Origin of the sequence: Nonomuraea sp. NPDC059023 (genome assembly GCF_042740095.1) — a bacterium.
Lineage (GTDB): Bacteria > Actinomycetota > Actinomycetes > Streptosporangiales > Streptosporangiaceae > Nonomuraea.
Genome location: NZ_JBHYIO010000028.1, coordinates 115,344 through 165,905, shown reverse-complemented (window position 1 = coordinate 165,905; position 50,562 = coordinate 115,344). Strand labels below are relative to the sequence as shown.

General features: G+C 70.2%; 55 protein-coding genes (1 of these 55 cut by a window edge). 18 read left to right on the top strand and 37 right to left on the bottom strand.

Going from position 1 to position 50,562, the window contains the following annotated elements:
* The coding region (locus tag ACFWYW_RS38740) for a fasciclin domain-containing protein (protein WP_379621194.1) at positions 1–357 on the top strand (357 nt) is incomplete at its 5' end.
* A 138-nt stretch (positions 358–495) separates the two neighbouring features.
* Here the strand turns inward: ACFWYW_RS38740 and ACFWYW_RS38735 are convergent.
* A complete protein-coding gene (locus tag ACFWYW_RS38735; protein WP_379621196.1) occupies positions 496–630 on the bottom strand; it encodes a hypothetical protein in 135 nt (44 codons plus the stop codon).
* A 574-nt stretch (positions 631–1,204) separates the two neighbouring features.
* Here ACFWYW_RS38735 and ACFWYW_RS38730 point away from each other — a divergent pair.
* From ACFWYW_RS38730 to ACFWYW_RS38715, 4 genes are all read left to right on the top strand, one after another.
* A complete protein-coding gene (locus ACFWYW_RS38730) occupies positions 1,205–1,861 on the top strand; it encodes a TetR/AcrR family transcriptional regulator (protein ID WP_379621198.1) in 657 nt (218 codons plus the stop codon).
* A gap of 187 nt (positions 1,862–2,048) precedes the next feature.
* Complete coding sequence (locus ACFWYW_RS38725) at positions 2,049–3,137, top strand: serine hydrolase domain-containing protein (protein WP_379621200.1); 1,089 nt, start codon at positions 2,049–2,051, stop codon at positions 3,135–3,137.
* 104 nt (positions 3,138–3,241) lie between these two features.
* Positions 3,242–4,762 carry an alpha/beta hydrolase gene (locus tag ACFWYW_RS38720; RefSeq protein ID WP_379621202.1) on the top strand — a complete coding sequence of 507 codons (1,521 nt, stop codon included), beginning with the start codon at positions 3,242–3,244 and terminating at the stop codon, positions 4,760–4,762.
* 212 nt (positions 4,763–4,974) lie between these two features.
* Complete coding sequence (locus ACFWYW_RS38715; RefSeq protein WP_379621204.1) at positions 4,975–5,613, top strand: recombinase family protein; 639 nt, start codon at positions 4,975–4,977, stop codon at positions 5,611–5,613.
* Here the strand turns inward: ACFWYW_RS38715 and ACFWYW_RS38710 are convergent.
* The 3 genes from ACFWYW_RS38710 to ACFWYW_RS38700 all read right to left on the bottom strand — a co-directional run bounded on the left by ACFWYW_RS38710 (position 5,532) and on the right by ACFWYW_RS38700 (position 7,092).
* Positions 5,532–6,050 (bottom strand): SRPBCC domain-containing protein, encoded by a 519-nt coding sequence (locus tag ACFWYW_RS38710; RefSeq protein ID WP_379621206.1) that lies wholly within the window; start codon positions 6,048–6,050, stop codon positions 5,532–5,534. The genes ACFWYW_RS38715 and ACFWYW_RS38710 overlap by 82 nt on opposite strands.
* Positions 6,047–6,349 carry a helix-turn-helix transcriptional regulator gene (locus ACFWYW_RS38705; protein WP_113983844.1) on the bottom strand — a complete coding sequence of 101 codons (303 nt, stop codon included), beginning with the start codon at positions 6,347–6,349 and terminating at the stop codon, positions 6,047–6,049. The genes ACFWYW_RS38710 and ACFWYW_RS38705 overlap by 4 nt, the downstream gene beginning before the upstream one ends.
* Before the next feature lie 230 nt (positions 6,350–6,579).
* Positions 6,580–7,092, bottom strand: coding sequence for an SRPBCC domain-containing protein (locus ACFWYW_RS38700; RefSeq protein WP_379621208.1), 513 nt, complete (start codon positions 7,090–7,092; stop codon positions 6,580–6,582).
* Between the two features lie 377 nt (positions 7,093–7,469).
* Between ACFWYW_RS38700 and ACFWYW_RS38695 the strand changes: the two genes are divergently transcribed.
* Entirely contained in the window at positions 7,470–8,033 is a 564-nt protein-coding gene (locus ACFWYW_RS38695) for a hypothetical protein (RefSeq protein ID WP_379641202.1), read from the top strand.
* Between the two features lie 218 nt (positions 8,034–8,251).
* On the opposite strand, the gene ACFWYW_RS38690 is transcribed toward ACFWYW_RS38695, so the two are convergent.
* From ACFWYW_RS38690 to ACFWYW_RS38665, 6 genes are all read right to left on the bottom strand, one after another.
* Entirely contained in the window at positions 8,252–8,872 is a 621-nt protein-coding gene (locus ACFWYW_RS38690) for a fasciclin domain-containing protein (protein ID WP_379621212.1), read from the bottom strand.
* 382 nt (positions 8,873–9,254) lie between these two features.
* Complete coding sequence (locus ACFWYW_RS38685; RefSeq protein ID WP_379621214.1) at positions 9,255–9,866, bottom strand: class I SAM-dependent methyltransferase; 612 nt, start codon at positions 9,864–9,866, stop codon at positions 9,255–9,257.
* Positions 9,863–10,498 (bottom strand): TIGR04282 family arsenosugar biosynthesis glycosyltransferase, encoded by a 636-nt coding sequence (locus ACFWYW_RS38680; RefSeq protein ID WP_379621216.1) that lies wholly within the window; start codon positions 10,496–10,498, stop codon positions 9,863–9,865. The genes ACFWYW_RS38685 and ACFWYW_RS38680 overlap by 4 nt, the downstream gene beginning before the upstream one ends.
* On the bottom strand, positions 10,491–10,868 hold the full coding sequence (locus tag ACFWYW_RS38675) for a hypothetical protein (protein ID WP_379621218.1): 378 nt from the start codon (positions 10,866–10,868) through the stop codon (positions 10,491–10,493). Before ACFWYW_RS38675 ends, ACFWYW_RS38680 begins: the two co-directional genes overlap by 8 nt.
* The gene (locus ACFWYW_RS38670; RefSeq protein WP_379621220.1) at positions 10,865–11,953 is read right to left on the bottom strand and encodes a molybdopterin-dependent oxidoreductase; all 1,089 of its coding nucleotides are present in this window, start codon (positions 11,951–11,953) and stop codon (positions 10,865–10,867) included. Before ACFWYW_RS38670 ends, ACFWYW_RS38675 begins: the two co-directional genes overlap by 4 nt.
* Complete coding sequence (locus tag ACFWYW_RS38665) at positions 11,950–13,188, bottom strand: glycosyltransferase 87 family protein (RefSeq protein ID WP_379621222.1); 1,239 nt, start codon at positions 13,186–13,188, stop codon at positions 11,950–11,952. The genes ACFWYW_RS38670 and ACFWYW_RS38665 overlap by 4 nt, the downstream gene beginning before the upstream one ends.
* Before the next feature lie 118 nt (positions 13,189–13,306).
* On the opposite strand from ACFWYW_RS38665, the gene ACFWYW_RS38660 reads away from it, so the two are divergent.
* The 4 genes from ACFWYW_RS38660 to ACFWYW_RS38645 all read left to right on the top strand — a co-directional run bounded on the left by ACFWYW_RS38660 (position 13,307) and on the right by ACFWYW_RS38645 (position 16,856).
* Complete coding sequence (locus ACFWYW_RS38660; protein WP_379621224.1) at positions 13,307–14,287, top strand: NAD-dependent epimerase/dehydratase family protein; 981 nt, start codon at positions 13,307–13,309, stop codon at positions 14,285–14,287.
* Positions 14,278–14,982: a glycosyltransferase family 2 protein gene (locus ACFWYW_RS38655; protein WP_379621226.1), complete on the top strand. Its 705-nt coding sequence runs from the start codon at positions 14,278–14,280 to the stop codon at positions 14,980–14,982. Before ACFWYW_RS38660 ends, ACFWYW_RS38655 begins: the two co-directional genes overlap by 10 nt.
* Before the next feature lie 199 nt (positions 14,983–15,181).
* Entirely contained in the window at positions 15,182–16,174 is a 993-nt protein-coding gene (locus ACFWYW_RS38650) for a DUF389 domain-containing protein (RefSeq protein WP_379621228.1), read from the top strand.
* Between the two features lie 151 nt (positions 16,175–16,325).
* Positions 16,326–16,856, top strand: a complete 531-nt coding sequence (locus ACFWYW_RS38645; protein WP_379621230.1) for a hypothetical protein — start codon at positions 16,326–16,328, stop codon at positions 16,854–16,856.
* A 42-nt stretch (positions 16,857–16,898) separates the two neighbouring features.
* Here ACFWYW_RS38645 and ACFWYW_RS38640 read toward each other — a convergent pair whose 3' ends face one another.
* The 3 genes from ACFWYW_RS38640 to ACFWYW_RS38630 form a co-directional block, all read right to left on the bottom strand.
* Positions 16,899–17,192 carry an alpha/beta hydrolase gene (locus ACFWYW_RS38640; protein ID WP_379641204.1) on the bottom strand — a complete coding sequence of 98 codons (294 nt, stop codon included), beginning with the start codon at positions 17,190–17,192 and terminating at the stop codon, positions 16,899–16,901.
* Positions 17,117–17,755, bottom strand: coding sequence for a TetR/AcrR family transcriptional regulator (locus ACFWYW_RS38635; protein WP_379641200.1), 639 nt, complete (start codon positions 17,753–17,755; stop codon positions 17,117–17,119). Before ACFWYW_RS38635 ends, ACFWYW_RS38640 begins: the two co-directional genes overlap by 76 nt.
* 332 nt (positions 17,756–18,087) lie before the next feature.
* Positions 18,088–18,606, bottom strand: coding sequence for a hypothetical protein (locus ACFWYW_RS38630; RefSeq protein ID WP_379621234.1), 519 nt, complete (start codon positions 18,604–18,606; stop codon positions 18,088–18,090).
* A gap of 140 nt (positions 18,607–18,746) precedes the next feature.
* Here ACFWYW_RS38630 and ACFWYW_RS38625 point away from each other — a divergent pair, with 140 nt between their 5' ends.
* Entirely contained in the window at positions 18,747–19,202 is a 456-nt protein-coding gene (locus ACFWYW_RS38625) for a GbsR/MarR family transcriptional regulator (protein ID WP_379621236.1), read from the top strand.
* Between the two features lie 56 nt (positions 19,203–19,258).
* On the opposite strand, the gene ACFWYW_RS38620 is transcribed toward ACFWYW_RS38625, so the two are convergent.
* From ACFWYW_RS38620 to ACFWYW_RS38610, 3 genes are all read right to left on the bottom strand, one after another.
* On the bottom strand, positions 19,259–19,402 hold the full coding sequence (locus ACFWYW_RS38620; RefSeq protein WP_379621238.1) for a hypothetical protein: 144 nt from the start codon (positions 19,400–19,402) through the stop codon (positions 19,259–19,261).
* Between the two features lie 60 nt (positions 19,403–19,462).
* Positions 19,463–21,070 carry a CocE/NonD family hydrolase gene (locus ACFWYW_RS38615; protein ID WP_379621239.1) on the bottom strand — a complete coding sequence of 536 codons (1,608 nt, stop codon included), beginning with the start codon at positions 21,068–21,070 and terminating at the stop codon, positions 19,463–19,465.
* Positions 21,071–21,231: 161 nt separating this feature from the next.
* Entirely contained in the window at positions 21,232–21,711 is a 480-nt protein-coding gene (locus ACFWYW_RS38610; RefSeq protein WP_379621241.1) for a DUF6653 family protein, read from the bottom strand.
* Between the two features lie 83 nt (positions 21,712–21,794).
* On the opposite strand from ACFWYW_RS38610, the gene ACFWYW_RS38605 reads away from it, so the two are divergent.
* From ACFWYW_RS38605 to ACFWYW_RS38595, 3 genes are all read left to right on the top strand, one after another.
* Positions 21,795–22,292, top strand: a complete 498-nt coding sequence (locus ACFWYW_RS38605; protein WP_379621243.1) for a GbsR/MarR family transcriptional regulator — start codon at positions 21,795–21,797, stop codon at positions 22,290–22,292.
* Positions 22,293–22,620: 328 nt separating this feature from the next.
* Positions 22,621–23,661 (top strand): PP2C family protein-serine/threonine phosphatase, encoded by a 1,041-nt coding sequence (locus tag ACFWYW_RS38600; protein WP_379621245.1) that lies wholly within the window; start codon positions 22,621–22,623, stop codon positions 23,659–23,661.
* A 125-nt stretch (positions 23,662–23,786) separates the two neighbouring features.
* Positions 23,787–24,278, top strand: coding sequence for a MarR family winged helix-turn-helix transcriptional regulator (locus ACFWYW_RS38595; protein ID WP_379621247.1), 492 nt, complete (start codon positions 23,787–23,789; stop codon positions 24,276–24,278).
* A 102-nt stretch (positions 24,279–24,380) separates the two neighbouring features.
* Here the strand turns inward: ACFWYW_RS38595 and ACFWYW_RS38590 are convergent, their stop codons facing one another.
* From ACFWYW_RS38590 to ACFWYW_RS38550, 9 genes are all read right to left on the bottom strand, one after another.
* Complete coding sequence (locus tag ACFWYW_RS38590; RefSeq protein ID WP_379621249.1) at positions 24,381–26,726, bottom strand: PEP/pyruvate-binding domain-containing protein; 2,346 nt, start codon at positions 26,724–26,726, stop codon at positions 24,381–24,383.
* A 106-nt stretch (positions 26,727–26,832) separates the two neighbouring features.
* The gene (locus ACFWYW_RS38585) at positions 26,833–28,422 is read right to left on the bottom strand and encodes an ABC transporter permease (protein ID WP_379621251.1); all 1,590 of its coding nucleotides are present in this window, start codon (positions 28,420–28,422) and stop codon (positions 26,833–26,835) included.
* Positions 28,419–29,303, bottom strand: coding sequence for an ABC transporter ATP-binding protein (locus ACFWYW_RS38580; protein WP_379621253.1), 885 nt, complete (start codon positions 29,301–29,303; stop codon positions 28,419–28,421). The genes ACFWYW_RS38585 and ACFWYW_RS38580 overlap by 4 nt, the downstream gene beginning before the upstream one ends.
* 121 nt (positions 29,304–29,424) lie before the next feature.
* The gene (locus ACFWYW_RS38575) at positions 29,425–29,937 is read right to left on the bottom strand and encodes a class I SAM-dependent methyltransferase (RefSeq protein WP_379621255.1); all 513 of its coding nucleotides are present in this window, start codon (positions 29,935–29,937) and stop codon (positions 29,425–29,427) included.
* Positions 29,938–30,119: 182 nt separating this feature from the next.
* Positions 30,120–30,782 (bottom strand): potassium channel family protein, encoded by a 663-nt coding sequence (locus ACFWYW_RS38570; protein WP_379621257.1) that lies wholly within the window; start codon positions 30,780–30,782, stop codon positions 30,120–30,122.
* On the bottom strand, positions 30,775–32,016 hold the full coding sequence (locus tag ACFWYW_RS38565) for a cation:proton antiporter (protein WP_379621259.1): 1,242 nt from the start codon (positions 32,014–32,016) through the stop codon (positions 30,775–30,777). Before ACFWYW_RS38565 ends, ACFWYW_RS38570 begins: the two co-directional genes overlap by 8 nt.
* 155 nt (positions 32,017–32,171) lie before the next feature.
* Complete coding sequence (locus ACFWYW_RS38560; protein WP_379621261.1) at positions 32,172–33,461, bottom strand: SLC13 family permease; 1,290 nt, start codon at positions 33,459–33,461, stop codon at positions 32,172–32,174.
* Positions 33,462–33,616: 155 nt separating this feature from the next.
* The gene (locus tag ACFWYW_RS38555) at positions 33,617–34,060 is read right to left on the bottom strand and encodes a CBS domain-containing protein (protein ID WP_379621263.1); all 444 of its coding nucleotides are present in this window, start codon (positions 34,058–34,060) and stop codon (positions 33,617–33,619) included.
* Positions 34,061–34,489: 429 nt separating this feature from the next.
* Positions 34,490–34,939: a GbsR/MarR family transcriptional regulator gene (locus ACFWYW_RS38550; protein ID WP_379621265.1), complete on the bottom strand. Its 450-nt coding sequence runs from the start codon at positions 34,937–34,939 to the stop codon at positions 34,490–34,492.
* 305 nt (positions 34,940–35,244) lie between these two features.
* On the opposite strand from ACFWYW_RS38550, the gene ACFWYW_RS38545 reads away from it, so the two are divergent.
* Both ACFWYW_RS38545 and ACFWYW_RS38540 read left to right on the top strand, forming a co-directional pair.
* Positions 35,245–35,610, top strand: coding sequence for a hypothetical protein (locus ACFWYW_RS38545; RefSeq protein ID WP_379621267.1), 366 nt, complete (start codon positions 35,245–35,247; stop codon positions 35,608–35,610).
* Positions 35,611–35,847: 237 nt separating this feature from the next.
* Positions 35,848–35,973: a hypothetical protein gene (locus ACFWYW_RS38540; RefSeq protein ID WP_379621269.1), complete on the top strand. Its 126-nt coding sequence runs from the start codon at positions 35,848–35,850 to the stop codon at positions 35,971–35,973.
* A gap of 182 nt (positions 35,974–36,155) precedes the next feature.
* On the opposite strand, the gene ACFWYW_RS38535 is transcribed toward ACFWYW_RS38540, so the two are convergent.
* The 11 genes from ACFWYW_RS38535 to ACFWYW_RS38485 all read right to left on the bottom strand — a co-directional run bounded on the left by ACFWYW_RS38535 (position 36,156) and on the right by ACFWYW_RS38485 (position 49,082).
* On the bottom strand, positions 36,156–37,904 hold the full coding sequence (locus ACFWYW_RS38535) for an ABC transporter ATP-binding protein (protein ID WP_379621271.1): 1,749 nt from the start codon (positions 37,902–37,904) through the stop codon (positions 36,156–36,158).
* Positions 37,905–37,912: 8 nt separating this feature from the next.
* A complete protein-coding gene (locus tag ACFWYW_RS38530) occupies positions 37,913–39,640 on the bottom strand; it encodes an ABC transporter ATP-binding protein/permease (RefSeq protein ID WP_379621273.1) in 1,728 nt (575 codons plus the stop codon).
* On the bottom strand, positions 39,637–41,043 hold the full coding sequence (locus ACFWYW_RS38525) for a hypothetical protein (RefSeq protein WP_379621275.1): 1,407 nt from the start codon (positions 41,041–41,043) through the stop codon (positions 39,637–39,639). The genes ACFWYW_RS38530 and ACFWYW_RS38525 overlap by 4 nt, the downstream gene beginning before the upstream one ends.
* A 13-nt stretch (positions 41,044–41,056) precedes the next feature.
* Complete coding sequence (locus ACFWYW_RS38520) at positions 41,057–42,457, bottom strand: YcaO-like family protein (RefSeq protein WP_379621277.1); 1,401 nt, start codon at positions 42,455–42,457, stop codon at positions 41,057–41,059.
* On the bottom strand, positions 42,454–43,986 hold the full coding sequence (locus ACFWYW_RS38515) for a CocE/NonD family hydrolase (protein WP_379621279.1): 1,533 nt from the start codon (positions 43,984–43,986) through the stop codon (positions 42,454–42,456). Before ACFWYW_RS38515 ends, ACFWYW_RS38520 begins: the two co-directional genes overlap by 4 nt.
* A 14-nt stretch (positions 43,987–44,000) precedes the next feature.
* Positions 44,001–44,852, bottom strand: coding sequence for a hypothetical protein (locus ACFWYW_RS38510; RefSeq protein ID WP_379621281.1), 852 nt, complete (start codon positions 44,850–44,852; stop codon positions 44,001–44,003).
* An 87-nt stretch (positions 44,853–44,939) separates the two neighbouring features.
* A complete protein-coding gene (gene amiA / locus ACFWYW_RS38505; RefSeq protein WP_379621283.1) occupies positions 44,940–45,047 on the bottom strand; it encodes a streptamidine family RiPP in 108 nt (35 codons plus the stop codon).
* Between the two features lie 44 nt (positions 45,048–45,091).
* Positions 45,092–45,967 (bottom strand): ABC transporter ATP-binding protein, encoded by an 876-nt coding sequence (locus ACFWYW_RS38500; RefSeq protein ID WP_379621285.1) that lies wholly within the window; start codon positions 45,965–45,967, stop codon positions 45,092–45,094.
* 42 nt (positions 45,968–46,009) lie between these two features.
* Positions 46,010–47,071, bottom strand: coding sequence for a FecCD family ABC transporter permease (locus ACFWYW_RS38495; protein WP_379621287.1), 1,062 nt, complete (start codon positions 47,069–47,071; stop codon positions 46,010–46,012).
* A 17-nt stretch (positions 47,072–47,088) separates the two neighbouring features.
* Complete coding sequence (locus ACFWYW_RS38490) at positions 47,089–48,084, bottom strand: FecCD family ABC transporter permease (RefSeq protein WP_379621289.1); 996 nt, start codon at positions 48,082–48,084, stop codon at positions 47,089–47,091.
* Positions 48,081–49,082, bottom strand: a complete 1,002-nt coding sequence (locus ACFWYW_RS38485; protein WP_379621291.1) for an ABC transporter substrate-binding protein — start codon at positions 49,080–49,082, stop codon at positions 48,081–48,083. The genes ACFWYW_RS38490 and ACFWYW_RS38485 overlap by 4 nt, the downstream gene beginning before the upstream one ends.
* A 124-nt stretch (positions 49,083–49,206) precedes the next feature.
* On the opposite strand from ACFWYW_RS38485, the gene ACFWYW_RS38480 reads away from it, so the two are divergent.
* Positions 49,207–49,389: a hypothetical protein gene (locus tag ACFWYW_RS38480; protein WP_379621293.1), complete on the top strand. Its 183-nt coding sequence runs from the start codon at positions 49,207–49,209 to the stop codon at positions 49,387–49,389.
* A 21-nt stretch (positions 49,390–49,410) separates the two neighbouring features.
* Here the strand turns inward: ACFWYW_RS38480 and ACFWYW_RS38475 are convergent, their stop codons facing one another.
* Positions 49,411–50,499, bottom strand: a complete 1,089-nt coding sequence (locus tag ACFWYW_RS38475; RefSeq protein WP_379621295.1) for an integrase core domain-containing protein — start codon at positions 50,497–50,499, stop codon at positions 49,411–49,413.
* Between the two features lie 6 nt (positions 50,500–50,505).
* Between ACFWYW_RS38475 and ACFWYW_RS38470 the strand changes: the two genes are divergently transcribed.
* Positions 50,506–50,562, top strand: the 5' end (the start) of a protein-coding gene (locus ACFWYW_RS38470) for a tyrosine-type recombinase/integrase (RefSeq protein WP_379621297.1). The gene runs 1,224 nt beyond the window's last position; the window shows 57 of its 1,281 coding nt (coding positions 1–57); the start codon lies at positions 50,506–50,508; its stop codon lies off the right edge, out of view.

Sequence of the window (50,562 nt, the reverse complement as noted above, 5' to 3'; positions counted from 1 at the left end):
CCGGTGAGGCTGATGGTGAGTCCTTACCCCGTGCTGTCCACGCTGGTCACCGCGGTCAAGAAAGCGGGCCTGGTCGACACGCTCAACTCGGCCAAGGACATCACCGTCTTCGCGCCCACCAACGACGCCTTCGCCGCCATCCCCAAGGCCACCCTGGACAAGGTCCTGGCCGACAAGGAGACGCTGACCAAGATCCTCACCTACCACGTCGTCGCCGGCAAGAACGCCCCGGCCGACCTGGCCTCCGCCGACCTCAAGACCCTGCAGGGCGGCATGCTGATGACCGAAGGCTCCGACGAGACCTACACCGCCAACGCCACCGTCTCCATCATCGACAAGGTCCTCATGCCCAAGTGACCCGTGCGGGCACGCGCCCGGATCACCCTGCCGGTGACCACCTCGGCTTCGCGGCGCGGGTAAGCCGCGCCGCACGGCGCGGGTGCAACCATCGCCGCCTGTGCGGGCGACGGAGCGCTCGACAGGCGCCACACACCCTCAGCGGCGTCCGGCCTGCCCGAGAGCGAGCGCCACACGACAGCCCGCGCTCTGGCAGGGAAAGCCGAGGCGCTCCTGCTGATCGATGAGCGCGGTCAGGCCGGTGATGCGGTGCGTGACCGTGTAAGCGCCCAAGCGCGTGAGCCATGCGCACAGCACATCGACCGGATACGGCCCCGGCGACACGCACCCGGGCCGCGCCTGCGACCGGCGGCGAAGGCGCGGTCTGCGCCGGTGGCCGGCCGGCGGAGCCGTCAATCCCCGCCTCTGGCGGCGTCGAGGCCTGCCTGATCAGTGATCGACCTGGCCAGGCCGAACTCGCATGGGGGGTGCGTGTGACTTGGATTTCTTGATGGCGTGATTCTTTGAACGTTTTCTGTCGTGATTTTCGATCTTGCTTCGGGTGGGGCAGAGGTTGAGGGCGCCGCAGCATGCGAAGGCCGCCGTCTATGTTCGGACGGCGGCCTTCGCAGGTTACTCGGGGGTTGGTGGGTCGCGGGTTGCTGGGAGTCGGTTCATGGTGGCCCGATGACGAGGTTCTTTCGGGCATGGCGCTGTGGTGCCGCCCAGGGGCGGCCGGTACGGGTCCCGGTAGGCTGGAGTGCCTTTGAGCGGCGATGAGGTTGGCAGAGGATCGGGGTGTCGGGGTGGCTGTCATGGTCGGCGTTCGCGAGGTCGGTCGCTGCTCGCGGCCCGCGGGAGCGGCCCGGTGAGCGCGCCGCGGCGGCAGCGGGTACGGCGGGGCAGCCTCAGCCGGGGCTCGACGGTGGAGGCCGCGGTGAAGGTCTTGGACCGGGACGGGTTCGAGGCGATGACGATGACCGCGGTGGCCGGTGAGCTGGGTGCCCGGCAGATGTCGATCTACAACCATGTGCGGGGCAAGGACGACCTGTTCGCGGCGGTCTATGAGCACATGCTGGCCATGGTGCCGGTGCCCGTGCCGGAGACGGGTGGCGTGGCGGAGCTGATGGCGCTGTATCGGGATCTGTGGCAGGTGTTTCGCGCACATCCGTGGCTGGTTCAGGTAGGCGCGAGCGTCCGGCAGGGCACGCCCAGCCAGTTGGCGATCGTGGAGTGCACGCATCGGATCGTGCTCCGTGCGGGCGTGCCCGCGGCGGAGGCGGTGTTGCTGGTCGGGGCGCTGACCAATCTGGTCGTGGGCACCGCCGCCCTGGACGTGCCGGGTGGAGCGCTGGGCGGTGAGAGTGACCCCGGGGCCGAGGCCGAGGCGGCTCGCGAGCAGATCGCGGCGTTGCCCGAGCACGCCTTCCCCACCCTGCGCCGGCTGGCGGCCGATCTTCCGCCTGTCTCTCCCGACGACATCGTCGAGTACGGCTTGCGCGTGTTGCTGGCCCGTCTGGGCTGACGCGCCAATTCCCCGTCTGGCGACCGCTCGTCCCATCGGGCGGTGTGGTGGTGATCACACCTGCCCAAGAGGTAACTAACGTGTAAAGCACGTTATGTTGGGCGTACCGACGACCTCACCGAGGACGCGTACGCACGACGGAAGGCAAGCACCCATGAACACGGCCGGCAAAATCATCATCACGGCGTTGACCGCGACAGCGCTCACTCTGCCCTCGGGCATCGCCCACGCCGGCACGGGTGAGCGCCGCCTGGACACCCACCGGGCAGCGGTGCAGCAAAAGCTGGACGCCCTGGTGAAACTGGGCAACGCCAGCGCGCAGATCCTGGTCGTCAAGGACGGCCGCACGCTGCGGGCCCGCGCGGGCACCGCCGAACTCGGCAAGCACCGCCCGGTCCCGTACCAGGGCAGGTTCCGCATCGCCAGCGTGACCAAGACCTTCACCGCCTCGGTGATCCTGCAACTCGCCGGCGAGCGCAAGGTCGACCTGGACACCCCAGTGGAGCGGTACCTGCCCGGCGTGTTGTCCGACGGCGAGGCGATCACCGTCCGCATGCTGCTGAACCACACCAGCGGACTGGCCAACCCCTTCGGCCTCGAAGACGTGGAAGGCGAAGGCGCGCTGCGCAACCGCGACAAGCACTTCGAGCTGACCGACTGGGTCGCCAAGGGCGACGCCCTGCCCCGTCTGTTCAAGCCGGGCAGCGACTCCCAGTACTCCAACACCAACTACTACGCCCTCGGCCTGCTCATCCAGGCCGTCACCGGCCAGGACTGGGGCCAGGCGGTCACCGAGCGGATCATCCGCCCCCTCCGGTTGCGCCACACGTGGGCGCCCGGCGACCAGACCCACCTGCCCAAGCCGCACGTCCGTGGTTACACCCCGGTCAATGGCAAACCCGTCGACATCACCCGCCTCAACCCCACCGTGGCCGGTCCCGCAGGGGCGCTCGTCTCCACCACCGCCGACCTCGACCGGTTCATCACCGCGCTCCTGTCGGGCAAGATCGTCAAACCAGCCCAGCTCAAGCAGATGCTGCGGCCCAACCACCACGACCGCGCCTACGGACTGGGCATCTACCGCACCACCACCTCGTGCGGCAAGGTCATCTGGGGACACAACGGCGGCATCCCCGGCTACGGCACCGACATGATGGCTACCCTCGACGGCAAGCACCGAGCGGTGCTGTCGGTCGCGATCGGCAACGTGTCGTTCGGCTCGGCCAAGCTCGGCGAGCTCCAGCAGGCGGCGATGGACGCGGCCTTCTGCGGCTGAGGCACGTCCCTTCCCCCTTCCGGACGTCCGGACATCCCCCGGGTTCTGGCGCCTCGCCTCCAGAACCCGGCATCACCCATCCACCACCACGAAGGGACACCCGCGTGCCCACGACCAAGCGCGCAGCAGCAGCCGCAGCAGCGGCGACGGCTGCGCTGTCGGCCACTCTGGCGCCGCCCGCGGCAGCGGCGCACCCGGCCACCCCGCTGGACCGCTTCCACCACCAGACGATCACCTGGCGCGCCTGCGCCACCGGACCCGACGACCAGCTCGGCCAACAGCTGGACGCCGCCGGAGCCCAGTGCGCCACGGTCCAGGTGCCCATCGACTACAGCAGGCCGCAGGGGCCGGCCCTGCGGGTCGCGATCTCCCGGATCAAGGCCACCGACACCGCCCGGCGCCACGGCGTCCTGCTGACGAACCCCGGCGGGCCGGGCGGCAGCGGCCTGTCCATGCCGCTGCTGCTGACCAAGAAGACGCCCGAGATCGCCGCCCGCTACGACCTGGTAGGAATGGACCCCCGCTTCATCGGCCGCAGCAGCCCGATCCGCTGCCAGTGGAAGACCGACACCTTCCAGCTGTCGGCCGGACTCGACCGGCGCAGCTTCGACCAAGGCGCGCGCCTGGCCAAGCGGCTGGCGGCCGGCTGCGCCCAGGGAAACCTGCGCGCGCTGCCGTACGCCTCGACCAGGAACACCGCACGCGACATGGACGTCATCCGGGCCGCGCTCGGCGAGCGGAAGCTGTCCTACCTCGGCTACTCCTACGGCACCTACCTCGGCGCGACCTATCTTCAGATGTACGGCCAGCGGGCCGACCGGGTGGTGCTCGACAGCGCAGTCGACCCCGAGGCCTACGGCCCCAACTTGCTCTCCAGCGCCGCTCCGGCCTTCGACACCTGGCTCCGGCAGTGGGCCTCCTGGTCCGCCGCGCGCCATGCGAAGTACAAGCTGGGCCGTACGCGGGAGGCGGTCCTGGCGACCATCGACGCGATCAACCGACGGTCCGCGAAGGTCGGCGCCTACCGGGTCGACGCCCGCTTCGTGCCCTACTGGCTCTATCTGCGCTCCTACTCCGACAGCGCGCAGGACTACGCCACCCTCGCCGAAGAAGCCAAGGCACTGCACCGCCCCAGCCGGACTCCGCCGCCCGCCTCACTGCTGGAAACCCTCCAAGGCGCCTACACCGGCGGCACCGAAAAGCCCGAGAACCGGGCGGGCATCGCGGTCCTGTGCGCCGACCGGGCCGCATCCCGCAACCCCGGCACCTACTACCGCGACATCCAGCGCCACCGCACCACCGAACCCCTGTTCGGGCCACTCGTCCGCAACATCACCCCCTGCGCGTTCTGGCCCACCCGACCACGGGAGCAGCCCACCACGATCAGCAACGCCGCCCCCGCACTGATCGTCGGAGCCACAGGCGACACCGTCACCCCCTACCCCGGCCAGCAGGCCATGCACCGAGCGCTGACCGGCTCCCGCATGATCACCCTCAATGGCGCCTACCGCCACGGCGTCTACGCCGCAGAAGGCAACACCTGCGTCGACACCAAAGTGACCCGCTACCTCCTCGACGGCGACCTGCCCGGCAAGGACATCACCTGCACCCGCCCAGACGCGTGACCAACCATCTCCTGGACGCGTCACCCCCGACCGGCGCTCGCCTGGCCGGGGCATAAACGATCGTTTATGCCCCACCGCCCACGGCGATCATCCCAGCAGGATGACCGCCCCGATTCGGTAGCAAAACTAGGGGGCAAAACCGTGGTGTAGCAGAAGACTGACCGCTACCCCTATTGCCACACCACGGTTCAGTCACCCCGCACGGAGACTCGGTGAACGAGATCGTCATCGACAACGACGACCCGCACGCCCGCGAAGACCTCATCGGCCTGGCCCGCGTCTCCACCAACGCCCAAGAACTCGCCCAGCAGATCGATGCCCTCACCGCCGCCGGATGCGCCAAGATCTTCCTCGACAAGGGCTCCGGCAAGAAGCGCACCCACCGCCCCGGCCTTGCCGCCGCACTCGGGCACATGCGCCGCGGCGACACCCTCATCGTCCTCGACCTGACCCGCCTCGGCCGCGACACCCGCCAACTGCTCGCCATCGTCGAAGACCACCTGCACGCACGTGGCCGGCGCTTCCGCACCCTCGACGGCATCGTGCTCGACACCCGCATCCTCCTGGCCGCCGGCAAGGCCCAGACATCCGTCGCCAAGAAGCTCGGCGTCTCCCGTTGGACACTGCGCCGGGCGGTGTACAGCAACTCGTCCTGGCGCTGCAATGCCCCGGCCGAGCGCGGGCCGCTCCAGCCCGGCCACCACCAGGTTCGCCCGCCAAGCATGGTGGACCCTGCGGACACGGCCAGTAACGCGGCGGTGCCATGGACTCAGGCGTCGTCGTTGTCTCCGTCCAGTGTCTCCGCGAAGCGCCGGCCTGGCGTCGGGTCGACCCCGAAGCGCTCGGCGTAGCGTTCGTGAATGTCCTTCCACGGCTTGTTCGCCTCCTGTTCGGACAGGTGCCGGCCGGCGAGGTGAGACTCAAGCCGTGAAAGATAGGTGTGCCAGCCGGTTGCCACCTGCGCTGCGATCGCGCGGACGCCGAAGACGTGGGTGAAGATCAACCGGCAGCCGCCTTGCTGAGCTGAGAGCTCGAAGCTGTAGTGCTCGCCGCCGAAGGTCCAGGCCAGGCGGTGGGGCGCATCGACCTCCGTCACCTCGCCGGTCGCGCCGTAGGCCTGGAGGGTCTCCCCTTCGGCCGGTGTCCAGTCGACGGTCGCGGGAAACCAGCGCTCCAGCTCTGCCGGTGTGCTGACCGCCCGCCACACGCGTTCGACCGAGTGGGGGAGCGTGCGTTCGAAGCGCAGCGCCGGGCGGCCGTCGATCGTTTCCAGGGTGCCGTCGGTCATGGATTCTCTTTCAGGTGGCGTTCGAGCGTGTCGAGGGTCCTCGACCAATAAACGCGGTAGGGCTCCAGCCACTGGTCAACGTCCGTGAGGGGGCCTGGCCGCAGCGTGTACAGACGCCGCTTGCCATCCACGCGTACCGCGACGAGCCCGGCCTCGCGTAACACCTTGAGATGCTTGGACACGCCGGGCTGGCTGAGGTCAAGTCGCTCCACCAGGTCTCCGGCGGACCGCTCGCCATCACGCAGCAGGTCGAGAATCTGCCTGCGATGCGGCTCAGCCAGGGCAGCGAAGGTGCTCATTCCATCATATTACCAGATGGCGATATGGCCTGTGGAGTCGCCGCCACGGCTCTCATGATGTCGGCCTTCCCGGCCCCGAGGCACGCCGGCGGCACTGCCATCCAGATGCGTTCAGTCGCGATAGCCGAAAAAGGGCCAATCGCTCGACGTGCCACCGGCGTGCGCAGGGGCGAACCCGGTGCGCGCCATGCTCTCTCAGTGCGCCCCGGCCACGAGTCGGCCTTGAAAGATTATTCCTGACCTGCGCGCAGAGTCTCCGCGAAGCGCCGTCCCGGCGTCGGGTCGACCCCGAAACGCTCAGCGTAGCGTTCGTGCGTTTGCGCCCATCCCTGGTGCGCCTCCTCCTCGGACAGATACCCGCCAGCGAGATGGCGATCGAGCCGCGAGAGGTAGGTGTGCCATCCGGTAGCCGTCTGTGCCGCGACCGCACGGTCGTCGAGGACGTGGGTGAAGATCAACCGGCAACCGCCGTCCTGAGCTGAGAGCTCGAAGCCGTGCGGCTGACCGGCGTAGGTCCACGCCAGGCGGTGGGGAGCGTCGGCCTCCGTCACCTCAAGGGTCGCGCCGTAGGATTCGAAGGCCTCCCCCGCCGCCGGCGTCCAGTTGACGGCCGCGGGCATCCAGCGCTCCAGCTCGGCCGGTACGCTGACCGCCCGCCACACGCGCTCTACCGGATAGGCGAGCACGCGTTCGAAGCGCAGCGCCGGGCGGCCGTCGATCGTTTCCAAAGTTCCGTCGGTCATGGATTTCTCCTTCGGGTGTCGTTCGAGGCGTCAGGGATCCTCGACCGGAACGGGGTTCATATTGCCATATGGAAATATGAACTGCAACTCGGGGTGAGCCCACGGCCGGGATCCGCGCCGCCGCCTGGGACGGCATCCTCATCGGCCTGGCCCGGAGGCAATCAGCCCGGTCGCAAGTCCGCCCCGGCTTGTTCTCTTCACGCTGCCTGACCCGCCAGGGGCAAGTGGTGGAACGGCGGTTGGATGAGATCACCTTGCCCACTGGGCTCCGCTCTCTCAGTGTTCACTGGCCGCACCGGCTGGTGATCTTCTGCGATGGTCCTGCCGTTGTCCACGGGCGGCACAGTCGTAGCGGGCACAGACGATTCCGTACGGTGATGCGGCTGATCTCCAGCGTGCCGCCACTCACGATGGGTTTCGATCCCGGCCTCCAGGCAGGCGAGGTGTGGGCCGTGGCCGGGCCTGGGCCGACAAGCAGCCCGACCTGGGCGACGATCCGCTCGTGTGGGAGGGCGTTCCGCGCGGGGCCGCGTGGCTGGCCTCCACCGCCCCCTGACCAGCTGCTCACCAACCCGTTGCCGCCCGTCCTCGGGCCGGCCGACGGGAGCCGGGCGAACTACCTGTGGTCGTCTGACGAGGGCCTGGTGCGGCTGATCGACCGGGAAGACTCCGGCCGCAGCGATCGGGCGTTCGAGCTGGGCGAGGTCCGCGAACACATCTCCCGCCACGACGGGACCTTGGACGCCGACCAGCTCCTGCCTCACCTTGACCCGGCCCCCGGCGAAGCCGGACGGGTACGCGACTTCCGCCGTCTGTGCCGCGGCCAGTGGCGTGTCCCCGCGGGCATCGGCCGGGCCCGATGCCCGCGATGCGACACCAGCCAGACCGTTCATCCTGCGAAGCAAGCGGCCCCCACGCCTGCCCAACCAGCCAAAAGCTGAGTCACGCAAGGGCGTCAAGCGTGCCCTAGTGCGGCCTGCACATGATCGCGGCGCGTGGAGAACCGGCTCGGGAACGTGGCGGCGTCACCTCGGAGACCGGCACGGGACGACGTCCGCGAGCCTCCCGGAGGCCGCTGGTGCCACCTCCGGGAGAGGGGCGCCAGCGGTTGCTCCTGCCGTCCGGCGCCCCTCCTTCCTGACCGGGGTCGCCGCCGTCGTCACATCTTGGGCATCAGCACGGTGTCGATGATGTAGACGCTGGCGTTGCGGGTGGGCACGTCGCCGCAGACCACCCGGGCGTTGTTGATCTTGTAGGTGGTGCCGGAGCCGCTGGCCCGTACCTTGCCACCCTGAAGGGTGGTCAAGCGGGCGCTACGCAGGTCCGCGGGGGTTTTGCGGCCCTGCACGACGTGGTAGGTGAGGATGCTGGTCAGCATCTTCTTGTTGGCCATGACCTTCTTGAGGCTCTTCTTGGGGATCTTGGCGAAGGCCTGGTTGGTGGGCGCGAAGACGGTGATGCCGTCGGCCCCGTTGAGCGTGTCCACCAGACCCGCCTTCTTCACCGCCTTGACCAGGGTGGACAGGGCCGGGTTGTTGGACGCGGCGGTGGCGACCGGGTCGTCGGCCATGCCGGTGAAGCTGCCCTCCCCGCGCGCCGGTACGGAGGAGCAGGCCGGGCCGAAGGGCGAACGGGCCGTAGCCGACGAGGCCACGCCAGCGAGGTTCGCGGCCGGCGCGATGCTGTCGGCGTCGCCGGTCGAGGCGAGCGCGCCCGAGCCGGTCAGCAGGACTGCCACGGCCAGAACGGGCAGCCCGGCGACGACAAAACCACGGTTCATACTGGGATTCCTTACCTTGGACGGGACGGACTCGGTGCGGGCGCGAGGGTGAGCGCTCGCCAGCGTGACCGCGGACATCCGGCCGGATCACGGCGGCCCGGGATCCGGGGCCGGTTCTCAACAGTCACACCAGGGTTTCGGAGCCACTGCCGAACCGGATGGGACCGACTTCGCCACCGGATGCAACATTCTGATGACGGGGAGTGGTGATCAACGCTGGTTGTGCGGCCATTCACGCCGGAAGTCATCCCGTGGTGCACACGCAGGGCAAGGAAAAGGGGCTAGGACCCGGCTGACCGGCACCCCCTCAGCCCCCCGCGGGGAACTGGTGTGCAAGGTTGCGGGCATGAGGTCCATCAGGCCGGGCGGGTGAAATGCCTGTTCAGGCTAGGCGGGCGAGCCAGCGGTCCCCGATCGGCCGGCACCGGGTGGAGGGGAAGCCCGCGGCGTGGGCGACGCGGGCGATGTCGGTGGCCGAGACCGTGGCCCAGGCGAACCAGTCGCCGGTGCGTTCGCCGTGGCGCAGCCGTACCAGGTCGATGTGGCTGGTGGTCTGTGGAGGTGCGACGTCGGCGAGTACGGCGCCGCCCGGGCGGACGAGCTGGCGGATGCGGCGCAGCAGGTTCTCGGGGTGGCCGCCGATGCCGATGTTGCCGTCGGCCAGGAGCGCCGTGGACCAGCGGCCGGTGCCGGGCAGGTGGTCGAAGACATCTCTCAGCAGGGCGCGTCCGCCCGCCTCGCGGGTCAGGGCGACGGCGTCCGGGGTGATGTCGATGCCGAGGGTGTAGACGCCGCGCCTGGTCAGGGCGGCGGTGAGGCGGCCGGGGCCGGAGCCGATGTCGAGGGTGGGGCCGGTGCATTGGTCGAGCAGGGCCTCGTCGGCGTCGTCGAGGTGGAACCACGCGGTGCTTTCGAGGGGTCGTGTGGTGCCGTCGAGGTGTTCGATCAGCGCCGGTGTCCCGGTGAGGGCCTCGGCGTAGAGCTGTCCGATCATCGGTTGAGCTCCCGCAGGACGGCGGCGAAGCGCGTGTGTGGAGCCTGGGCGGCGACCTGGGCGGCGTCGGCGGCGGTGTCGACGTCGGTGAGTTCGGGGAGATGGTGTACGGCCAGCCGCGCCTGCGCCAGCCGGTCGAGTTGGTGCTTGCCGGTCTCCGGATGGGATATGGGGACGCCGAGCAGCAGGCCGGGGTCCGGTTCACGCAGGCCGAGGAGCCAGAAGCCGCCGTCGGCCGCGGGTCCGTAGACGGCGTCGCACTCGCTCAAGGCCCGGGTCGCCTCGGTCAGCAGTTCGGCGGTGACCTGCGGGGTGTCCATGCCGATGAGGACGACAGGGTCGGGACGCAGCCGCTGGGCGTCGGTGAAGGCGGCGGCCAGCCGCTCGTCGAGGCCGTCGCCGCGTTGCGGGATGATCACGTATCCGGTGGGCAGCCAGGCGCCCGGCAGCCCGTCGAGTGCCAGCAGGCGTTGCGTGGCCGGGGCCGCGGCGACCGTGTGCAGGGTGTCGGCCAGCGCGGCTTCGGCCAGTGCGGCGGCTTCGCCGGGGGTGAAGGGCGGCGTCAGCCGGGTCTTGACCCGGCCGGGCACCGGTTCTTTGGCGAGGACGAGTATCTGCGCGCGGCTAGGCATCGGGCTTGCTCCTTGCCAGGTATTGACGGGCCAGCGCGATGATCACGATCGCGGCCAGGACGAGTGCGAGATTGAGCGGGTAGTCGAGCGGCAGGATCGACGGGTTGTCGGGGCGGCGTCCGATGGCCAGCACGGTGGGGAGGGTGGCCAGGGTGAGCGTGGCGCCGACGATCACGGTCGCGCGCCAGGGCGCGGGCCGGCGGCCGGCCACGGTCCCGGCCAGGAGGGTCGCGGGCGCGAGCACGGCGTCGTGGGCGAACAGGATGGCGGCGAAGCAGACCGCCCAGCCGACGACGATCCCATCGCGCAGCAGCCCGATGAGGCCGATGCCGACCAGCACACACCCGACCGCATATGCAGGAAATTTCATGACACGCGGACCTCCTTCACCCACTTGGTCTGCTGGACGCCGGGGCGGTTCGGTGCGATCAGGCGCACCGGGTAGCCATGGTCGGCGTCGAGCGTCCGGCCGTTGATCTTCAGGGCGAGCAGCGTCAGCGGGTCGTTCCAGTGCGGGCGGCGGACCTCGCTGCTGCGGTAGTAGCCGACGCGCTCCAGCGATTCGAGGGTGACCAGGGCATCGGGTCCGGCTCCCGCGAGAGTCAGGAGGTCGCGTAGCCGTACCCCTGTCCATTCGCACGTGACGCTCCAGCCCTCCACGCAGGCGATCGGCAGCCGGACCGTGTGCTGCGGCAGCCGCAGCAGGTCCGCGTAGCCGAGCGACAGCGGCGTCCGGACCGATCCGGTGACCGCCAGGCGGTAGCCGGCCGGGACGCGCACCACCCCCGCGGCGGCGGCCGAGCGGTTGACCGGCACGCCCTGGGGTCCCACGCGCGGGTCGCGGGGCGCCAGGACGGCCAGCCGTTCCAGCGGGGTGAGGGTCTCGCCGACGGTGACCAGGGCGGTCAGCCCGCAGGCGGCGGCGATCGTGCGCAGGAACCGGCGGCGCTCGGCGCCATCGACCCGGTTCCAGGCGCCCTTGCGGATCTTGGCCCATTCGTTGGCCACGTGGATGATCAGGGCGCCGTAGACGATGTAGGCGGTCCAGTAGTGGGCCTGGAGGAATCCGAACGGCCACGGGTAGATGTAGGCGATGTTCAGCAACCCCGTGACCAGCTGGAACAACGCGCCGCCGACCAGGAGCAGCACGAACCCCCGCTCCAGCGCGTGCCCCGCCGAGCGCAGCGGCGGCCACTGCCACAGCTTCGGGTAGACCGCCCACAACTTCGCCAGCAGCAGAGGGACCGTGGCGATGCCGCCGATGACGTGCAGCCCCTGCGTGACCCGGTACAGGTTCACCGGTCGTGACGGCCAGAGCAGCCAGGCGGGCGGATGCTGCAGGAAGTGGCTGAACAGGCCGGTGGCGAAGGCGACGGTGAAGCTGACGCCCAGCCACAGGCCGAGCTTGGCGGCCACCTGTTCCGAGCGCAGCTTGCTGGTGAATCGCGGGATCATCGCGCCGCCTCCAGATCGCGGGTACGGCGAGCGGTCAAGATGGCCAGGGCGGCCAGGGTGTAGCCGAGCGTGGCCCCCGCGGGAGCCACGTAGGCGACGGCTCCGGCCAGCGCGATGCCCAGCCACTCCCACCGGCCCGACATCGCGGCCAGCGCGACCACGAGCAGCGCGTACCAGGAGTAGCCGGGCGTGAACAGCAGGAAGAACGAGCCGGTGACCAGCAACGCGCCGTCCCAGGGCCCGTCGGCGTCGCCGTACCGGAGCACGAACAGCGCTGCCAGCGCGAGCAGGCCGATCGCCGCGAACGGCGCCCAGCCATCGGGCAGCACCAGGCGCAGGAGCAGATACCGGTTCCCGCCACCGGCGGCGTCGTAGCGCTCTTCCTGGAGATAGCCCGGCAGGTACCCGGCGACGGAGCCATCCGAGATCAGCAGATAGGGAAGGTACGTCAACCCCACCACGGCCACAGCGGACACCAAGACCGGGATGATGCGCCGGCCCCCGGCCAGGACGCCCGGGAACACCGTCACCGGCAGGAGCTTGGCGGCCACCGCCGCGCCCAGCAGCGCCCCGCGCGCTCGCGTCATCGACAGCGCGAGCACCACCAGCAGGACGGCGAGCATGTCCACGTGCGCGTTGTTGACCGCTTCGATCGGTACGGCGGGGCACCACGCCCAGCAGGCGGCCGCCCGGATGCTGCGCCAGGAGAGCAGCAAAAGGGCGGCCACCGCCATCGACCAGCCGCCGATCTGCAACGCCTTGTGCCGCACGCCGTCCGGTGACAACACGTGGACGAGCAGGAAGTACCCCTGGGCGACCGGCGGGTAGATGGTGGGCACGGTCGGCCGGTTGATACGGGTGCATCCTCCGCCCGGCAGCGGATACCGAGCCTCGCACACGCCGGGGAACAACCAGGCGTCGCGCAGCGGCGCCAGGACCGGATCGGCGGGCGGGTGGTCGTAGGGCGAGATGCCCGTCGCCTGCACCCGCCCATCCCAGACATAGCGATAGAAGTCACCGCTGCTGCTCGGCGGCGCGCTCAGCCCGGTGGCGGCCAGCACGATCCCGCCGCCCACGACGAGCACGCGCATCCGGCGCTCCGGCAGCCCCCTGGCCAGCCACAACGCGGCGGCGAACAGCGCCCAGGCGGTCAGGTACCAGCCCAGGCGCGGCGGACCGGCCACCGTCGCCACCAGCACGGCGGCCAGGAGCACGAGCACCGCCCCGACCTTCACACGAGCATCCTTTCATTCTGTAATCGGACGCTCACGGTACGTTCGCGGTTCGTAAGAGTTCTTACGAACCGCGAACATGCCTTCAGCCCCACCCGGCGACCGGACTACCGTCGATCACGTGAAAGTGCTGGTCACCGGCTCGGCCGGGTTCATAGGCGGTCACGTCGTCGAAGCGCTGGAGGCTGCCGGGCACGAGATCGTCCACTTGGACGTGAGAGAAGGCGCCGACGTGCGCGACGCCGCCGCCCTGGACCGGCTGCTGCCCGGTGCCGAGGCCGTGGTGCACCAGGCGGCCAAGGTCGGCCTCGGAGTTGACGTCTCCGACCTGCCGGGCTACGCCTCGGTCAACGTGTACGGCACCGCCGTCCTGCTGGCCGCGATGGCGCGGCACGCCGTCGACCGGCTGGTCCTGGCTTCCTCGATGGTCGTCTACGGCGAGGGCGCCTACAGCTGCCCCGAGCACGGCCCGGTGCGGCCGGGCCCGCGCTCGGTCACCGACCTGGACCAGGGCCGCTTCGACCCCACCTGCCCGCGCTGCGGCGCCGCGCTGCGCCACGAGGTGATCGGCGAGGACGCGCCGCCCGACCCGCGCAACGCCTACGCCACCAGCAAGCTCGCGCAGGAACACCTGGCCGCCAACTGGGCCAGACAGACCGGCGGAACCGCCGTCGCCCTGCGCTACCACAACGTCTACGGGCCCCGTATGCCCCGCGACACCCCCTATGCGGGAGTGGCCGCGATCTTCCGCTCCGAACTGGAGGCCGGCCGGGCGCCGCGGGTGTTCGAGGACGGCGGCCAGCTCCGCGACTTCGTCCACGTGCGCGACGTGGCCCGCGCGAACCTCGCAGCCCTGGACACTCCCCCGCCTCTTGGCACGCTGACCGCCTACAACATCGCCAGCGGCACCCCGCACACCGTCGGCCAGATGGCGTACGCGCTGGCCGACGCACGCGGCGGACCCCGGCCTCAGGTGACCGGCGGCTACCGGCTCGGCGACGTGCGGCACATTCTCGCCTCCCCCGCCAAGGCCGGGGACGAGCTGGGCTTCCGCGCCGAGGTCGAGTTCACGGCCGGGATGAAGGAGTTCGCGTGGACGTGATCCTGCCCTGCCTCAACGAGGAGGCGGCCCTGCCCTGGGTGCTGGGTCGCATGCCGGACGGCTACCACCCCATCGTGGTCGACAACGCCTCCACCGACCGCACGGCCGAGATCGCCCGCGACCTCGGCGCCGAGGTCGTCTCTGAACCTCGGCGCGGCTTCGGCGCCGCCTGCCACGCGGGTCTCCTGGCCGCGCGGGCCGACCTGGTGTGCTTCATGGACGCCGACGCCTCCCTCGACCCGCGCCAGCTGCCCGCGGTCAGCTCGGCCGTCGCCCGCGGGGACGCCGACCTGGTGCTGGGTGCCCGCCGACCGGTGGCCTCGGGGGCATGGCCGTGGCACGCGCGGCTGGGCAACCGCGTGCTCGCCCGGAGGCTGCGCCGCCGTACCGGAGCCGACCTCCACGACCTCGGGCCCATGCGGGCGGCGCGACGCGAGGCGCTGGTGGAGCTCGGCCTCACCGACCGGCGCTTCGGCTATCCGCTGGAGATGGTGCTGCGCGCCGCCGCGGCCGGGTGGCGCATCGCCGAGATCGAGGTGGACTACCTGCCGCGTTCCGGCCGCTCCAAGGTGACCGGAACGGTACGCGGGACCATGCGCGCCATCTCCGACATGCGCCGCGTCATGGCCGAGCGTTCCCGAACCCCGGTCATGGGTCAGGAACCACCCGGCAGCCAGCGACCTGCAGGTCCGTGACCCTGGCGGCACCGGGTGGCTGGTCGATGCGTGCCTTGAGACTGGAGCGCCGTCGGCGGTCATGTGCGGCTGCTGCTTTCTTGCCTCTGACATGACGCTGGCCTGGTGCGAATCCGGATAGGAGGGAGTACGAAGCACCTCAAGGAGAAGCCGTGACCGCCTCGTTCGATGACCGGACTGACTTCGACCTCGTCACCCCATGAAACGGCTGAGGCAGCGGCTGGTCCCCGCGGCGCAGCGGCGCACGCTGGAAGAGCTCACCGCCGATCTCGACCTGCGGGAAGGAGATCGTCCCTCTCGCTACTCGGCCTTCTGGACGATGCTCGTGCTGTCCTCGGTCATCGCCGCGGCCGGGGTGATCTCCGACTCGACCGCCACCGTGATCGGCGCGATGATCATCGCTCCGCTGTCGACGCCCATCATGGGCCTGGCGCTGGGGCTGGTGAAGCGGTCCAGGACCGGGGCGGCCTGGTTCGTGGTGGGCGGGGTGTGCGCCGTCGTCGCGATCGGGCTGCTGGCGTCGCTGGCCATGCCCGGCACCTTCGAACTGCTGGCCAACAGCCAGATCGCGGGCCGTACCTCACCGGGGATCGCCGATCTGGTCGCGGCGATCGCGACGGGCCTGGCCGGAGCCGTCGCGCTGGCCCGCCGCGATGTCGCGGCGGTGCTGCCGGGCGTGGCCATCGCGATCTCGCTGGTGCCGCCGCTCGTCGTGGTCGGCGTGTGCCTGGGACGAGGCGCGCCCTGGCTCGCGCTCGGGGCGCTGGTGTTGTTCCTGTCCAACATGCTGTCGCTGGTGATGGCGGGGACGTTCGTCTTCGCCGCGCTCGGGTACACCACGCCGCCCGCGCCCAGCCTCTCGCGCAGGCGCGCGGTCCTGGTGCTGGGCGGCCTCGGCGTGGTCGTCACCGCCGTACTGGTCGGCAGCACCGTGGCGAACTACGTCTTCTCCCGGTGGGAGAGCCAGGTGAAGCAGGTCGCGAGCGCGTGGCTGGCAGGCGACGGGGACGCCGCCGTCACGGACGTGCAACTGCAGTCGAACACCTTCCGCATCGCCGTACGCACGCCCGGCGACCTGCCGCCTGTCGCCGACCTGCTCACGCGCCTGCGCGGTGTGGTCCCCGACGGCCTGCCGATCGTCGTGCAGACCACCCAGGGCCGCCTGATCACCGCGGGGAGGGTGGGCTCCTGAAGAAGCTGGGACGCCCCACCGGCCAGCCGGGCTCTTCAGCGGGACCGGGCGGTACGGCGAGGGCGCCGCGTGTCCACCCTGACCTGCTCACCGAGCGCCACGCGGCCGTCGCCTCCTTGACACTCCCGGAGAGCGGAGGGACGGTGAGCCCATGAGGAAGATCATCACGATCGTGTGCGCGTCGCTCCTGTCCATGGCATGGGTGACGACCTGCGCCACGACGGCGTCCGCCGCGAGTCCTGCGTTGGTCACCTGCGTGGGGACGACCACGGTCGCCTTCACCCCCGGGCTCACCCACACCTCACAGACGGTCGCGGTCAGCGGCCAGGACGTCGCCTCCGCCTGCGTCAGCCTCACCCACCCGAGCCTGACCAGCTTCACCGGCCCGTTCTCCGGAACCGCCACCCAGTCATGCACCACGTTCTTCGGCAACGGCTCCGGCACCGAGACGCTGTACTGGAACAACGGGACCACCAGCGTCTGGAACTACACCAACAGCTTCTCCAACGTCAACGGCACCAAGGTCGGGACCTCCACCGGCGCCATCTCCTCCGGCACGCTTGCCGGGGCCGAGGTGACGCAGACGATCACGTTCGCCAACCTCGACCTGTCCGCCTGCTCCACCCCCACAGGACTCACCGAGATCAGCGGCCTCGACACCTGGACGATCACCAGCATCTGATCGATGCGACCGGTTGGACTCGCGCGTCTGGACGGTGGTTGTTCATGCGGGTGGGCGGTTGCGGGTGAGGTTCTGGCCGGGCAGTACGCCGTCAAGGAGGTAGCGGGTCACCTTGGTGTCGACGCAGGTGTTGCCTTCTGCGGCGTAGACGCCGTGGCGGTAGGCGCCGTTGAGGGTGATCATGCGGGAGCCGGTCAGCGCTCGGTGCATGGCCCGCTGGCCGGGGTAGGGAGTGGCGGTGTCGCCTGTCGCGCCGACGATCAGCGCGGGGGCGGAGTTGCCGATCGTGGTGGGCTGCTCCCGTGGCCGGGTGGGCCAGAACGCGCAGGGGGTGATGTTGCGGACGAGTGGCCCGAACAGGGGTTCGGTGGTGCGGTGGCGCTGGATGTCGCGGTAGTAGGTGTGGGGGTCGCGAGATGCGGCCGGGTCGGCGCACAGGACCGCGATGCCCGCCCGGTCCTCGCCTGCCGGAGCTCGCCGTGCTTGGCCGAGCCGAACGACACGGTGCCGATCGCGACCGACAGCACCGCGCGGTGCTTGCCGTCGAGGGTGGACATCATGTCGGTGCCGTAGCCGAAGATGCCGCCGTTGTGTCCCCAGATGACCTTGCCGCACGAGGTGATGGCGCGGTAGATGCCCTGCCGGACGCTCGCGCCGACCTGAACCAGCCACGGATGCGCGCGGAACACCCTCCACAGATCCCGATACAGCGCCACCGGCTCCGCCACGCCACCCGTCTCCGGCGCGGGCACCATGGCCAGCATGTGCTCATAGACCGCCGCGAACAGGTCGTCCTTGCCCCGCACATGGTTGTAGATCGACATCTGCCGGGCACCCAGCTCACCGGCCACCGCGGTCATCGTCATAGCCTCGAACCCGTCCCGGTCCAAGACCTTCACCGCGGCCTCCACCGTCGAGGCCCGGCTGAGACTGCCCCGCCGTACCCGCTGCCGCCGCCCATACCGGGCAGGCACGGACGGCACCGAGTCTTGTTCACCCGGCCACGGCCGCGGGCTGCGGCACCTTCACAACTCCCTCCCGCCGCGCCGTCCAGCCCGTCGAGATGAGGTGACGCCACCGTGCCCGTCCTGAGTCGCCTTCGGCGCAGCCTGCCGGCAGCTCTGGCAGGGAGCGGGCGTGGCCGGTCGCGGAGGGTTGAGGTTCGTCTGCGGGCGGGCCATGCCACGGGCGTGCGTACGACGGGCGCGTGGAAGCGGTACCGGGTGGCCCGTCAGGGCCGGCGCAGAGAGATGGGCAGATGGAAGCGGCGGGCGATCCAGATGATGGCCAGGTCGCAGAGGGCGAGCCCAAGGGTGGCGGGGAGCAGGACGGCCCAGCCGCTGTCGCCTCCTTCGCCGATGCTCCAGAGGACTTTGAGCAGGGCCATAAGGTTGATGATCACCAGGCCCCAGCCCAGGGACCGGTGCCAGAATGCCAGGCACAGGGCGGTCAAGCTGGCGATGACGGCCAGCACGCCGAGCAGGTGGGCCGCTGACAGTTCGCCGATGCTGCGGATGAGCTCCTTCTCCATGTCGAGGAATGCCTGTACCTGGGGGTCGACCCGGGCCGGCGGCGGGAACCAGAACATGCTGGTGAACAGTGCCAGGAGCGTGATGACAATGCCTTTCCAACTTCGCCGCCAGGCGAAGTAGGCCAGAGGGAGGACGAACAGCGGCCGGATGTACCAGCTCAGGGTGTTGGTGTGCCGGGCGTAGGCCCAGTCGAGGAATTCCTGCAGCACACCGCTCACCGAGCCTCTGTGTGATGCCCGGCAGCCTGCGACGATTCGCGGGCCTCGGCGACATGTGGCCGGCCCGCACCGGCGATAGCGAGAGAGAACATAGTTCATTCTATTCGTTCGGAACGATCCGAACAACATAGAATATTGGTGTGGCAGACATCGAGGAGTTCGTGGAGAGTGCGGGACTGTACTTCGAGCGTCTGGGGCTGAGCAGGACGGCCGGCCGGGTCATCGGCGCCTTGCTGGTCGACTCGGGTGACGCGGCCGACGCGCCGGGGTTGTGTGCGAGTTTGGGGGTGGCCAAGAGCAGTATGAGCGTCGCCCTCGGCCAGCTCGAGCGAGGTGGCCTTGTCGAACGTTTCCGCCCGCCCCGGGCACGCCGCGATCACTACCGGCTGGCCGAGGACGTCTTCGGGCGGGCGTTCCGGGCGAAGATGGCCGAGTTCACGGCGTTCGCCGAACTGGCGGGGCAAGGATTGAGCGTCGTCGGCGACAACCCCCGGGGCAAGGCCAGGCTTGAATCGATGCGCGACATGTACGCGTTCATGGGCCGCGAGTTCCCCAAGCTCCTCGATCAGTGGGAGAAGGAAAGAGAGCGTTCATGATGCGGTGGCGCCCGAGCAGGGCGTAGATCTGGTCCGCGGGTGGAAGAGCATCTGGTTCATGGCGTGCCGAGAAGGATCTTCAGCCTGACGGTACTGGGGTTACGCAGCCGCAGGCCCACGACGATGATCCAGGCGAATCCGGCCGGCAGGGCGGCGTGTTCGAGCAGCCCTGCAGGCGCGGGGCGGAGCACGCCCTGCACGTCCAGACGGAAGGCGATGCCCGCGGCCCACGTGGTGGGTACCGCCGAGTACGAGCAGTTTCATGACGCTCCTGGAGTGAGGGGCAGCCAGAGGGCTGACGGGTGCCGATGGTCGTGGAAGATCTCGTGCTGCGAGGAGCGCAGGTTCGTACCGGTCTCGAGCGGTTCGCCGGTGCCGGGATTGCGGCCGAAACGCGGGTGGGCGCCGCTGGAGACCTGCAGCCGGATGCGATGCCCGCGCCGGAAGCGATGGGCCATCGGCCACAGGACGATGTCGGCCACGCGGATGTCACCGGGGTCGGTCAGCCGGACGATGCCGTCGCACACGTTGACCGAGCAGCCGCGCGTGTCCACGTCACACAGCCGGGCGAAGTAGTCGACGTGTGGGTTGTCCGAGCGCGCGTGCAGGCGGACGCGGACCGGGCCGATGGCCTCGACGGCTTCCGTCAGTGGCGCGGTGGTGAAGGTGAGCACGTCGGCGCGGCCTTCGACGGCGCGGTTGTCCTTGGCCCCCGCGAACAGGCCCACCTGTGTCCCGCCGATGGTGGTGGTGGGGTCCGCGGGATCGTAGCGGTATCGGCTGGGCGCGGCGTCACCGTCTTGCGGGGTACGGCTCAGCCCGCCGCCCGCGTGCAGGAACCAGGGGGCCGGTTCGTGGGCGGGCGGCCAGGCGGGCAGGTCGATCCAGCGGCCCGCACCGGTGACGAACAGCCGTACACCGGTTGGTGCTTGACGCCCGAGCAACGCGGCGTCCAGCATCGCCAGCGCGTCGGCCAGCCCTTGACGGGTGTAGAGACCGCGGCCGTGGCTCCACGGGCCGACCAGCAGCCGCACCTGCCGCCCGGCCGCGACCAGAGCGGCGTGGTCGGCCAGCATGCCCGGCAGGAAGAAGTCGTACCAGCCGCCCTGCAGGTGCACCACCGGCGGCATGCGGGCGGTGTTGGCGCGGTGATCGGTGCTCGCCCAGTAGGGGTCGCCGGGACCATGCCGGACCCATTCCCGAAACCACGTCACGGCGTGCCCGGTCAGTGCCCTGTCGGCCTCCGGCAGCGGAAGGGCCAGCGTGGCGCGCGACAACCGCCGCTCGGCGCCCACCATGCTGAGCATCTGGCGGGCGATGCCGCTGGAGAACATGCGGTCCACCAGTTGCACCCAGCCGAGCGCGCTACCCGTCGCGAACGCTCCCCCCGGATACATGAAGCCTTCGGCGAAGGAGGACGGCGCGTCCTGGACGAGCGCGATCTTCCATTCCGGGATGTCCCGGGCGGCCAGTTCCCACTGGGCGAAGCCGAGGTAGCTGGCGCCCCAGGTGGCGAGCGTGTCGCCGAACCACGGCTGGGCGCGCAGCCAGCTCAGCGTGCCATCGCCGTCGGCCGGATCGATGACGAACCCGTCGAAACGACCGCCGGAGCCGGCCGTGCCACGCAGGCTTTGGTACAGCACCTGGTAGCCGCGCTCGGCCAGCAACTTCGGGAGCCCGTCCAGCGCGTTGCCCCTGCCGTACGGGCTGCGCAGCAGGACCAATGGCGGCTGTCGCTGGCCCGCCGGATAGTAGTGCGTGGCGAGCAGCCGCACGCCATCGGCGGCCGGGATCTCCACGTTGCGCCGCATGCGCACGTGGTGCCGCAGCGCGGGGCGAACGCCGTACAAACGGCTGAGCAGGGTCATAGCCGGTCACTTTCCGCCGACGCCGATGAGACATCGCCGACCAGGCTTCCCGGCACACCATCGCGACCTCGCCGAGGTCCGATACTCCATCAATCTAGCAAAGTTTCATGAATCTCTGAAGGCTCGATACATTCAATGTTGCCGCGGAGGTCGACGAAAGCTCACCCTCCCAGGGGCGGCGCGCCCTCCCGGGCATGCTTCCGCTCTTCGTACAGCAGCCCCATTCTGTCGATCCGCCAGAGCTGGGCGATGACCGTGAGCGTCGCGCCGAAGACCGTCGGCCAGACGTCGAGCACGACCAGCCCGTAGCCGATCAGTGCGAAGCCCGCCGACCCGGCCGCGATGAGCAGTCGCAAGATCTTGCGGTGATCGGCCGAGACGAGCGACTTGTGCTGCAGCCAGAGTTGTTCCCCGTAGATCCCTTTGGACGACCAGCTGGTGGGCGTGGTGACCGCCGGGAACGCGTAAGGGTTGACGAACAGCCAGACCACGACCAGTCCGATGGGAAGCAGGCTCCACCAGCCGATCCACTCCCTGCTCCAGATCGCGAGAATCATGAGCGGGATCGCGGCGAACCTTGTCCATACGCTCCACGGGTTGGCGTGACGCTTCCATCCCTGGTCACTCAGGCCGATTTCCATAGCTTCTCCGTTTCCCGGTCCACCTCAATGTATACAACTTTCAGAGATCTGTAAATATTCAGAGCACCTAGTAGCATTGACGGATGGATGGGAATGAACGGCTGCGCGAGGCGGCCGAAAGGCTTGCGCTCACCCTGTCGCAAGGCGGCATGCAGCGCTCGACCGCCCGGGTCATGACCGCACTGCTCTACACGCAGCAGGAGACCATGACCGCGGCGGACTTGTGCGACGAGTTGTCGATCAGCTCCGGGGCGGTCTCCACCGCGGTCAAGCAGTTGCTCCCGGTCGGCCTGATCGAACGTGTCCCGGCGCCGGGCAGCCGCCGCGATCACTACCGTTTCCGCCCGGGCGCGTGGGCACGGCTCATGTCCCAGCAGAACGCCATCGTGGCCACCATGAGCGAGGCCGCCCGGGAAGGGCTCGATGCCGCGGGAGAAGACAGCGTCGCCGGCCGACGGCTTCACGAGATGCGAGATTTCTACACCTACATGGCAGCCGAACTGATCCCGCTCATCGACGGCTGGCGCGAGCACTACCTCGCCGAGCACGATGGTGGCGACCGTACCGGGCCGTCAGTGTGATCGATGGGTCGAGCTCTGTCATCACCATCTTGATCCTTGCATAGGGCAACAATCTGCTAGCCTCGGAAAAGGTGAGCCGGGAAGTCTGGTCGGCATGGCACGGTCATGCCCACCCCCCCCCGGAGGTCCTCGATGCCGCCCTCGCTCGCGTCCACGGCCGGCCAAGCTCCAGAGCCAGACTTCGTGGGGGATGTCCCGGGCGCCAACGATCATGCTCGTGCTTCGGGCGGCCGGACTGCGGACTCGGGCCTCGATCGATGATGCGATGTCGGAGTTCGAGGACACCTGATCATTGACAGCGAGGAGCGGAATGCCGCGAAGTCACGGTATGAGGTCGCAGACGGTCCTTCGCGGCCTGCCGTTCGCGGCAATGGCGGCGGTCGCCTCTGTTGATCTTCTGGCTGGGCGGAGCCTTGGTTTTCTTCCCTTGCTCACCCTCGGGCCCACGTTCGCCTGCGTGTCGGGAAGTGTCAGAAGGACCGCGGTGGCGGGAGTGATCGCTCTGGCCATCTGCCTGCCGCTGGCGTACTACAACGGCTCGCTGTTTCGGTGGCAGAACAATCTCACCATCGTCACCATCATCGGTGTCACCGGCGCAAGCATGCTGGCCAGCGCGCTCCGGCTGCGTCGCGAGCGGGAACTGGCCAATGTCCGGCTGGTCGCCGAGGCGGCACAGCGGGTTCTGCTGCGGCCTGTGCCGCGCCGGGCGGCGGATCTGCAGATAGCGCTCTCCTATACCTCCGCCGCGGCCGAGGCCCAGATCGGCGGCGATCTCTACGAGGTCGTCACCACGCCGAGCGGCGTCCGGCTGCTCATCGGTGACGTTCAGGGTAAGGGCTTGGATGCGGTCGAGACCGCCGCCTGGGTGCTCGGCGCCTTCCGCGAGGCGGCCTACGACGAAGACGACCTGCTCGGGGTGAGCGAGCGGCTCGAAGCGTCCCTCACCCGGCGCCTTGGTGACGAATCGTTCGTGACAGCGATCCTGGCCGAGCTTCGGGACGGCGAGCTCGTTGTGCTCAACTGCGGCCATCCCGCCCCGCTCCTGCTCACCCGTGAAGGCGGTGTCTGCCTGATGGAACCCCCGGAGGAAGGGCTGCCTCTCGGCCTCGCCGCGCTGGCGTCCGCCGTTCCGAAGCCGTATCGGATCCCGTTCCGGCAAGGGGATCGGATCCTCCTCTACACCGACGGCGTCATCGAGACCCGCGACCGGACCGGCGCCTTCTATCCGCTCGTCGAACGGGCTTCGCTGCTGAGTGAGGCGGACTCTCAGCATGCGCTGGACACCCTGCGGGAGGACTTGCTGGAGCATGCGGGCGGTCCACTGCCGGATGACGCGGCGATGCTGCTCCTGCGAAGGCTACGGGACTGAATCATGGAACCGACTCTTTCCGAGCCCTTCTGCGGCTCCATGGGGCTGGCCGTACTCACCCAAGGACTGACGGCGGCACGGGCACACGCGGGTGGCCTAAGCTTCAGCGCGGTAAAACGGTACCCATGACTGAGCTGCCCGCTGGAGAGGACGTCGATGCGGTGAGCGCGGCCGTGCTCACCGGTTCGCGGACCCTTGTCGCGATCGCGGCCAGGTCGCTGGCTTCGGTCGAGGACAAGGTCACGCTCCCGCAGTTCCGCATGCTCGTGGTGCTGGCGGGCCATGGCGAGACGAAGCTCGTCACCATGGCGGAGTTGCTCGATGTGAACTCGTCCACGGCCATGCGGATGGCCGACCGCCTGGCCAGTAACGGCCTGGTGGTGCGCGAGGTCAACCCTGACAACCGCAGGGAGAGCCTGATGCGTCTGACACCGGAAGGGCGCCGCCTGGTCGATGAGGTCACCGCGCGCCGGCGGGCGGAGATCTCCTCGATCGTCTCCCGGATGAGGCCGGATCAGCGACAGGCGCTCATCTCCGCGGTGGCCGCGTTCAACGCGGCCGCGGGTGAGCCGCCGGCCGATACGGTGCATCCGCTCGGCTGGCCCGACCTGCCATGAGAGGCCCGCCCGGCGGCCAGACCGGTGGTCGCCGCTTGCGGCGCCGGAGCCACCACCTGAGCCAGGTGTGATCCGTCCCCGAAAGGGCCGGCCCTGAGCCTGTCAGCTCTCCTCCACCTTCACCGTGCCGGCGCTCCCGTCGATCGTGATCAGCTGCCCGGTCCTGATCTCGTGCGTGGCGTTGCGGACGCAGATGACGGCGGGGATGCCGTACTCCCGGGCCACGGTGGGGCCGTGCGCCACCGGGGATCCGGTCTCGGTGACCAGACCGGCCGTGGTCATGAACAGCGGGGTCCAGCCGGGGTCGGTGGTGGGGGCCACGAGGATCTCGCCGGGTTCGATGTGCGCGCCCGCCGGGTCGCGGATCACCCGTGCCCTGCCGGTGGCCCTGCCCGCGGCGCCGGCCATGCCGGTCAGCACGCCCTCCTCCGCCGGCCCGTGCGGAACGAGCGTCTCCACGTCGGTCCCGTCCGACAGCAACGCGCCGGGGACGGCGTGCCGCCGCAGTTCCCGCGTGTACTCGGCGCGGCGTCTCGCGGTCAGGCCGCGCTGGTCCGCTCCTTCGTGTACGGCGGCGCCGGCCTCGGACAGGTCGAGGAACATGATGTCGTCGGCACGCTCCAGCAGCCCGCGAGCGACCAGGTCGTCGCCGATCAGCAGAAGCTGCCGGCGTGCCGCCTGGAGCGCCGGCAGCCAGGCGAACTTCCCGATCTCCCGGAGCCCGGTCAGTTCGCGCGAGCGACGCATGAGAAACGTCGCCAGCCGGCCGCGCACCGGCCTGTTGCGCCGCGCTCGCCGAGCCAGCACCTCAAGCGTGGCTTCCGCCTTCCGCGCCGCCTGGTCGAAGCGCCGGTCGGGCGCCTGCTCAGGGTCCTCGACGCGAAGGTAGTTGGCGATCGTGGCGAACAACGGGGCCGGTTCCTCCTCCCAGCGGGGCATGCCGACGTCGATCTCGGCGGCGGCGCGCATGCCGTACTTCTTCAGGAAGCCGGACATCCCGATGTCCGGCAGATCACCGGCACGGAAACGCGCGGCCAGTTCTTCCGGCGGGGTGTCGAGGAACAGCTCTCGGTGCTTGCGCGCCTTCACCGACAGGTTCCACAGGGCCAGGTCCATCTCGGTGGTCACGTTGTACGGCATGCCGCCCAGGACGGTGTCCAGTTCGCCGGGCGAGGCGACGCCTTCGAGCAGCCCGGCGGGGGCGGTGCCTGCCAGGATTCCGGCCATCAGCGGCCACACGATGCCCATCATGTCGGGCGTCATCACGGCCTTGTGAGAGTCCTCGATCACCCAGCGCAGCCGCTGCGCGCTGGTGGCGGGCTCGGCCGGCGGTCGCGTCAGGCGGCTGATCTCCCGGACGCCGCGATAGGCCCGGGCCCTCGCGGCGCCCGGCCGGGCCAGGCTTCGGACGATACCGGTGATCGCGCCGGGCGCCAGCCGTACCGTGATCCTCAAGGCGCTTCGTACACGGAACGGCAGGCCGCGCCGCGGCGCGAACCGCGGATCGTCCAGCATGCGCAGGACGGCGCCCTGGACCCGGGGACCGTACACCTCCAGGGAGACGCCGAGCCGGTTGCGCATGGCCTTGTTGCGCACGAAGTCGGTGAGGTCGAAGTACAGCCGCCCGCCGATGGGGACCATCCGGGGCATCGGATCGCGCGGGTCGACGGTGGCGCCGGCGCCCTTGAACCACATGCCCGCGCCGGTTTTGAGCATCGACACCCCCATCGGAGTCGTCGGCCTGAGCATGCCCTGGATGTGGCCGAACTCCAGGTAGAGCCGCGTGTCGCCGGTGTCGGGCGGGGCCGGGAACAGAGTGGTGACCGGCCGGGACTGCAGCAGCCACAGCGTGTCGTCACCGTCGATCGCCCACTCGATGTCCTGCGGCGAGCCGAAGTGCTTCTGCAGCCGCCGCCCGGCCTCCCGCAGTCGTTCCAGCTGGTGTGCGGAGAGGCATCCCGACTCGGCCGGGATGGCCGTCGTGTCATGGTCGAGCAGGTAATGGTCGGGTACGACCGTGCCGTCGACGATCGCGGTACCCAGACCGGGGGCTGCGTCGACGACCATCTGGGTGCGGCAGCCGGTGATCGGGTTGGCGGTGAACAGCACACCGGCGACCGCGGGGTCGATCATGCGCTGAACCACCACGGCCATGGCGGCCTCGTCGATGCCCGCCACCGCGCGATAGGCGACGGCACGCTCGGTATGCAGGGAGTCCCAGCACCGCCGGACGGCGTCGAGCAGCGGCCCGGTGCCCTCGACGTTCAGATAGGTGTCCTGCTGACCGGCGAAACTGGCGTCCGGCAGGTCCTCGGCGGTGGCGCTGGAACGAACGGCCACGCGGCCCCCGCCGAGCCGCTCGTAGGCATCGAGCAGCTCGGCCTCAGGAAGATCTCCGGACCTGTACGACTCGACCGTGAGACAGAAAGCCGTCCGGGACGCGCTCACCCGCCTTGATCATCTCTCCGAGCCCGGCGGCCTTGCCTCCCACACGATCGACCATCTGAGCGTCGATCTCCAGCAGACGGATCAGATTCATCCCTCTACCCCCATCTCAGTTGCCGGTCAGATCACGCCGCCGGAAGGTGAGGAGCCCGGCCCCTGCGCAGGCCAGGGCGACGGTGGCGAGCCAAAGGAGCGGGCCCGCGATCACCTCGCCGCCCGGGGCCTGCGGCAGGTGCGCGTAGGGCGACAGGTTCCGCAACGCATCGGGCAGTTGGAGGACCTCGCCCAGCTGTCCGAGCAGAGCGAAGCCGGCCAGCGCCGCCCAGGCGAGTGCGGTCAGCCGGGGAAGCACGCCGTACAGCAGCATGGCCAGAGCGGCCGTCACCCAGACCGCGGGCACCTGGACCCACGCCGCCCCTGCCAGCCGGAGCATCTGCCGTCCCGCGTCGCCGGTGCGCAGACCGTGGGCCAGTCCGACGGCAAGCCCGCCGGCGGTGAGGATCACCGCGGCGCCGCCGAAGGCCATGACCAGGTGAGCGAGCGTCCAACTGGTGCGCGAGACGGCCGCGGCCAGCACCGGTTCGGCGCGCAGCGCGCTCTCCTCGGCCTGGAGCCGCAGCACCGCCTGGACGGCGAAGCCGCCCGCGACCAGGCCCATCACGCCCAGCACGGTGGCCAGGAAGGTGTCGGTCAGCGCTCCCTCGCCACCCAGCTGGTCCAGGATGGCGGCGAGCTGCGGGTTGTCGCGCACGATCTGCCCGGCGCTGTCCGCCAGGGTCCCGAACAGCGTCCCCATGACGGCGAAGCCCGCGGCCCAGGCGAGCACACCGCCACGATGCAGCCGCCAGGCCAGGCCCAGCGCGCCGCCCAGATACGGCGGCGCGTCGGCAGGGCCGTGCCGGGGCCGCAGTACTCCGGCGCCCAGGTCTCGGCGCCGGGCCAGTGCCGCGGCGAGGACGACCAGCGTGAACGCGGTCAGGACGGCCAGGGCGAGGACCCACCAGCGCTCGTCGGCGAAGGCCCGCACCCGCTGCGCCCAGCCGAGCGGAGAAGCCCACGACAGCGCGTCGATCCGCGCGGCATCGCCCGCGGCGCGCAGCAGGAACGCCAGGCCGAGCACCAGGAGGGCGAGGCCGTTGGCGGTGCGGGCGTGCTCGGTCAGTTGCGCCGTGAGCGCGGCCAGCGCGGCGAACAGCCACCCGGTGCAGGCGATGGCGAGCCCGAAGGCGAGCGCGCCGGGGGCGGGCAGTCCCTGGCCGGCCAACGCGGCCGTGAGCAGCAGGCCGATGAGCAGGTTCGTGCCTGCCGCCACGAGGAGCGCGGAGGTCATGAAGGCGTGCCGGCCGATGGCGCAGGCGCCGAGAAGTTCGGCCCGGCCGCTCTCCTCTTCCGCGCGGGTGTGCCGGGTGATGAGCAGCAGGTTCATCAGCGCGGTCAGGATGGTGGTGATCGTGGTGGCCCGCCAGGCGGTCAGCCCGCCGACCGAGGCCGGGTCGTAGACCGGGCCGGTGATCGCCTGCAGGGCCGGGGTGGAACCGATGGTGACGCCCAGGGCGACCCGCTGCGCCATGCCGGGATACAGCTCCGCGATCGCCGAGGCGGTGCCCGCGACGGCGCCGACGATGAGCAGGATCCACACCGCGAGCGCGAGGCGGTCACGGCGCAGCGCCAGCCGTACCAGGGAGAAGGTGCCCGTCATGGGGAGGCCTGGTAGTGGCGCAGGAACAGCTCCTCCAGGGTGGCCGGGTGGCAGGTCAGGTCGCGCACGCCCGCGGCGGTGAGCAGCGGCAGCACCTCACGCAGCCGGTCGGGCTCGATCTCGAAGATGATCCTTGAGCCGTCGACGGCCAGGTTGTGCACACCGGGCAGGTTCCCGGGGACGCGGTCGAGGTCGGCGGTGACGGTGGTCCGCGTCAGGTGCCGCAACTGGGCCAGGGTGCCGCTTTCCACGATGCGGCCGGCGCGGATGATGCTCACCCGGTCGCAGAGCGCTTCGACCTCGGACAGGATGTGGCTGGACAGCAGGACCGTGCGGCCGTTGCCGCGCTCCTCGGCCACACACTCGCGGAAGGCGGCCTCCATCAGCGGGTCGAGCCCGGCGGTGGGCTCGTCCAGCAGTAGCAGTTCGACGTTCGAGGCGAGTGCGGAGATGAGGGCGACTTTCTGCCGGTTGCCCTTGGAGTAGGCGCGGCCCTTCTTCGTCGGGTCAAGGTCGAAGCGCTCCAGCAGGTACTGCTTGCGCCCACGGTCGAGCCCGCCGCGCAGCCGTCCGAGCAGATCGATGGCCTCGCCGCCGGACAGGTTCGGCCACAGGACGACGTCGCCGGGCACGTAGGCCAGCCGCCTGTGCAACTCGACCGCGTCGTGCCAGGGGTGGCCGCCCAGCACTTCGGCGTGGCCGGAGTCGGCCCGCAGCAGGCCGAGCAGGACGCGCAGAGTGGTGGTCTTTCCCGCGCCGTTGGGGCCGAGGAAGCCGTGCACTTCACCTTCGGCCACGGACAGGTCGAGGCCGTCCAGGGCAGTGACGGCGCCGAAGGATTTGGTGAGGCCGCTGACGAGTACGGCGGGACTGCCCGGCATGGGCGCCTCCCTGAAGCCGGTCCGATATGACGTTGCCGACCAGGCTTCCCGGCGCTCCACCATCGACGTTAACAGCGCCGGATCCGGCGCGCCAGACGGGCTGATGCCCGATCGTCCGGGGTCAGCCCGGACGGGCGATGCCGAACACGTGGCTGAACCGGCTGAACGTGAAACGGTCGAGCCGGCCGATGCCGAACCCCGCCGCACGGATGGCGGCGACCGGGTCGCGGGCGGGGTGGCAGCCGCCGCAGGCGCGAGACCACAAGGGCGTGATGAGCGTCTCGGTCAGGGCGAGCGGCCGGCGGGCGGATCGCACATGTTCGTAAAAGCGCAGCTCTCCCCCGGGTCGAAGGACCCGGCGCACCTCGGCGAGTGTCGCCCGCAAGGGGGCGCAGCAGAGCACCAGCGAGCAGATCACGGCATCGCATGAGCCGTCCGGCAGCGGGACCTGGGCGGGATCGCCCTCGACGATGCGAATCGGGGTGGGGAGGGTGTCAGCCACCTGCTGAGCCGTGGAGCGCAGGAATCCATCCGGCTCGACCACGATGATCTCATCGAGGTCCGGCGGATAGCAGGTGAGTTTGACGCCGTCTCCTGCCCCGAACTCCAGCACCCGTCCGGTGAGACCTGCCATCAGCCATTCCCGCTGGACGGTCGGCCGACGTCCTGTGCATACGGGGCGGGGGTGGTGGAACTGCTCCATGCCGCATCCGATGATTGCCCGGCCGTCCGGAGGCCGGGGGACAACGTCCATCATGACCCCACTATCGACCGAAACCTCCGCCTGCGGCAGCCTTTGGCGCAATACCTTGGCGGTCAGGGCAGGTCGGTGAAGCGTTCGACGTTCTGGGTGGTGCCGGAGACGATGATGATGTCGCTGTAGGTGAGCTCGGTGTCGGCGGTGGCGTAGGTGAACTCCTCGCCCTCGCTCTTGACCGCGACGACGGTGACGCCGTACTTGCGTCGCAGGTTGGAGCGGCCCAGCGGGAGGCCGGTGTAGTCCTTGGGAGGTCGCGTCTTGGCCATCGCGAAGTTGTCGTCCACCTGCATGTAGTCGAGCATCCGGCCGCTTACCAGGTGCGCCACTCGTTCGCCCATGTCGTGTTCGGGCGAGACCACGTGGTGGACGCCGACTCGGGTCAGGATCTGGGCGTGCTGGCGGCTAACCGCCTTGGCCCAGATGTCGTCGACCTCCAGCTCTGTCAGCAGGGCCGCGGTGAGGATCGACGCCTCCAGGTCGCCGCCGATGGCCACGACCGCGCGGTAGAAGTCGGCGACATCTAACTGGCGCAGGGCGTCGAGGTCAGTGGAGTCCGCGACGGCGATGTGCGTGAACTGCCCGGCCAGGCTCTGCACCACCTTGGGACGGCGGTCGATGGCCAGCACATCGGTGCCCCGCCGGACCAGCTCCAGCGCCAGCGCGCTGCCGAAGCGACCCATGCCGACCACCACGACCGGGTCACTGTGTATGTCAGCCACGATGGTCCTTCCCATCCGCGATGTCCTTGCGTCCCCGCATGCGGCGGACGATGCCGAACCAGGCGGGCACGTCGCGCTCGTCGTCGAAGCCGCGGGCGACGACGATGTCAGTGGACGAGTGCACCAGGATCGAGAGCACGATGGTGACCGCAACCAGCTGAAAGACCTCCTGGGCTGCGGCGATGCCGGAGGCGAGCACGATCAGGCCGTAGACCACCGAGGCGAACCCCTTCGGCCCGAACCAGGCCACCGCCGCCTGCTCCCGCATCGTCAGCCCGGATCCGAGGAACGACACCCAGATCGCCACCGGCCGCGCGGCGACCAGCGCCAGGACGGCGAAGACCCAGCCCTGCCAGCCGACCGCGCCCAGCAGCGCGGGCGTGATGAGCGCGCCGAAGACCAGCAACGCGGCCAGCTTGAACAGTTCCGCGATCAGCTCGCCGAAGTGCTCGAACGACTCACGCTGGCGCGCGCCGAAGGTCGCCACCGTGATCCCGGCGGCGAACGCGGCCAGGAACAAATTCCCATGCGTGGCCTTGCCCAGGGCCAGCACCAGCAGCCCGATCGCGAGCGCGTTGAGCGGCTCGTACTGCGTGGAGGCCGAGAACCAGCGCGTCTGCTCCAGCTTGATGGCCAGCCACGGCACCGCCACGCCGATCACCACGCCGATCCCGAGCTCCGCGCCGAGCGCGCCGAGGTGCAGGTCATCGGATCCGGCCGCGACGGCCAGGAAGAGCATGACGAACGGCAGCGCCAGCCCGTCGTTCACGCCCGATTCGACGTTGAGCAACTGTCGTAGCCGGGGCGGCACCTTCTCATTGCCGACCAGCGCGGCCGCGAACACCGGATCCGTCGGCGCCAGGATCGCGCCGATCAGCAGCGACTCGATCCAGCCCAGACCGACCAGATAGTGCGCCAGCAACGCGGTGATGATCAAGGTGAGCGGCAGCCCCCAGCCGAGCGCCCGGCCGGGCAGCCGCCACGCGCCGCGCAAATCCTGCCACCCGACCCGCATGCCGTCGCTGAACAGCACCGCGAACAACGCCAGCTCCGCCAGCGTGCCGACCAGCGGCTCACCCGCCCGCAGCGAGACCACGCCCAGCACGCCGTCGCCGAGCACGAACCCGGCCACCAGGAACAACGCGGCCGTCGACAAGATCGTCCGATGGGCCAGGCTGGACAGCAGCACCGCGACCAGCAGGACGACGGCGAACGCCGTCAACAAGGTGCCCATCAGCACGCCTCCGCGTCTCGTATGACTGTGACGTTTGCCGACCAGGCTTCCCGGCGCACCGCGCTATACCGTAGCAGCACCCCCGCGGCCAGCGTCTCTACACGACCCTGACGGCATCCTTACGCCCCTATGACGCCGCATCGGCTGATGAGCGCTCATAGGTAGCGCAGCCACAGATACGGCACACACAGCGCGACGGTCACGACCGTGACCACCAGCCCGTATTTCGTGAACTGCCAGAAACTGATCGGCGTGCCGTTGCGGGCGGCGATGCCCAGGACGACCACGTTGGCCGCCGCTCCGACCGCGGTGGCGTTGCCGCCGAGATCGGCGCCGAAGGCCAGCGCCCACCACAGCACCTGAGCCGAGTCGTTCCCGCCGTTGGCGGCCACGAGTTCCGCCACGATGGGGCTCATCGTGGCCACGTACGGGATGTTGTCCACGATCGCCGACAAACCTGCCGACGCCCACAGCAGGCCCATGGTGGTCAGGCCGAGCTGTCCTTGGGTCGCCTCGGTGGCGGCCTGGGAGATCTGACCGATGACACCCGTGTTCACCAGCGCGCCGACCATCACGAACAACCCGGCGAAGAACACCAGTGTGGGCCACTCGACCTCGCTGATCGCTTCCTCGGTGGTGACCTTGGTGGCGGCCACAAGAATGCCGGCGCCGAGCACCGCGACCACGGACGGTTCGTAGTGCAGCACCGGGTGCAGGACGAAGGCGGACATCACCACCACCAGCACCAGCAGCGACTGCCACAGCAGCCGCCGGTCCTTGATGGCCTCCCGCTCGTTCAACGTCATGATCTCGGCGGCCCGCTCGGGGTCGTAGACGAAGGACTTCCTGAACAAAATGCGGCACAACCCGATGAAGACCGCCATGAGCACCACGACCAGGGGTGCCATGTGGATGAGGAAGTCGTTGAACGACAGCCCCGCCCGGCTGGCGATGATGATGTTCGGCGGATCGCCCACCAGTGTGGAGGCGCCGCCGATGTTGGACGCCATGGCCTCGGCGATCAGGAACGGCGCGACCGGCAACGCCAGCCGTTCACACACCAGGAACGTCACCGGCGCGATCAGTAGCACCGTCGTGACGTTGTCCAGCAGAGCGGACGCACATGCGGTGATGACGACCAGCAGCACCATGAGGCGATAGGGACGGCCTTTGGCCCGCTTGGCCGCCCAGATCGCCAGGTACTCGAAGATACCGGTCTGTTTCAGCACCCCGACGATGATCATCATGCCGAGCAGCAGGAAGATGACGTTCCAGTCGATCCCGGTCGACTCCGAGAAGAACGCGGTCTCGGCGTTGGTGGCGTGGATCATCAGCATGATCCCCGCCCCGCCCAGGGCGGCGGCCACTCGGTGGATCTTCTCGGTGGCGATCAGCGTATACGCGCACAGGAACACCGCCACCGAGATCCACGCCGTGAGCGTCATGCGGCAACGACGCCAAGCTGATCACGCGTGCTCATGGACGTCCTTAGCGATCGACTGTGGAACCGCCGACCAGACTTCCCGGCACACCTGTAGACAACGTATCAATGATCGTAAGGACGGGACAGCGAGCCTCGTGCCGCTTACAGATGGCGCAGTCACGAAGCGAGCGCCCGATCCAGCAGCGCCTGGAGCGTGACCGCACCGAGCAGGCGATCATCCTCGACCACCGCGACCAGCGGACTGTGCGTGCGCGCCATCAGCGCCGCCAGTTCCAGCACGGTGGCGTCCGGGTCGGTGATGGGCAGCTCACGCTCCGCCTTCGGCAGCGCCGACTGGACCGTGCGGTCGGCCAGCGCCTGCAAGAACTGGTCGGCGTGCGCCTCGTCGATCACGCGCGCGAGCGCCGGATCATCCTGGCAATAGCCCGGTACGGCCAGCCGCAACACCTGGGTGCCGGGCAGGATGCTGGACGGCAGCCCGCGCTCGTCGACCACGATCAATCCGGGCAAGTCCTGGTCGGCCAGCAGCCGGGCCGCTTCGATCACCGGCGTGTCCAACGTGACGATGGGGAAGTCGACGAGCAGATCACGAGCGCGCATCCGCGAGACCTTTCGGGGTCGACGACACGGCCGCCGGTCAGTCGGCCCCGGCACACCCGTCGATACCGTACCAACGACCATCTGGATACCTGCGGTTTCCTCATCGCATCGTAAGGTCGTGACACCGTCCCGGCGTCGTTGAAGTGCACGGCCAGAACCCTGGACGGTGACGCCGCGCTGGTGCTCCGGTTCTGGGCGATGAAGGAGTTCCTCCAGCGCACCGGCTCCATCCTCCAGTTCTCCACGAGAAGGGCGTCACCTCGCAGCCCACCGTCGTCTTCATGAGACCCGACGGCTTCACCACCGGGCCTGGTCGTCACCGTCACCGGCGGTGGCCCGGGTCCGGCCGCGCCGCGCTCCTCACCTGCGTGGACGCCGCGCGGACGTCGGCGCGGTGCGGAGTCTACGAGAGACGACTGACCGCGGTCGTCAGTTGTGCTCTTGATCCCATCGGTCGAGGAGCTTGGGGAACTCACGGCCCATGAAGCCGTACATGTCGCGCATCAGTTCCAGCCTGGCCCGGCGCTTGGGGTTGTCGCCAACTACCACCAGCCCCTGCTCGGCGAGCTGCGCGAACGCGGTGAATTCTGCCATCTTCGCCCGGAACGCACGACCGAAGACGTCTTCGGTAAGCCGGTAGTGATCGCGACGCCCCCGGGGCGGACGGAATCGCTCAACGAGTCCACCCCGTTCGAGCTGGCCGAGGGCGACGCTCATACTGCTCTTGGCCACGCCGAGGTGTTCGCAGAGCCTCGGGGCATCGGCGGAATCGTCTGGATCGACCAGGAGCACCCCAACGACCCGGCCTGCCGTACGACTGAGTCCCAACCGCTCGAAGTACAGCCCGGCACTCTCCACGAACTCCTCGACACCGGCCACAAACAAATTCTATTCTGTTCGGATAGTTCCGAACAGAATAGACAAACTTCATGATCTCCACCGCCATCACCGGGGCCGGCCCGCGCGCCGCCCGCACCCTCGCCTCCGCAGACCACCTTGACGATCCGAGCTGCTCTCGCGCCACTCCCGGCCATGCCGCCCGGGCCCGGTGAGCGGCATGCTGCAGGAATTCCTCGACTGGGCCTACGCCCATCCGCCCGCTGTTCGTCCTCCCCCTGGCCTACTTCGCCTGGCGGCGAAGCTGGAAAGGCATCGTCATCACGCTCCTGGCACTGTTCACCAGCATGTTCTGGTTTCCGCCGCCGGCCCGCGTCGACCCCCAAGTACAGGCATTCCTCGACATGGAGAAGGAGCTCATCCACAGCATCGGCGAACTGTCGGCCGCCTACCTGCTCGGCGTGCTGGCCGTCATCGCCAGCCTCACCGCCCTGTGCCTGGCATTCTGGCACCGGTCCCTAGGCTGGGGCCTAGTGATTATCAACCTCATGGCCCTGCTCAAAGTCCTCTGGAGCATCGGCGAAGGAGGCGACAGCGGCTGGGCGGTCCTGCTCCCGACCACGCTGGGGCTGGCCTTGTGCGACCTGGCCATCGTCTGGATCGCCCGTCGCTTCCGCCTACCCATCTCGCTTCGCCGTCATAAGGACGCCTGACAGGCGACGTCCGCCAGGGAAGCTTGACCGTGGCCTGGGCGGATGCCACGGCATGAGGCGGACCGGTGTTCATCGGAACGCAGGCGGTCGGCGGGCGCGAGTGCCTCTTCCAAGGCGTCGGAGGTGTCCACGCCGGTGGGATGATGCCATCCACTCCGATGATCTCGATGGTGCCGGCACAGTCCAGGATCTTGCGGAGCAAGGGCCAGGAACGGCGTGCCGCCACCGTCTCGGAGCTTGGTGGCATGCTTCTGGAAGGCCTTCGTCAAGGGCGCCGAGATCTTCAACCCTGGCGACTCCGGCCAGAGCTTCGCCCTCGCCGCCAACCAGGAACTCAGGCTCAGGGCCCTCGCTGCGACCTGAGCACTCCGGCCGACAGCGGCGCGGTACGGCAGGCGCGCGACGCGGTCGTGGCCGCGGGCGCACCCGGCATCCGGGCCCGTGCTGGCGACCGGCGTAGAGCCCGGATCGCCAACGGCGGACTCTCCGCCCCCGGACTCCATGGAACCGGCGCCGGCCCCACCACGGGTCACGGGAACGAAAGACTAACCACCTTCGCGATGGGAGGCCCCGGTCACGAGCCGATTCAGGACGCTGTCCGCGACAGTCGTGAGGCTGTCCCAGGTGCCGTCCTCGACCACCCGGCCGTTGTCGAGGACGGCGATGTGGGGGGCGCGGCGGATGGTGGCAGGACGGTGCGCGATGACGATCGTGGTGGCGTCCAGGCCGGCGAGCAGGTCGGCGAGCTCAGCGTCGCCGACGGCGTCCACGTGTGCGGTCGCTTCGTCGAGGATCAGCACCCGGGGGTTCGTGAGCAGGGCGCGGGCGAGTGCGACGCGGGCTCGTTGACCGCCGGAGAGCGTGGCGCCACGTTCTCCGACGACGCTGTCCAGGCCCTCGGGCAGGGTGGCGGCGATCCGGTCGATGCCGCATTGCCTGATCACGCGGTTCAGCAGGTCGTCGTCGGCGTCGGGCGCGGCCAGCCGCAGGTTGTCCCGGAGCGTGCCGTGGAACAGGGAGGCGTCCTGGCCGACCAGCGCGACGGCCGACCGCAGGTCGTCGTCGGTGAGATCGCGCAGGTCGACGGCTCCCTCGGTGGTGGTGAGCTCCACGGCGCCTCCCGTGGGGTCCCAGAAGCGGGCCATGAGGTGGGCAACGGTGGTCTTTCCCGCTCCGGACGCTCCGACAAGGGCGACGGTGCCGCGCGGAGGAATGGTGAGTTGCAGGCCGCGCAGCACCGGGGCGGGGCCGTAGGAAAAGCGGAGGTCGCGCAGCCGTACGCCGACCGGGCCGTCAGGAAGCGGAACCGGGTGAGGAGCGGACGGCGCGGTCGGCGGGGCGGCTAGCGCGGCCGTCACCCGCGCGGCGGCGGCACGCAGGCTGCCGGCCTGGCGCAGGGAGTCGGCGCCGGCGGCCACCGGCGCCAGGACCGAGACGGCCAAGGCCAGCGCGGCCGGAGCCCACGCGCCAGGTGGATCGCCGCCGGCTGTCCCGATGGCGGCCACTACGGCGATCAAGGCCAGCACCACGAGGATGTCTTGCACGGCCATGAAGGCGCCGTCGTGGCGGGCCTCGGCTCGCTGTGCCGAGGCGAGCCGGTGGCTGGCGTCGGCGAGTTGCCAGCGGCGGCGGTCGAGGGCGTTATGGGCGAGTAGCTCGCGGATGCCGTCCACGGTGTCGACGGCGTCGGCCGAGAGCCGTGCCGTGGCGGTGCGGACGTGTTCCCCGCGCCGGGTGCGGCCGCGGTCGCCGAGCAGCGGATGCGCCATCAGGGCGGCGGCCGCGGGCAGGACGGCGAGCGCCAGCCCGGGGTCGATGACGCCGAGCACCGCCGTACCGGCGACGAAGACCACGCCGGAGGCGAGCAGCTGAGCGATGGTGTGGGCGTAGAAGAACTCGAGCGTCTCGATGTCGTTCATCGCGGTCGCCGCAAGGTCACCGCTCCGGCGACCGGCGATGCGAGCGGGGGCGCTGCGGGCGAGCCCGTCGTAGATGCGCACCCGCAGCTCGGCGAGCACCCGGTAGGCCAGGTCGTGCGACAGGTCCATCTGCCGCCACGTGGCGACGGCCCGGATCAGCACCAGCCCGCCTAGCGCGCCGACGGTGGCAGGTCCTGGCGCGGCGTGGTCGATGACGGCCCGTCCGACGGTGTGGGCCAGCCAGGTGATCAGGATGACGAGGGCGGCCTGGTCGATCAGGCAGGAGATGATCGTGCGGGCGACCATCCGGCGGTGCGGCCGTAGCGCGGGCAGCAGGCCCCGCAGGACGTGCCGGTTCGGCAGGTTGACGTTCATGCGTGTCCTCAGCTTTGGTCGCGCAGGTCCGCGGTGGCCAGTGCGGTGTAGGTGCCGCCCGCGCCGGCCAGCGTGCTGTGGTCGCCGACGGCGTCGACCAGGCCATGGTCCAGGACCACGATCCGGTCGGCGTCCCTGACAGCGGCCAGCCGGTGGGCGATGATCAGGCAGGTTCTGCCGTGCGCGAGGCGGCGCAGCGCCCGGGTGATCTGTTGTTCCCGGCTTTCGTCCACCGCGCTGGTGGCCTCGTCCAGCACCAGCACCGGCGCGTCGCAGAGCAGGGCGCGGGCCAGGGCCAGGCGCTGCCGCTGGCCGCCGGACAGGGTCGCGCCTCGTTCTCCCAGGACGGTCGCGTATCCATCGGGGAGCGCGGCGATCTCGTCGTGGATCCCCGCGTCGCGACAGGCGGCGGCGAGTTGCCCGTCGGTGGCGTCGGGGGCGGCCAGCCTCAGGTTGTCAGCGATGGAGGCGGCGAAGAGATAGGTCTCCTGGGAGACCACCGCGATGCTACGGCGCAGCGCTGCCAGCGACAGGTCACGGATGTCGACGCCGTCGAGCGACACCGACCCCTCTTGGGGGTCGTGGAGGCGTTGCAGGAGCGCCAGCAGCGTGGACTTGCCCGCACCCGACGGCCCGACCAGGGCGGTCGTACGGCCGGCTGGGCACTCGAAACCGACGCCGCGAAGAGCCTGACGGCTCGCGCCCGGGTAGGAGAAGCGGACGTCGGCGAATGCCAGGGCGGGCGCCGACGCCCACGTGGGCGCGAGGGTGCCGGTGTCGGGTACCGACGGTCGCGCGGTCCGCAGGGCGGCGATACCGTCGGCGGCGGAGAGCCCCACGTATCCGGCGTGCCATTCCCTCGACAGATCGCGCAACGGCCTGAAGCACTCGGCGGCGAGCATCAGCAACAGATAGGACTCCGCCCCGGTGGCGCGGCCGGTCGCAGCCGAGATAGCGGCCAGCAGGACCGCGCAGAGCGTGCCCCCCTGGATGGCGAGGTCGGTCAGGGCCGTGTCGACCAGCGAAACCCGGAGCTTGGCCACGATGGCCCGATGCAACTGGCGTGATCGGCCTTCCAGTCCCTGACGCTTACGGTGAACGGCTCCGGTGGCACGGAGGGTGGGCATCTGCTGGAGCGCTTCCAGATAGTCGGCGGCCAGGTTCTCGTAACTGTCCCAATGTTCCTTGCCGCGCTTGGCCAGTGCGCGATCCCACAACCGGGGCACGAGAAGCGCCATCGCGACGGCGGCGGCCAGGCCGGCGGCGGCCCATACGTGGATAGTGGCGATCCACGTCAGAAGCACCGGCGTGACCAGGCACACCACGGCGAACTGCGGCAGATACCGCGACAGGTACGTGTTGACCCCTTCGGCACCGTCGACCACGGTCGCGCGCAAGGCCCCGGCGCGGGCGGCGGTGCTGTGGGCGGGGCCGAGCCGGCCAAGCTGGACGAGCAGTTCGTCACGCAGGACCGACCGGATCCGCGCCCCGGCGTCGGCGGCGGCCAGTCGCTGCCACCGCGTCAGGATCGCGCGCAGCAGGAGCACGGCGGCCACCACGACGAGCAGGACGGGCAGGCGGTCGGTTCGGCCACGGGCGATGTCGGCCAGGGCGACGGCGAGCAGCGCGGCCTGCGCGATGTGCGCGGCGGTGACAGCGGTGAGCAGGGCGGTGGCCCGCACCAGCGCCGCCGGCGCGGTACCGGCGGCACGCAGCAACTCCGGGTGCAGCATCATCGGCGGTCGCTCCGGGAGAGAGAAAGAGGGAGAGGGGAAGCCAGCGCGAGACCGTGAACGATCCATCGTCGTCCGGCCCGGCCGCCCAGTGCGGCTCCCAGATCGGCGGCCTGCCAGGAGCCGATCGGCCGGGTGCGCAGGCCGGCGGCGGTCGCGGTGAGCTCCGCGCAGGCGGCGGCGTAACCGGCGGCCAGATGCTCGACGCGGATCCGCTCGGCGGAAGCCGAATCTGGGGCGCCCCCGGCCAGGAGGACGGCTCCGGCGTGCGAAATCCAGCCTTGCCCGGCCGCCCACATGGCCAGCGTGGGCCGTGCCTCGCCACTGGCGACGAGGCGGAGTTCCTCCGGTTTCCCGGGTTCGGCGGTTACCAGGCCAGTGGGCGCGCCGACAGCGGCGTACCAGGGCGGACCATACGGGGTGGCGCGGTCGGCCGTGGACAGCACGGCGGCGAGGCTGACGGCATCGGGCTGTCCGCTCAGGGGTGGTGGCGCGCTGCGACGGTCGGCGATGGCCTGCGCCAGTGCCGATAGCTCGCCATCGAAGGGGGGTACGGCGGGCCACCAGACGGCCGGGGCGGTGGTACGGCACAAGGCGGCAAGCACGGCTCCGGCGCGCTGTCCTTCCGGGCTTGGCGCGGGGCCCGCCTCCGGCGGCGTCCCCGGCGGCTGGGCGGCCCACGCGGTGAGCGGGTCGACCTGGCCCGGCTCATCGCCCGGGGCGCGGGCCGTGATGTGCACGGCGGCAAGCGGATGTTGCGGGGTGGTCTGCGCCCAGACGGCCTGCCACTGGTCGGGCGTGGGCAGCCCGGCGGCGGCGGCCAGCGTCGCCGCGTCGGCGTTCAACGTCGGCCGGGCTTGGTGTCCGTGGGCGACCGCGGCCATGGCGAGGGCGGCCACCGCGTGTCCGGCGTCCAGGAGCAGCAGGGGCCAGGCGCGGTGGCCGTAATGGGAGACGGTCCGCTGGACGGTGACCGTGAACACGACGACGATCCCACGGGACGCCTTCCCCGGTGCGGGGCCTCGTCGGCAGACCCGATGGTCAAGCGGATCGTAGGCATAGAGCCCTGGCGGCACCGAACACCCGGGACCGACCAGCAGATGAGCGTTGACCGGATGGAGCCCGCCCGCGGAAGCCACCGGGCGCAGCCGTGTCGCGGCCACGCCGTCCCGATCGCGGACGCCGGAGTGGAACGGCGCGGGCTTGAGTCCGACGGGTCCGGCCTTGAACGAGAACCTCAGCAGGCGCCCGAGGTCGATGTCGCCCTCCCCGGCCGCAAGATCGGCCGGCTCGCCGGTCCAGCGTTGTCTCGCTGGGCCCGCTGGGCTGTGCGGGCCGACCGGCCGGATGGATCTGGCCTCGGTGATCGCTTCGGCGACCAGCCGGTCGGTGAATGTGGTGGTCATGCTCGAACACCCCTTACATGTGTGGAGGCGGGGCGAGGGTGAAGTCGCCGGGCCCGGTCGGGGCGGTGGCACGCCACTCGTGGACGAGTGCCACCTGCGAGAAACGTGGGCAGCCGTAGTAGGCGAACGCGGCGGGGGCGTTGGGCACCAGGCCGGTGACCAGGACACGAGCCACGCGCAGCGGGGTCTCGGCCACATCGGGTGTGGTCAGGTCGACGGCGACGACACGGTGGCCGCCAGAGACGAGACGTTCACGGAGCCGTTCCGGCGAACCGGCCACGACCTGGTCGATCGCGACGGTCTGCGCGGGATGCGTGAACCGCCGTGCCAATGGGGCCAGCCGGGCGTCGAGCCAGACCTGGACGTGGGCGCCCAGGTCGCGTACCCGGGCGAAGTCGTCTCCGGCGTCGTCGAGGTAACGACGATCCGCCCGGTGGTGCAGGTACAGGCCCTTCGCGAGTATCCCGGCGTCGATCGCCTGGAACACCCACCCACCGGGGTCGGTGAGGCCCTGGGTGAACACCCACGTGTGCACGGCCTCCAGGACGGCCTTCCTGGCGGCTTCCGCCGGGTCGTACCGGCAGGCGAACCCGGCCGCGTAGAGGTCGCGATCGGCGTCGTACACCAGGGCGGCCATGGCGGGGGCGAACTCATTCGGCATCTCCACCACCCAGGTCCGCAGCGGCGATCCCGCGAGGTCGGCCGACAGTCCCGGGATGCTGTCCACCTCGACGCCCCGCGTGGGGCCGCCCAGATGCCACCACACTTCAAGGGCGTCGCGTTCCACGACTTCCAGCAGGGCACGTTCGACGGCGTCGGCGAGGCCGGCGCCGGTCGCTATACCCGTGTAGTTCAGGTGGTGGGTACGCGGCAGGGACGTGAGATCGCCCTGCCGCCAGTTGAGATGGGTCAGCGCCACGGGTGCCAGGCACTCGCGCTCACCGCCACCGAGTAGCTGCTCGACGCCCTGTGTCCACAGTGCCTCGGTGGCGTCTGTGAACCGCCGGTACGGAAAGCCGGGCCGGTCGTATTGCCAGCCGGCGTAGGCGGGTAGCTCGGCCGGGGAGAGATGGTTGTGCCCGGCGAGGTCGCCCGCGGTGGCCCGCAGCGGAGCGCCCGTTTCGCCCGGTGGCGGGAGCCGGTTGCCGCAGTAGCGCTCCACAGCCTCCGCGATGGCGGCGACGCGGGCTCCTTCGGGATCGCCGAAGGTGGTGCCCAGGGCGACACGGTCGGCGGGCCAGGCCCCGAACCTGCGGGCGTCGCTGACTTCGGCGGTCATCGCCACATAGCGGGCCGGGGTTCCCTGAGGGTGGGCGACGGGGGCAACCGACCGGATCAGCCCGCAGACCGGGTCGACCAGCGCGTCCACCGAAAGCGGCTGGGCGGGGGTGGTGGCAAGACGGCGCGCGGTCACGTGGTGATCTCCTCTGCCGGGTCGACGGTTCTGATCGTGGCGGCCCGGTCGAGAGTCCTCAGCACCACGTGGCTGCCCTCCGGGATGACGGTGCGCCGGGAGGGCCACAGGACGGTGGTGCGGAGCGGGTCGAACCCGGTGTGCGGATTGCGGGCGTGGGCGGGGAAGTGATGCCCCGCGACCTCCAGCCGCAGCCGGACTCCCGCCAGCAGGCGTTTGGACAGCGGACCGAGAGAGATGTTGACCAGGGCGCGCGCCTCGGCCCGTGCCTGTACGCGCGTGATGCCGGTGGCCAGCGGCTCGGCGATGCCGCGGGAGCTGATAGCGACCAGGCGAGCGGCCCAGTCTGCGGTGGCGGTGTCCGCCGCGGCCAGGATCCGGACTTCGGCCTCCCCGGCCAGGTCGAGCGCTGTGGGCAGTGGCTCGCCGACGGCCAGGAAGCGGTCGGGCAGTCCGTACTCCGGCACATCGAGGCGGTCGGAACGCACCGGGCGTTCGGGATCCGCGACGAACTCCGTCCCTCGCAGCACCCGCAGACCGGCGCCGTTGCCGTCCATGTGGACACGGGTGGTGGTGCGGTCCAGCTCGTGGGCTGACAGCCATTGGCCGGTGCCCTCCAGGGCGACAGCGCCGCGGCGCCCGACCAACGTTCCCTTGAGCGCGGCCTGCGCGAACCTCACGTACAGCGGTCCCAACGCCAAGGCGGGGCCGTCATCGGTCCGGCTGGGGCCGGCGGTGAGAGCGTGACCCCAAGGACCGAGTAACAGCCGGGAGGCCCCGGCGCCTTGGCGGCCCCAAGCCCGCCACAACGTCATCGTGTCGGTGACGAACGGGTCGTGACTTCCGCCCACGGCGAGCAGGGGCATCGCTCCGGATTCAGCCTGCGCTCCGTCGCCGAGCGTTCCGGCGGGATCGCCTGAACGCTGCGCGGCCCAGAGCCGTTGCCAGGAGGGCAGCGGGCGCCCGAGCCGCCGGGGGAGATCCAGCACGGGCAGGTGGTCGAGCAGGGCGGGGTCAGTGGACAGGAGCCGCTCCAGCGCGGGCGGGTCGCTGTCCGGACGGTCACCGTGGGCGGCCCACCAACCGGCTCTCGCCAGCAGCCGTTCCACACCGTTCCTCTCCCGTGCGGTCTCCGCCAGACCCAGCGCGGGTACGGCGGCGATCGCGGCGTCGGGGCGGACGGCGGGGTCGGCGTGCAGCGCTATGGCCAGGACACAGTGGGCGGCGTAGGAGGCCCCGCAGGCGACGATTCTGCCGTCGCACCATGACTGCCCCCGGAGTTCCCGCACCGTGGCCGCGCCGTCCTCGGCTTCGTTGGCGTACGGGTGCCACTGCCCGCTGGAGCCGTACCGGCCGCGTACGTCCTGGGCTACGGCGGCGAAACCCCGTCGCGCCCATGCGCGTAGCTCCGCGGCGTGCGAGCGCCGGTCGTACGGCGTGCGGATCAGGAGGCAGGGAAACGGGCCCGGCCCATCCGGCAGGCAGTAGTCGGTGGTCAGGACCGCGCCGTCACCTGTGATGACTGCCATGCTCTGAGAAGGGGTCATGCGCGGTGCGTTTCGATCGGGGCGACACGCGGGACGGGGAGCACGCAGTGCTCGGTGACCTTCAGATCCCGCAGGTCGACCCTGCGCAGGCGGCGCCGATCGGGCAGGTGCTCTCCTCCGCTGTCGCGCCGGGCCCAGGTGGCGAGGTCGGTGGCGATCAGCGCGGCGATGGTGGCCGCGGCCGCGGCTCCGGTGACCGGATGCGGGCCGGTGGCGACGTTTCCCGCCCAGTAGGCGGCCAGTTCGCGATGGGCCGGGGTGGCGGCCAGGCGGCGGGCGGCCACGTGGGTGGCCAGCACGTCGCCGGGGGCGGCGGCGATCGGTTCGATCCAGGCCTGCCGGCCCTCACGATGGCAGCGAGCCCAGGCGATGCCCTGTGCGGGCAGCCGATCGGCGTCCTTCCACAGCCCTGGAGGGACCGGACGGTCGAGGCACCAGACCACCGCGGCGACGTCGGAGGCCTGCCGGCCGGATGCGGATGCGTCGGCGAGCGCCGCTACGTCTCCGGGTGCCGCGGGACGGGGGCGCGCTCCCTCGGACGTCAGGAACTCGGTGAGGGGCGCGGTCAGGCGTTCGTCACCGAGCACGAGTACGCCGGCGTGGTCCGAGGGCCAGGACGGCGGCGCGGCGAGATATCCGGCGTCGGTGAAGGCGCCCAGCAGTCGTACGGTCTCCTGCCTCGCGGGATGGCCGGAACCGCCGCCGGGGCCGAGCAGGCTCAGCATCTCCGCCGTGGCCTCGGGAGGGGCGTTGACGCGCAGGAACTCGCCATCAGAAGTGCGGACCGCGGGCGGGTGACCGTCGACCGTGACGATCTCGACGCCGGGGGCGAGTTGGGGCCGCGACACGTTTCTCCTCATCAGCCGGTGCGCAGGATGGCGATCGAACGGGGACGGGCCCGTCCGGAGTCGCCTCCGGACGGGCCCGCGGAGTCGCTACTCCTGCTCGTCGTCGAAGGGGTTCTCGACGAGGGCGTTGGAGTGGGTGGCGGACAGGTGCGGAAGGTGGGACTGGTCGGAGATGGGGGTGAAGACCTGCTCCATGGTTCCTCCTTGCTGAGCGGACGTGATATCAGGCGATATCGGAGCTAACCGTAATGAAAACCGTTTTCAGTTTCAAGTGGGATAGGTCGGTCGGGGTAACAGACCGGCCACCCATGCTCGGGATCTCGGCCCACCCTGCCCTCGATGCCGAAGACGTGCCGTAGCAGCTCAGAGGTGACCACCTGGTCCGGGGGCCCGTCCGCCGCCACGCGTCCGTCCCGCAGAGCCACCAATCGCTGTGCGAAACGGGCGGCGAGGTCGAGGTCGTGCAGCACCATCAGCACGGTCAGCCGCCGTTCCTCGCGCAGACGGGCGACCAGTTGCAGCACTTCCAGCTGGTGACGCAGATCGAGGTAGGTGGTCGGCTCGTCGAGCAGCAGGACGGGCGTGTCCTGGGCCAGGGCCAGCGCCAGCCGTACCCGCTGCCGCTCACCGCCGGACAGCGTCTCCACCGGCCGGTCCGCCCACTCCTCCACCCCGACGTCCCGCATCGCGCGTACGGTCACCGCGTCGTCGCCGACACGAAGCATGCCCAGCGGGCCCCGCACGGCGTACCTGCCCTGCCGGACCAGCTGACGCACCGTCAGTCCCGGTACGGCGGGCGCGGACTGGTGCAGCAGGGCGACCTTGCGGGCGGCGGCACGGCGGGAAATCCGGGCCGCGTCGGCACCGTCCACCCACACCCGTCCCGACTCGGGACGCAGCACCCCCGCCGCAAGGCGGAGCAAGGTGCTCTTACCGCAGCCGTTCAGGCCGACAAGGGTGACGAACTCCCCGGTTCTGACCCGTAGGCTCACTTCATCCAGCACCCGCCACCCCGGATAGCCGAAACTCACCCGATCGAGGTCCAGCACGGCGGCCCCCGGCCCAGCTTCCGGGTTGGTCGTCGCGGTGCCGGGATCGTCGATCAATTCGGACACGGTCTGCACTCCTCGTAGACATGGGGAAACCCGGGCGTAAGATCACGGATCGACGGCATGGCGACGGACGATGAACAGCAGCACCACCGCTCCCACACAGGTGGTCACCGCACCGACCGGGACGCTGAGATGCTCCGCCCCCCAGGCGGTCACCGCCCGCGAAAGCAACTGGGCGGCGGCGTCGGCTCCGCACACGGCGACGGCGCCGACGAGCGCCGCTCCCGGCAGCGCGGTCCGCAGGTCGGCCCCGAACAGGGCGAGCGCCACGTGCGGCACGACCAGCCCGACGAAACCGAGCGCCCCCACGGAGGCCACAGCGCCCGCGGTCAGAGCCACCGCGCAGAGCAGCGCGAAGCCGCGTGCCCGCGACGGAACCAGACCGGCCGCCTCGGCCACCCGCTCGCCGCAGCGCAGCAGCATCAGCGGGCCCGCGGTCAGGCAGGCGACCACGCCCCAGCACAGCGCCCACGGCCACAGCAGTGTCCAGTGCTGCCAGGTCCGCGCCTCCGTGGTGCCGACCATCCACTGTACGAAGCTGCCGAGCTCGCCCGGCGCGGCCAGCAGGATCACCGACGTCAGTCCGCCGAGCACGGCTGAGACCAGCACGCCGTACACGGCCGTGGCGGCCGGATCGGCGCGCGCCCGCCCGCTCAGCAGCCATAGCAGACCCGCCCCGCCGCAACCACCGGCGACCGCGGCGATCACCACCGCAACCGGTGACGCCCAGTTGGCCAGGCCCAGTCCCGTGGCCGCGACCGCACCGAGCACCGCGCCCGGGGTGACCCCGGTGACCTCCGGCGCCGCCAGCGGGTTGCGCAGCGCCGCCTGCAGGATCAATCCGGCCAGGCCGAGACTGGCCCCGGCGCCGAGCGCGACCAGCACCCTCGGCAGCCGAACCTGCCAGACCAGATGATGGGTGATCGGGTCCACCGCACCGCCGGTGAGCGCCTGCCACAGCGCGCCAACCGTCAGCGCGCGCCCCGCCGCCAGATCGGCCATGGCCGCCACGAGTACGGCGACCAACAGCACACCGGCGACGAGCGCCGGCCGGCGCCGTCCTCGGCGGGAAGGCGCCGCGCGAGGCGCGGCCGACGTCGTGGACACTGACCGCTTCGTGAGCATCATCGGGCACCCGCACTCTGCCTGGCGCCGATCCCCCGCAGCAGCGCCACACCCGCGGGCACCCCGACCAACGCCGTCCAGGCCCCGACGGGAGTCTCCATCGGCAGGAGAACCAGACGCGCGGCCTGATCGGCCCACACGGTGATCACCGCGCCCCACACCACCGTCCACGGCAGCCACCTGACCACGTCGGCGTCCGGGCGCAGCCGCCGCGCCAGGTGCGGGGCGAGGAACCCCACCCAGGCGATGGGGCCGCACACCGCCACCACAGGCGCGATCAACAGCACGGAGACGGCGAGCGCCGCCAACCGGGCGTGCCGGACCCGCAACCCCAGCGCGCCGGCGTCCTCATCGCCGAGCCGCAGCACCGACAACATCGGGGCGCACAGCACCACGAGCGGAAGGGCAACCAGCAGCCAGGGCCAGACGCCGTGCCAGGCCTCCCATGTACGTCCGGACAGACTGCCCAGCAGATAGCGGAAGATCACCTGAAGATCGAGCTGATCGGCCATCACCATCAGCACCAGCAGCGCGGCCTGGAAAGCGGCCGCCACCGCGGCCCCGATCAGCAGCACCGCGGACGGGCTCCGGCCGAACCCGGCGGCCACGAGCGTCGCGACCCCGCCCAGCCCGGCTCCCACCAGCGCCAGCAGCGGATAGGACCAAGCGGGCAGAGTGAGCGTGAGCACCAGGGGAGCCACGACGCCCAGTGCCGCTCCCGAGGAGACGCCCAGCATCTCGGGAACGGCCAGCGGGTTGCGCAGCGCCTCCTGCATGACGAGCCCAGCGGCCCCCAGACAGCCTCCTGCGATCAGCGCCAGCAGTAACCGGGGCAGCCTGACCTCTCTGACCACAACCGCCACCAGCCCGTCCGCCGCGCCGCCGGGCAGCACCGCGGCCAGCCGAGTCGGCGAGATGGTGGGCGTGCCCACGCAGAGCGCGCACACCGCGGCGGCGGCCAGCAGCCCGGCCGCCAGAACGGCTGTTCGCGTCATCGCAGGGCGGCCGTAGCTTCATCCAGTACCAGGCCGAGGGATCGGGTGCCGCGGCCCTTGGCCCACAGCTCCGGGTCGACCTCGATCACCTTGCCGTTCTTGACCGCCGGAATCTGCGACCACAAGGGGTTCTTGGCCATCTTCTCCGACAGCTTCGCGCCAGGCGCGCCGAACGCGATGGTCTCCACGAAGAGCACGTCGACGTCGCGGGCGAGGATCTCCTCCAGGCTGAAGGTGCCCTCGACGCCGCGGTTCTCCCATGGATAGTCACAGATGCCGGGGAACAACCCGGCCGCCACGTCTGCGCCCGGCGTGGCCACGCCGAAGTTCTCGTCGCTGCCGAACACGATCAGCGCGGTCTTGTCACTCTTGGCCTTCTCCGCACCGGCCACCTTGTCGCGCAGCCGCTGCTCGGCGGCGACGGCCTGGTCTCCGCGATGGGTGAGCGCGGCCAGGTCGCGTAGATAGGCGACGCTGTCCTGCCACGTCGCCGGCTGCACGGCCCAGAACGTGGTGGCGCCCTGCAGTGCGGGCGCGAGTTTCGCGTGCGTGTCCTCCAGGCCGATCACCAGGTCCGGCTTGTGGGACAGGATCGCCTCCACCTCGGGACTGATGAAACCACCCGGGATGACAGGGACCTGCTTCGCCTTCTCCGTGCCGATGAACTGCGGATGGGCGAGGAGCTGGGAGTTGGTGGCGATTGGCACCATGCCCAGTTCGGTCAGCATGTCATCGCATATGGCCACCAGGCACACCACGCGTTCCGGAACGCTCTTAACGGAGATCTTCTTGCCCCGCACGTCGGTGATGCTGCTGGCATGGGCGACCGGCTGAACCGCAGGCAGGCTCGTGGCGTCGCCGCCGCCGGCGCCCGTTGTGCCGGCAACGGGGCTGGGGCCGTTGTTCGTGGTTCCACTGCAGCCGGCCAGCAGGACGCCGGCGGCGGCGAGCGCGACAGCACGCCTCAACAGGCCGCTGTGGGTGCGCGGCATGGTCATGGGTTCTCTCCTGGGGGACGGTGACGAATCGGTCGAAGGGCGTTCTGCTACGAGGCGCCTCTCACGCGACATCGGGCATGATAATGGTTTTCATTGCATTCGTACATTATGCCCGGGAGCATTCATGACATCTCTGCGACTCGTCGCGGCTGACCACGCCGCCGGCGCCGTCTACGTCATCGAGCCGCATAGCGGCCGCACGCTGGCCCGGCTCAACGGGCGCCACCTCGCCGAACACGCCGGATTCCTGCACCTGGAGGGATCCAGGCTCGCCTTCGTCGACGACCTTGTGCCGCTCGAATATTGAGTTTCGTGGGCTGAGCTGCGGTTAAGCGGCGTGGTGGTATTCGCTGATCATGCCTGCGACGACGGGTCTTCGGCGGATGGATCGCAGGTCGTTGAGTTCGGTCACGTCGCGGGCGCACTGCATTGCGGTGCCCGGGGGCCGTTGGTGCCGGGACTGGTGCGGCCGGTGCCCGTTGTAGTGGATCAGGTACTCCCGAAGCACCAGGGCCAGGTGGCGTTCACCGAGGATCAGGATCCGGTCCAACAGTTCGCGACGCAGGGTGCCGATGACCCGCTCGCAGATGGCGTTCATCCTCGGCGTCCGAGGCAGAGCGGTGATGATCCGAAGCCCTTCGGCTGTGAAGACCTCCCGAAAGGCGACTGTGAAGAGCGGGTCCCGATCGTGGATCACGAACCGCAGCCCCGTGATGCGCTCTCCCAAGTCCATCACCAGGTTGCGGGCTTGCTGCACCGTCCACGTCCCGGTCGGCTGCGCGCTCACCCCACCCAGATGCAGCCGTCGAGTACCGTGCTCGATGAAGACCAGCACGTACAACCGTTTAAGCAGGATCGTCTCGACCACCAGGAAGTCGCACGCGATGATCGCGTGGGCTTGAGCTGTCAGGAACTGCCGCCAACTCGGCCCGGCCCGGCGGGGTGCCGGATCGATACCGGTCCGGTGCAAGATCTCCCACACCGTGGAGGCCGCGATCGTGTACCCAAGGCAGGCTAACTCGCCCTGGATTCGGCGATGCCCCCAGGTCGGATTCTCCCGCGCCATCCGCACGATCAGTGCCTTGACCGACTGGCGGGTGCAAGGCCGACCCGGGCGCCGCCTGTCGGTGAAGGTCCACTTCCGCGCCACGAGGTTGCGGTGCCAGCGCAAGATCGTCGCAGGGGTGACCGGGAACACCTCAGCCCACCGGCGGCGCTGGATCAGTCGAGACAACGCCGCGAACCAGAGCCGGTCGGCACGCCCCCATCGCGGCTGGCCTCCGAACTGACGCCGGAGCACCTGGTTCTCGCGACGGAGCACCAGCAGCTCAGCTTCTTTGGACAGATCGGAGCGGACCAGCACCGCCACCAGCCCGCATAAGCACCGAACCACCCGGTAGATCAGCGACAACAGCACCCCGCGATGGTGACAGCCGAAGCGCTGATCGCGCAGCAGAATCCCAGCTCAGAGCCCGAAACC

Bases quoted from the DNA above. Each gene is read 5' to 3' on its own strand.
- ACFWYW_RS38700 (WP_379621208.1), bottom strand. From the start codon at position 7,092: ATGACCGACGGAACTTTGGAAACGATCGACGGCCGCCCGGCGCTGCGC.
- ACFWYW_RS38535 (WP_379621271.1), bottom strand. From the start codon at position 37,904: ATGAACGTCAACCTGCCGAACCGGCACGTCCTGCGGGGCCTGCTGCCC.
- ACFWYW_RS38710 (WP_379621206.1), bottom strand. From the start codon at position 6,050: ATGACCGACGGCACCCTGGAAACGATCGACGGCCGCCCGGCGCTGCGC.
- ACFWYW_RS38705 (WP_113983844.1), bottom strand. From the start codon at position 6,349: ATGAGCACCTTCGCTGCCCTGGCTGAGCCGCATCGCAGGCAGATTCTC.
- ACFWYW_RS38575 (WP_379621255.1), bottom strand. From the start codon at position 29,937: ATGGCAGGTCTCACCGGACGGGTGCTGGAGTTCGGGGCAGGAGACGGC.
- ACFWYW_RS38675 (WP_379621218.1), bottom strand. From the start codon at position 10,868: ATGAAATTTCCTGCATATGCGGTCGGGTGTGTGCTGGTCGGCATCGGC.
- ACFWYW_RS38650 (WP_379621228.1), top strand. From the start codon at position 15,182: ATGAAACGGCTGAGGCAGCGGCTGGTCCCCGCGGCGCAGCGGCGCACG.
- ACFWYW_RS38610 (WP_379621241.1), bottom strand. From the start codon at position 21,711: ATGGAAATCGGCCTGAGTGACCAGGGATGGAAGCGTCACGCCAACCCG.
- ACFWYW_RS38485 (WP_379621291.1), bottom strand. From the start codon at position 49,082: ATGACCATGCCGCGCACCCACAGCGGCCTGTTGAGGCGTGCTGTCGCG.
- ACFWYW_RS38555 (WP_379621263.1), bottom strand. From the start codon at position 34,060: ATGCGCGCTCGTGATCTGCTCGTCGACTTCCCCATCGTCACGTTGGAC.
- ACFWYW_RS38600 (WP_379621245.1), top strand. From the start codon at position 22,621: ATGAGGTCGCAGACGGTCCTTCGCGGCCTGCCGTTCGCGGCAATGGCG.
- ACFWYW_RS38595 (WP_379621247.1), top strand. From the start codon at position 23,787: ATGACTGAGCTGCCCGCTGGAGAGGACGTCGATGCGGTGAGCGCGGCC.
- amiA (WP_379621283.1), bottom strand. From the start codon at position 45,047: ATGGAGCAGGTCTTCACCCCCATCTCCGACCAGTCCCACCTTCCGCAC.
- ACFWYW_RS38680 (WP_379621216.1), bottom strand. From the start codon at position 10,498: ATGCCTAGCCGCGCGCAGATACTCGTCCTCGCCAAAGAACCGGTGCCC.
- ACFWYW_RS38690 (WP_379621212.1), bottom strand. From the start codon at position 8,872: ATGAACCGTGGTTTTGTCGTCGCCGGGCTGCCCGTTCTGGCCGTGGCA.
- ACFWYW_RS38645 (WP_379621230.1), top strand. From the start codon at position 16,326: ATGAGGAAGATCATCACGATCGTGTGCGCGTCGCTCCTGTCCATGGCA.
- ACFWYW_RS38560 (WP_379621261.1), bottom strand. From the start codon at position 33,461: ATGACGCTCACGGCGTGGATCTCGGTGGCGGTGTTCCTGTGCGCGTAT.
- ACFWYW_RS38530 (WP_379621273.1), bottom strand. From the start codon at position 39,640: ATGATGCTGCACCCGGAGTTGCTGCGTGCCGCCGGTACCGCGCCGGCG.
- ACFWYW_RS38580 (WP_379621253.1), bottom strand. From the start codon at position 29,303: ATGCCGGGCAGTCCCGCCGTACTCGTCAGCGGCCTCACCAAATCCTTC.
- ACFWYW_RS38480 (WP_379621293.1), top strand. From the start codon at position 49,207: ATGACATCTCTGCGACTCGTCGCGGCTGACCACGCCGCCGGCGCCGTC.
- ACFWYW_RS38525 (WP_379621275.1), bottom strand. From the start codon at position 41,043: ATGACCACCACATTCACCGACCGGCTGGTCGCCGAAGCGATCACCGAG.
- ACFWYW_RS38615 (WP_379621239.1), bottom strand. From the start codon at position 21,070: ATGACCCTGCTCAGCCGTTTGTACGGCGTTCGCCCCGCGCTGCGGCAC.
- ACFWYW_RS38695 (WP_379641202.1), top strand. From the start codon at position 7,470: ATGCGGCTGATCTCCAGCGTGCCGCCACTCACGATGGGTTTCGATCCC.
- ACFWYW_RS38670 (WP_379621220.1), bottom strand. From the start codon at position 11,953: ATGATCCCGCGATTCACCAGCAAGCTGCGCTCGGAACAGGTGGCCGCC.
- ACFWYW_RS38490 (WP_379621289.1), bottom strand. From the start codon at position 48,084: ATGACGCGAACAGCCGTTCTGGCGGCCGGGCTGCTGGCCGCCGCCGCG.
- ACFWYW_RS38585 (WP_379621251.1), bottom strand. From the start codon at position 28,422: ATGACGGGCACCTTCTCCCTGGTACGGCTGGCGCTGCGCCGTGACCGC.
- ACFWYW_RS38605 (WP_379621243.1), top strand. From the start codon at position 21,795: ATGGATGGGAATGAACGGCTGCGCGAGGCGGCCGAAAGGCTTGCGCTC.
- ACFWYW_RS38685 (WP_379621214.1), bottom strand. From the start codon at position 9,866: ATGATCGGACAGCTCTACGCCGAGGCCCTCACCGGGACACCGGCGCTG.
- ACFWYW_RS38565 (WP_379621259.1), bottom strand. From the start codon at position 32,016: ATGGGCACCTTGTTGACGGCGTTCGCCGTCGTCCTGCTGGTCGCGGTG.
- ACFWYW_RS38515 (WP_379621279.1), bottom strand. From the start codon at position 43,986: ATGGCAGTCATCACAGGTGACGGCGCGGTCCTGACCACCGACTACTGC.
- ACFWYW_RS38545 (WP_379621267.1), top strand. From the start codon at position 35,245: ATGTTCTGGTTTCCGCCGCCGGCCCGCGTCGACCCCCAAGTACAGGCA.